Here is a 57671-nt window from a genome sequence, read left to right on the forward strand (position 1 = left end):
TTATACTTTTTTAAATATGGTATTAATTAATCCATATCTGGTATCTATTACTATCATATCTACTTGATTTTAATCAGATTTTCATTCGCAAAGTCTATATACCGGAGCCAGTCGAACAATAGAATATTATGTTTCCCTGTCCGGATATGATAGCGAACAGTCTCTCCGACAGAAGTATCGGTGGCAGGCATATCCACTACCCCCAAACCTTTTTTATGAAAAAGACTATAGACCGGTTCGGCATTTTTGGCACTGAGAAACTCTCCTCGGGGATCTGCCCAGAGGTCTTCGGTAGCACTAGCCACGTACAAAGGCCGTGGCGCGATTAATGCCAACAGCATATGTTGATCCACCGGAAGTGCTGTCGCGTTGTTATTGTACGTTTTATACCTGTCCACAAACCAATGCGGAAAATTCGTATTGATCCGGTTAATGGTTTCACCAAACCACCTTCTGGACAAAGCTGCGCCACCTTCTCCCGAATTGTTGGAGATCACAGCGGCAAATCTCGTATCGTTTGCTCCTGCCCATAGAGCAGCCTTACCCAAACGTGAATGTCCGGTCACGATAACCTGTTTTTTATTTACCTGCTGATCTGTTTCCAAATAATCCATCATTCTGCTCAACCCCCACGCCCAGGCACTGATTGCACTCCACTCTTGGGGTTGGATCGCCAATGTTTCTTTTAAAGTCGTTCTTATTCCTGTTTTCCATCCCTCGGGATAATCCAGTTCAAGATCACCGTAATAAGCCGATGCCACTCCAAAACCTCTACCGATCAACGTATCTATCTCCCATCTTTCGGCCTGCTCTCCACGGATAAGCTGCTGTTCCTTTGCTTTTGTATATTTCAGCAGCTCAGGATGCTTCTCGGATAGCATGATCGCACTATCGCCATCAATGCTTTGGTTTCCTTTGAAGTTCAGACCGATAAATACCGGCACAGGCTTTGTGACTTTCGCCGGCAGATACAAAATCATATCCATATAGGGCTGCTTTTTCTCTTTGGTAAAGTATATCCTTACCTGTTTGGATATTGCCCTTCCCGACAGGGCATGCCTGTCTATTTTAAGCGTTTCAAAATGAATGTTTGACCTTTTTTTAGGAAACTTTCCATATACATTATCTTCAAAAAGCTTTATGATTTCAGTTCTCCGCTTTTTCCAGTCTTTATTTCCCGAAACCAATCTACCGGAAGACAGCTCCAGCACAGCAGGCAGGGTATATGCCCCGACCTTGGATTCATCGTAATTGAATTCCTCCTGCGCCTGCAAAAGCGGCCCCCAACACAACAATAAGACTGTAAGACAAAAACTTATTTTGGCTATACCGCCCATATTCAAACCCATTGCTTTTTTGTAATTCCTCATATTTCAATCTTGCGTATACCAGGTGTCAAATGTATGGTTTTTCCTTCCCACTCGAACACCCCGGAAAGATTATCCGGCAATTCGATGGTACCCGATACACCTTTCTTTCCTTTTCTCTTCAAATTCATTTTTATCGCACCATAAGGATGCGGCATACTTGCTTCTATGTGTGTCAATGTCCCTAGATGCGGCGCGATACGTACTGTCTTAAATCCGGGAGATGCAGGTTTGATCCCACTCACTAGAGACAGGAAGTCATAATTTGGCGCGGCACTCCAGGCATGACAGTCGGACCTTGTCGGTTCTGGCCTTTCTGCACAGGTCGTCAGTCCGTTCTTCAACATTTCCTCCCAGGGATACAAATGTTGTAAGTAATCTTCTGACATACCTGCTTTCTCCAGGGCTCTATGTAAATAAAACCTAAAATAATAGGTACTGGAAACGATATCCTGGGCAGCTAACAAGTTCTTCATGACCTGTTGGGGCTGCTGTCTGTTATCAAACGCTCCGGCCAATAGTCCCATGATATTGGCATGCTGGCTGAATGCTATTTTGGCAGGGGTATCGGCCAATAAGCCTTTCTCTGCACTCCAACAAAGTGCATAGGTTTTCTCCATTAGGCTTTTTGCCTGGTTTTCATATTTTGCAGCCAGCTCGGGCTCGCCAAAATTTCTAAACAATTGTGCTGCCATTTGCAGGGTATAAGCATACTGTAAACTGATGATAGCGGAATGTCCGTCCATACCTCCGGGCGGTACTCCTCCCAACGGCTTGACAGGGTTCCACTTTCCAAAAGACCAATCCACAAAATTCCACCAGTCCATTGGCCCAAGTATGCCTGTATGGTCAACCTGTCGCTCGTACCATGCCAAGACATTTTTCACACCGCCCAACTGCTCTTTTACAAAGGATTCGTCGTCTCTATGCATCCAGAAATCATGAATCATAGCGACCCAAAACAAAGAAAACGTAGGAATGACCTGAGGCTGTGAGGATGGATAACGGCTCTGTGTAAGCCCATCCGGCAACAGAGAATGCCTAAACTGTTCGATTGCATTCCTTACCAAACGGTCATCACCCGAAACATAGAGCGAAATAAGTGCCTGTATACGGGTATCACCCAGATATTGAAGCTGTTCGTAATACGGACAGTCGTAATAAATTTCTCCGGCACATAGACGGGCTGTACGCCAGCCCATATCCCAAATAGAAGAAAGTGTTGGATTATCGCTCCGGAAATAACCTTTTTCTTCCAGTGGATACGCTCTGAAATAAGCATGTATATCATTCAGCATCAATGGAGAGTCCGCGGTCTCAATACGAAGCTCCATGTAGCGGTATGTACGATACCAAAGTGGTTGGAAAACACGGTCATCACCACCATCAGGTTTGAAAATATCATGGTAATCGCTGTCCATGACCTTGCCCTGCACATCGTTGCGGTTGCCTTTATTGCCTTCCTGATCGACAAGCGCTTCGGCATAGCCGATAGTTATTTTAGCCCCTTTGCCTCCACTTACTTTAAGCACAGGGTAAGCTGTCGTCAATACAACATTATCCAGCAATATCTTGACTTTTTGATGGGCCGGAATCTGAACAGGAGATTTTCCACTTAGAAAATCATTGCTGACTACAATATTTTCTGTTCTTTCTACCTCCGCGATGCGTTGGAACCTATGTTCCATAAACGGAATATTGCGCGGCACCAGCATCCGATCCCACTGAGGAAATTTTCCGCGCGGGAATCCTGCTCCGACAGACCTGGGTTTGAGCCATGTGCTGTCATCAAACGTTGTTCCTTCCCAGCCAAATGGATACAGAGCGGCATCTACTTCATCACCTGCACCTACTACAGATCGGGTTGGCCGTTTTGAAGGCACCTGGTAAGCTTCATTTTTATATACCTTCCAATTGTTGCCTGTATTGACAATCTGTTCGGATGCTGTGTTCCCCTGCAAAATAAAAGCCGTCTGATGTGACATTTGTGCCAAAGGTGTGAATTCTCCAAAATTCCATACCACGGCCGCCAATACATTTTTGCCCTCGGTCAAGTGTTCGGCGATGTCTATGGTTTCAAAACGCCAATTGGCCAAATCTCCACGTGCGGGACCATTACAGACTTCCACCCCGTTTACAAACAGGCGGTAACGCTGATCGCCCGATACGTTCACGACAAAGCTGCCGGGCTTGTCTTTCAGATCAAATACCCTTCTGAAATGAAAAACACCGTAGTCCTTCAAGGATGTCCCGGGGCAGCTTATCCATGACGCCTGCCACCTACCTTGCAGCCAGACCGAATCCGGTAAAGCCTGCTTGCCAAACTGTGCGGAAAGAGCGCCCACCTTGAAAATAAATATCACTAACCAAATATATCTCATCCTCTCTATTATTGATCAAAAAGCTCCCAATCATCGGTACGGAAAGGAGATGCAGGCAGATCGGCATTATTGACCAAATTGGCATCTTCTGCACTATTTGCCCAAGCATAGCGGACAGCGACCGGATTTTTCATACCATCGGCATGCACAATGACACCATTTCCGTCTTTGTCTACGACAGCTTGTGCCGGAATGAATTTCCTGTCCTCTCCGGCTATCACAAAACCTTGTAATTTCTGTCCTTTACGCAGCTTCAATCCTTCCGCTACTTCATCAAAATGCACAAATGCTTGTCCTTTTTCAAAACGGACTGATTTGAACAACGGACCGCTTCTTACTATATCTTTAAATCCGTAAACATCATGCAAAGCAAGCCTCGACAGACGTAAGCCTATTTCCTGTTTTAAAAAGGGATGAATATTCTGAGGATTTCCCAGCTCCATCGTAATAGCCATACCGGTATATGGCACCTTTTGGAGCGTCAGCCGTTGTGCTTCCCGTATTGCCGGCCATGCATTGGGAATGTCCGCACCCGACTGTCCACCGTCATAATTGGGGAGCTGTACAAAGTAGAAAGGCATTTCAGGATCCTTCCAAGCTTCGCGCCAGGAATGGATAAGCATGGGGAAAAGGGTATGGTACTGTGTGGCTCGATTGGCATTGCTCTCCCCCTGATACCAGAGTACTCCTTGAATCCCATAAGGTACATGGGGATAAATCATCCCATTGAATAATATTCCCGGCGCCTTGTGCTGACCGGGTGCAAATTGTCCTGCGATTACTTTTTTTCGCTCACGTAACGCTTCGCCCGCAGCTTCGTAATCCTGTATAAGGGGCAATGTCGCTGCATCATGGCGCATCGCATCCCGTCGCACCCAACTTTCGGCACCGGTTCCTCCCCAATATGAGCAGATGATCCCAACGGGTACTTTAAGCCTGTTTCTCAACTCACTGGCAAAACTATAGGCTACAGCCGAAGAGGTTTCGAAATCAGCATCATCTGTACCTATCCATTTTCCTCCACTGTTGAAAAGGGGGTCTTCTGACGGCCATCCGGGTTGCATAAATACACGTATACCCTGATCCTGCCTGACACCGTATTGCTTCCCAACATCCGACTGCCAGATACGCATTTCCATGTTGGATTGTCCCGAAGCCAACCATACTTCACCCACAGCAACATTGTTTAAGATGACATTTGACTTTCCATTGGTGACAATCATTTGTGTCGATTCCATGGCAGCCAATGGTCCGATCAATGTATTCCATTTTCCGACAGCATCTGCATTTGCTATATATTTTTTACCTGCAATCGATACGGTAACATCCGTATTCGAATCTGCATAGCCCCATACCAGGATCTTTTTGTCCCGCTGCAATACCATCCCGGGCTTAAATAATGGAGCAAGTCTCAAAGCGTTCGAAACATTGACTTCCGGAACGATTTTGACCGCATAATCCAGAAACTCTACGTCTGCTCCTTCATTATATATTCCTGCAATTCCCATCCCAAACAAAGGCATCGTATTGACTATTGTTTTTTCAAACAGTATTTTGCCGTCCTGTGCATTGATCAGCCTCACGACCCAGGGGCGCCAGTCTTTACGATCCAAATTAGGCTCTATGACTACCCTGTAAGTTCCGCCAGGTACAAGTACATTTCCAATCGGCGTATTCATATGTACCCTAAAATAACCATATTCCCATACACCAGCTTGTAAATTCGTGACATTATTATTGGTAAATAAACGAATCAGACCAAATCTGGAATGATCTTTTGCATTGAGTGCAACGCCAAACATGTATCTCCCTGTAGCTTGCTCTCCCATTCTAAAATCCATGCTGACCTGTTCCCATAGCGTGTCTTCCCGCATATCCTTGCGGACGATGAGCGCATTGGAACCTCCCTTAGAAGTATTAACCCAGTTTCTGTCCAATGTTTTCCATAACGAGCCGAACAAGATCTTTTCCACTTGCTGTGCGTACGATACGGAGCAAGGGAGCAACAACAGCATCAAACACATTTTAAAGACATAGACTGATTTTATTTTTTCCATACTTATCATCGTTATCAACATCTATTTATATACAGCTCTCAAGCTCAGGTTTTTGATCCGTACAGCCGCATCGAATATGCCAGGCACCTCCCAACCAAAATTCATTCCCGTAACTCTCAGATCATCAAGTGTTGAATTTTTGAATATATCTTTTTTTTGCACGGTTTCTACAGCCTGTATAATATATGGCAAGAGGTCTACATTTCCTCTGTGCCATTGGTGATCGTTAAAACTGACATCACCCCAAAAATCCTTCGGAGGTATATTGTACATATAGCTACTTGTCCCTTTATCTTTTCGAAGATTATCCTGATGTTTTAACTCCGGATATCTATAATCAAAAGAATGAATGCCCAACCAGATCTTTTGGCCATAGTCTGCTGATTGCTTATTATCGTTTCTCACCACAAAATATAACGGGGTATGGGCCGTGTGCAATCTCGGATTGAAAGTACCTTCTTCCATTTTATTTTCACATTTCTCCAATTTGACCTCAACAGTGAATAGCAACTTCTCTAATTCCCCTATAACCGTAAATTTTTTAGGAAAATCCTGTGCAATCAACAAATGCGGCCAATGCTCTCCTTTTCCTCTGGGAGAGTCCCATTCCCTACTGGTCTTTATTTCAAGCAACAATGCATTGTCTCTGGACACAGAAACCTTTTTTCCCTCATTTTCATACACCACATTTCCATCCGCATCCGTGGCAGGAACTGTCTTTTCCAACGAATATTTGCTATGCCATTGATGCAGGCGCCATGCGGGCGCGGCGGTATTTTTATCAAACCGCAATGTATCCCTAAAAGTCCTGGCAAAGCCTCCCCCTTTGCGTACACTATCAGGATCCAGGGGAGAGAGCATTAATCCGTGTTGAAAGGCCGGATCCCGGATAATCTCTCGGGTCTTATTCTGTGCATATAAACTACCGAAGACACTTGAAAAAAGACACAAAAAGCATGTAGATACGCAAAATAATGTAATATATGTATTGCTGAGTCTCATTTATTTCCTAATTATTTACTCTTTTTAGACTTAAATTTCTGATCTGAAAGGCTGCATCAAATGTACCGGGGACTTCCCAACCGATACCTACCCTATCAATGATAAGGTCATGGAGTGAGGAATTAAGAAAAATACCCTTTTCCTTTAACAGTTCCAAAACCCGCATGATATGTGGTACTAAATCTGTTTGACCACGATGCCACTGTTTGTCATGCAGATTGACGTTTCCCCAGAATTCACGAGGAGGGATGTCATACATATAGCTTTTTGTTCCTCTATCCAAGCCGCCTAAGTGTTCTCTATCTCTCAGTTCGACATGCCTGTAATCAAAGGAAGGGATACCAAACCATATTTTTTGCCCATAATCCTCCGATTTACGATTGTTGTTTCTGATCATAAAGAACAAAGGTGTATGAGCAGTATGCAGATTACGATCAAATGTTCCTTCCTCCATTTTATTTTCGCATTTCTCCAATTTGATCTCCATCGAAAACAGCAACTGTTTCAGTTCTCCTACAACCGGAGGCCTCTTTTCAAACATCTGTGTGACCAATAGGTGAGGCCAATGTTCCGACTTTACCCGCGGAGCTGTGTACGCCTCGCTGGCATTCACTTCCAGCCACAATACCCCCTCCGGACTAAGGCCGACTTTCTTGGTCTTGTCTGCATAAAAAATACTGCCGTCACCACGATATTCGGGCTTGGTGTCCTCCAAAGAATATCTACTGTGCCACTGTGACAGGCGCCATACCGGTCTCGGTGCCGGCTTGAAGAATGCCAAAGTGTCCCGGTAGGTTTTTGCAAAGCCACCTCCCTGCTGTACGGTCTTTGGATCTAATGGGGTCAGCATCAGCCCTCCTTGAAACGATGTGTCTTCTATCAATTCTACTGGTCTCTTTTGTGCCGAGACGCCATCGATATGGCATAAAAAGAACAATAAATACAATATGCTCGTAAATGCCACTTTTATACTTGTTATTTTACAGGTTGTCATTGTTGCTGTTTATTGCAATACACCCCTCTCTAATCCCTCAATTCTGCTTTTATACTGTAATTCTTAAAACGCACCGAAGCATCGAATATACCCGGCACTTCCCAGCCTATCGTAGATTGTGCCAAATAAAAATCATCCATATCCGCTCCTTCCATTAACGCGCCCTCCTGTGTGGCCACCGCATAGCCCTCCAATATCATCGGCAGGAGATTTTTTCGGATACTGTGCCATTTCCCATCTTTTAAGGTTCCATCCCAGATTTCATCGGCATCAGGCCCGTACATCAGCATACCGGTCACCACTTCCTTTCCTCCGGTATCATATCGGTTGAGTCCTTTTGGAAAATCATACCTGTAATCATATACAGGCAATTGAAAGGTGAAGTATTTTCCATACAACGGAGATTCTCTGTTTCTATTCTGGATAATCAAATTAATAACGATATGGGCTGTATGCAAGGATGGATCCATAGCGTCTCCCATATAATTGTGGCAATACTCCCGTATAGCATCCAAAGAAAAGAAAATACTGTTGCATTTGGCAATCGGTATTTCTACCGCAGGGTAAATCGCTTGTGTGAGATATAGATGCGGCCAGGACTCACCTTGTTTTCTGACCGTACTCCCATATTCATATTTACCCCTCAGCTCCAATTTGAAAGAACCATCGGGATTAAGCGCTAAGGTTTTGGCCGCATTGATGTAGGCTCTGTCTCCATTGGGTGAGATTTCGAGCGCACTATTGCTCAAAGAAAGCTTAGATGCCCACTGCGCTACGGTCCATACAGGAGAAACTTCTCCGTAGCCAAAATCCAAGATAGCATCCTGTACCAACGCTCCCTCGGCAGGTTTATATAGCAAGGCACCATTTTCAAACCCCGGATCCCTGAACCCTTCGACGACATTTTCCGGATTTTCCGGATTGAACGTTTCCAGATTGGAACTAAGATCTACACCTTTATCGTGCGTAACATCTTCGGTATAATGCTTTGTATTGGAAATCTGTACAGGGATGCCCTTCGTACAGGACATTACGGTCAGAGAGAAAAGAATAACACCAAGTCCCGCATACATATTTCTTATGTTTTTATAGTTCTTCATCACTTGTTTTTTTATAAATTATTAATCACCCGGCGTAGTGGATTCTATCTTGAAGTCATTATAATATCCACCGAGACCACTCGTCGCATAAAAGCCGGCATATCCACCATTAAAATTACTGTTCGCATCGACGTGGGAACCGGAATAAATTTCCTGACCGTTTATATCCGATACACGTACCGTAAATGTGTAAGGAGCCGTAGCGGTCACTTCTAAATGATAAAAATTCTGACCCGGCAAACGACTCTGGTAAGCGGTACTATTTAGCCCCGCAACCCCTGCGGATCCATTGACTATACGTACCAGCTGCAAATTGCCATTTCCGCTGATCCGCAAAGCATAATGATTCTTATCGTCCTGCACATGAAACGCTATACCTACCCATCCACTTGAAACTGTAGATTTTGCATACACCCATCCGGACACCACAAAATCATTATTGGCATCGATCTGCGTTTTGACAGATCTATTCACCAATGTAATATTGGTTCCAGTCGTATTTTCCAACACGCCATTTCCTTCAAAATCACTTATTTTCCATTGTCCACTCACGATACTCCAGTTTCTGTCAATGCCAATCGGTGGGTTGGCTGTAGCCCAATTGTCCATAGGCACACGCTCGAAGTCATCTTCAAACAGGAAACGTGGGTCTACCAAAAAATTGATCGGCGCTGAGCTTTTGCCGTCACGAACAATAGTAACAGGCACCAGCCCATCCTCCAATCCTTCGGGGATCCTAAACCATACGCTTGTAAAGGATACACGTTCTACCTGGGCTTCGACACCTCCGACCAGCACTTTGGTTTTTCTGATATCGGATGCCAGATCTGATGCCTCCAATGCTTCCGAAAGATAATTGCCTTCGGCAACTACCGGCGTACCCACAGGCCCCTGCATGATGCTCATGGCATTCAATTGAGGCTCGGGGTATGGTAAGATGTTAAACTCCTGTGGAGAGCTGGCATAGTTGTCTCCTCCCGTCCTGACCTGAATAGCTCCCTTGACATCCTGCTTGCGGGGTACCTCTACTTTAAGCTGGGTAGGAGAAGCCTCTATGACCTTACCCAAAAGATTGCCGGGAAAAATGACAACTGTGGTTCTTGCCGTCTTAAAACCACTCCCTTCGATCACAATAGTTTCACCAGGAAGTACACTCTCCGGATGGACTGCTGTTATCGTGATCGGAGAAAGCTCCGGAAAATTATCCTTGTTCATACAAGAATAACTCAACACCAACCACATAGAGCAAAAAATATTGAATTTCATACCTATATTTTTAAAAGTTTTCATATTATTCTTTTTTTAGAAAAAGACACGTTGTTCATTCCATTAATAGCGTGGATTTTGATCCCCTAAACTCGGTGCTAAGTCAAACTCTGTTCTCGGAACAGGAAACCATATCCTATAGGAACCCCAATTTTCCTGCAATATAGGCGCGACTATATTCCAATACGACGCATTTCTATCCATAGCTGCAATGACACTGCCCAGTTTTCCAAACCGTATCAGATCGATCCTGCGCCAATTTTCAAAGCACAGCTCCCTGGAACGCTCATCCAACAGCTCTTCGATAAAATCAGATTTATAATAAGCTGCGGTCAGTCCATCTAATTCGGTTCCTGAAGAGGTTATTCTTTGCCTCACCTGCTTTAGATACTCCCTGGCTTCTGTCTCATCGCTATTCGCATAATAGAGCGCTTCGGCATGCAACAACAAGATATCTGCATAACGTAATAGGGAGACATCTCCCGAAGACCTGGACAAGCTAATCTGTTTCTCTGCCGGATCCATCATCCTGTATTTAGCCACGCAATAAAACTGTGTCTGTAATGCGTTTGCAGTCCCATGGCTGATCGTACGCGGAAGATAATAGGTCACACCTTCTACCACTTCTGTAGTCGAAGATGTGTTCATAGCCAATGACAGATTTTGGTCGAGTCTACTATCCGATAAATCGTATTTATGGTATATCTCCGCTGTGGGACGAAAAAGCCCTTGACTTCCACCCATAGAGTTGGTATTGCCCTGCACAGCTTGAAAATAGAGCCAGACATGATAATTACCGGATGTAGAATTGGTGCTCGACAGTGACGAAAACAACGATTCATCCCGTTTAAAACTATTGGTAGTTTCGTAAAACAAATAGGAATATTTATCGATAAGCGTATACTCACTGAAGTTAATAATATCCGTGGTCAGGGTCAACGCTTCCTGGTACATAGCATTCTCATCCACCCAGTCAAAACTATTCAGTGCAAAATTCAAGTCTGCTCCTACCGAAAACTTTTTACAGCTGCCCAGATAGGTGTACACTTTGGCCAGAAAGCCCGCGGCAGACCATTTATTGGCCCGACCTGTTATCGCTGCCCGATGGGGTAGCACCTCATAGGCAAACTTGAAGTCTTCTATGATCTGTGCATACACTTTTTCCAATGGCTGACGTGGTAGAGCAGGGTCGTGCTCCAGAGTAAGGTGTATAGGGACACCCCCATACATCATCGCAAGGTACATATAGTACAGACCTCTCAAAAAACGCGCTTCTCCGATTACCTCCTCTTTTCTTTTCTCACTCATTTCTACAGCAGCAATCTTATCGACAATGTAGTTGGCCCGATTTATCCCTGCATACAGATAAAACCAATTGTACCGTATCTTTTCATTCTGACTGGTATAGCTCAACAGACCGAAGGGAGAATACTGATTATTTAATCCTTCTCTCGTGATCAACTCGTCCGTACCGGCGCTCAACATGATAGGCATCACGATGTGAAATGTTGCACCTTGACCTCCGGCCCCCTCTACAGCGTCTACATTGATCATACTATAACAGCCCGTCAAGGCCAATTCGATCTCTGCCGCAGTTTTATAAAAATTTTTCCCGGTCGTAAATGAATATGGTTCCGTATCCAGCACCTTGGTACAAGCCGACAGCAATAGCACCCATACCCATATGACAAATAATTTAAATATCTTCATTGCTCTATTTATTTATAATGAAACATTCAATCCCAACATAATCGTCCTGCTACGAGGGTAAGAGATCCGATCAAACCCCGGCAGCAATGCCTGTCCGGAGCTTATTTCCGGATCGTATCCTGTATATTTTGTCCAAGTGTACAGATTCGAACCTGTCAGATAGACACGTGCTCCTTGTATTGTCTTCCCTTTGAATACCGACTTTGGTATCTGATAACCAATACCTACATTCCTGAGTCGTAGCCAGGAAGCGTCTTCAACGTAATAAGACGAAGCAACTTGAGAGGTTTCATTTCTATCCGCATAGGTTCCGTATTCGTTTGTGGGATTTTCCGGTGTCCAGCGATTGTACCAAAAATCCTTTGTAATATTCATATAGGTCGACAGCACACCACCTTCCAATCTATACCTTGACTCATTGAATATCTGATTGCCATAAGACCAGTCAAACAGGAAGTTCAGATCGAAATTCTTATATCTTACCGTATTGTTTATTCCCCCAAAAAACTTCGGAAAACTTTGGCTGATCGGAGTCCTGTCATTATCCAGATCAATGAATCCATCTCCATTAAGGTCCTTAAACTTAAATGAACCCGGCTTCACATTGATCCCGGTGACTGATGCTATACCGGGCTTTAGCACATAGTTGCGATCCGCCAACGGAATAGTAGGATCACTCATATTCTGCCAGGTAAAATCATCGATCTGGTACACCCCGTCAAAGACATATCCATACGCATTCCCGATAGCATGGCCATCGATCACCCTACCCACTTCCTGAATCCATCCGCCTCCGATCGACACCGGAATGAATCCGACATTACCCATATACTTGACTGTATTTTTATTACTGCTGATATTAAAATTCGTTGACCAATCAAAGTTCTTGGACTTCACATTCTGAGAAGTAATCTGAAGTTCTACCCCTTCATTATCAACGCGCCCCAGATTTTGCCATTGCCGTAAGAAGCCCGTTGTAGACGGTATATATGCCGGCAAAAGCATGTCTCTGGTTTGCTTTTTATAATAGTCTATCGTCATAGAAAGCCTGCTCTTCAACATGCTAAAATCCAAACCTGCATTATATTGTATAGTGGTTTCCCATTTCAAATCCAGATTTTCCTTACTGCTCGGAGCTAAGCCCAGCTGTCCGTTGTAGAAAGAGTTTTCCATCGCATCCAGATAGCGGAAAGACGGAATACGCTCATTACCGGTCTCCCCATAGCTCAGCCTCAGTTTCATATCGTTGAATAAGGTCTGGTCTTTCATAAACCGTTCCTGCGAAATCCGCCACGCGTAAGCAAAGGACGGGAAGTATCCGAATCTGTTATCCGGACCAAATTTATCTGAACCGTCCGCTCTAAACGTCGCTGTAAAAAGGTGTTTATTGAGCAAGGTATAATTTACGCGGCCAAAATAAGATAATCTATTATTGCCGTCCCTATCTGATTGAATACGCTGTACGATATTTCCCTTACCAATATCATCTACCCCTGTCGATTCGTCAGCAAAATTGGTATTCCTCACAGAGAAACTTTCGTAATTGTACTTCGAACGTTCAAAAGCAAGCATGGCATTGAGTCGCGAAGTCTTTCCAAACCGTTTGTTATAAATCAGCTGATTCGTGTTTGTCCAGGAATAAGCCCGTCGTTCCTGCACATCGGCTCTACCATTCTCCATATAGCCCCAAGTTGTCGAGCTCTCGTAGAATTCTTTCCCTTTTGAACTGGACAGATACCCTCCTAAAGACACCCGAAAGGATAGATCTTTGGTAATTTTGTAGTCGGCATACGTATTGAGATTGGCTCTCATGGTAGGTGTCAATCTGTAAGCATCATCTATCATAGTCAGCGGGCTTCTATAGCTAGTTTCTACATCCCAGCTAGGAATATATACTTCCAAAGGTCTGGATATCAATAGATTTTGCACTATCCCATTAAAAATACCTATACCTCCACCACTCTGCGTGGCACCCATCAATTCAGTATAAGCTGTATTCATATTGATGCCCAGCTTGAGCCTGTCCTGCTGATGATCGACGCGCAGACGCATGGTGTAGCGCTGATAATCGTTGTTTCTGATGATACCTTCCTGATCATAATATCCAAGCCCTCCGGAAAAAGTCGTATTCTTTGTACCACCACTCATAGACACAGCGTGATTTTGGGAGATCCCAACGCGCAGCATTTCTTTTTGCCAGTCGTGCTGTGGAAAGCTATAAGGATCTCTGGGATCATCCAACTGATTATATATACCATCACCGTTTGTATCCCGAAAGAATAAGGGAGAATTTGGAAGTACATCAGCCCGAAAATCGATATATTCATCGGCACTGAGAACGTTCATTTTCTTTGCGATAGAGTTTACACCCAACTGACCATCATATTCAATTTTGAATCGTCCCTCTTTTCCCGATTTGGTCGTGATGATGACAACACCGTTTGCCCCTCTGGATCCATATACCGCCGTAGCTGATGCGTCTTTCAAAACATCAATGGATTCTATATCCGAAGGATTGAGCGAAGCGAGCGGATTGGATGCCTGCCCGTTACCTACGCTTGCCTGCGCAACCTCGCCTGTATTTTCGTCATAAGGTACTCCATCGATTACAAACAAAGGACTCGTTGCACCATAAATGGTGTTGGCGCCTCGTATAGACATATTTACAGCAGCGCCCGGTTCGCCCGAAGATGAAGAAATCTGTACCCCCGCCAATTTACCTTGCATAGCTTCCTGAAAAGACAGCACCTTACTACTTGCAATATCTTCCTCTTGAATACTCGCAACCGATCCTGTCAGATCCCCTCTTTTCACTTCTCCATAACCGACCACAACCACTTCGTTCAATGTAGCGTTTTCCTCGATCAGCTTGATATTGATCACCGACCTCTCGCCAACCTTTATTTCCTGTGTAGCAAAGCCCAAATAGCGAAACACCAATACCGATTCTTTATTCGGCACAGTGATTTTATACATTCCATTTGCTTCGGACACGGCATTAGCCTTACCATATTTGACACTTATGCTGACACCTGCCAAAGGTTCATTTTCCCCATTGACCACTCTCCCCACAATGGTCAGGGAAGGTTGGAGCACGACATTATCGTTTCCGATAGACTCTGCTACATGGGGTATCAATGTGGGGACGACATTGCCCGCTGTGGCTTGTATGTCAACAGACAGCACCAATAGTATAGCCAGCTTCACAGCTAACCAAGTTTGGTTTCTAAAGTAGTTACTGACAACAAAACGAACATACAAAATATATCTTTTCATAATTCATTGATTTATTTAATTACAAACAGGTTAAAATTCTAAAAATAAAAAAACACAAAACGCAAAAACCATACTGCAACAAATATTTTCACATAACTCAAAAATCTATTTTGTTATCTTGAAAATAAGATTATTTAGTGCTTTTTAGTTTATCGTAATCTCGTGTAAAGCATTTTACACTTTCTCCACCGTTTACAAATTGATGTATTCAAATGTAAAAAGACCAGCCTACTTATCCATCCTGCTATGTCCTGCTCAACTATGCTAATACCTCAAATCCATGATATATGTTAAGGCTCCCTCTAACCAACGGCATAGCCCATATAACTACTTAGCTTGACAAACCTACCATCGACAGTTATCCTGTGCACATATCTTTTAAGTTTTGATAGCTTTGGTTGGCATTACAAATGTCTTTTTCATCTTAGCACGACTGATTTTATATATCTCTACAACGCAACTATCGTAGGCGAGAGATTAGCGAAATCTAGATATACTGAGTATAGTGTCAAGATCAGAAGACTATCCATAAATGAGGGACAACTGCACGGTGAAAGGCTAAAAGTCTCTAATATATTGTCCAAGAGTGTCTTTAATGTATACAGCCTGTACGTTTCTCTTGAAGGCATCAAACAGTTGTATTGAGCCTGTTCTCTATACTTCGAGCGATCTAGCTTGACACACAGTGAGTGGTCTTATCTCGATTGAGAAAAATCTGAAAATTCACCGGCCGAATGTGCATACATCCCGACAGAACCTCCCTTAAATTGCTTCAACCTGTCTTTGGTTTTTCCTTCCACGATCACATTGCCCTCGAGATCAGAGATAGACCATGAGAAGGAATATAGCTCATCAGAATTAATTTTGACCACATAAAATTCTTTTTCCTTTATCTTTCCCTCATGTCTCTGGACAAACACTTGTTGCGCTTTGCCTTCGATAACACGTATAATCTGTATATACCCTCCTTCTTCATCAGCTGCATTAAATCGAAATGCATAGTAGTTGTTTGCATCTTGTACATGGAAAGCCAAACCGATCAGGCTTGTTTTGGCAGATGCCAGATTTTTAAGTTTTGCAGATATCGAAAATTTATCTCCCTTAATTTCTTGTTTCTGTACCATAAGCAGATCTATCGCATTATTATCCGTTTGAGAGCGCGCGGCAATAATCTCTCCGCTTTCTTTCTTCTGCCATTTTCCACGCAATACTTTCCATTGTTCCCCTATCGGGTTGTGCGTACTTTCCTTGGTTACCCAGGGATCTTGTGGCTGATCGTCCAACTTATCATTGAAATGCGCCGCTTTTCCATATCCTAAAGACAGCAGTACTACGGCAATCATACATACAAATACATTTTTCATCTCACTATATATTTTAAAAATTAACAATTTAACAGCTATGACTTTATCTATTCTGAAATTTTAGATTATACAGCTTACCCAGATTTTGAAGGAAAGTGTTACAAGTCTTTACAACTTCTTCATTCGAGATATACTGTTGTTTTTTGAGAATATACGTTCATGTAAGGTTTATTTTAAGGTAACGTACGTGTACAATCTACCAAAGAAAATCATTGAATAAAGTATCCTGTACTAACCCTATTTAGAGTTACTACGAACTATAAAACGAATTTTATAATTTGGTTGAAATCAAATGCTAGTACAAGTATAGTAAGTACATAGATACCTCGCAACCTGCTGTGTCCTGCTACAAGAAGATGTGTCTGCATCATCCTCTATAATACATCAGCTCAATAATATCATTCGGAATCGCCTGTTTATTCCATTCCCGGTGAATCACCAGGGCGGCCCCTATCGCCGTGGCCTGCGCCATGGAAGCAGCGTATATTTCCATCTCAGGAAAGGATCTGGCCAAGAGATTCATATAAATATCATTCCTGCTGAAACCGCCATCCACAAAGATCCGCTTGACACGATCTCCCTGCATGACCAATCCCGTAGACGCCAATTGAGCATGGACCAAAAACAGGATCAGCGCATGGTAAGCCTCGACATAATCCTTGTATATATCCAAGTCAGTCTTCGAAAAAGCATCCAGAGACGAGGAAATGGTTTGGCTCTGCAACTTTGCAATAATATCCCAATCGATCCGCAAACTCTTAAACTTTGCCGGGGAAACCTGAAAATAGTTTGCAATTCGTCTAGACTGCACTTCATGCTCGTATCCGGCAAACAACCGGGAAGCTTTTACGGGAGAGCCCGTATAGGATAGGTAAAAAAGACAATCCTGTTTCAATTCATCTGCCCTCAGAGGACTATCATTGAAAGGATTGAACGAAATACACCATGTACCGGTAGATATGAGCACAAAAGGTTCATGAAAATTCAATAGATATGGAATGAGTGCAGATGAACTGTCATGCAGTCCTATACCAACTTTAAACTCACTGCCCAAAAATGTAGAATCAAAAACTTCGTCTCCTTTCAGAATAGGTGCAAACTTGTTCTCCAGTTCCTTATCTTTGACCCATTGATGATAATCTTTACGGTTAAAATCCCACAAAGCTGTGTGGCAACCTATGCTGGTCATATCCGTAGATACCCTCCCCGACATCAAAAAACTTAGGTATTGGGGAAGATGTAGTGCATGTTTTATGTCATTGAAAATATCGGGCTTGGTCTCTTTGATACGCAACAGTTGCAATCCCGAATTCAAGCTCCCCAATGCAGGGGAAGCTGTATCCAGGGAAAATTGTTCCTCTCCTCCATAGTCTGTATACAGTTGCTGTTGGATATCGGCAGGAAAGGGTTTGAGGTAATTGTAAAGAGGTGCAATAGGTCGACCTGCTTCATTAATATACACAAAGCTGGCTCCATAAGAGGTAAAATTGACCGCTTTGATATCAAATTCCTCTCTACGAAATACCTCATGCAAGGAATCAAATACCGACAGTCGCAGACTTTCCAGATTTTCGCAAGGATCGCCATCCTCATCCATAGTCTCCAAAAAACGTGCAGATCGTTCGAAAACAATCTGATAATGTTCGTCAAACAAGAACAGTTTTTTGTTTGTCTTCCCTACATCGAATATGGCGATTACCGGTGTCATTGGAAATTATGAATTATGAATTATGAATTAATATATAATGAGATAATTTGATGATTTGTAAATTTGAAAATGCCTTTATACTGTTCATTTCCAAATCTCCAAATCCGCACATTTCCAAATTTTACAATCCCGTTGCTACCGTGTTGTCACCACGCTCTTCAACCAGCTTTTCCCGAATCTTGAGTTCACGAAACAATCCAACAGGATCCAAAGCGGCACCGCTCCGTAAACGGGCCTCAGCCAATAATGGCCGTACATCCGTGCGATAAGCCGCTTGCAAAATTTCCTGGGCCAAGGCCACGTCATTATCTTGCTGAGCTTGTTTCAATGCTATACGATCCACCAGTAAAGCCTGGGCATATGCTATTTTTATAGCTTCAACAGATTGCAGCAAATCTACCAAAGGATCTTTAAGATTGTGCGAAGCATCAATCATCCAGACCAATCCTGTTGCATGATCTACCTCTTGATGATCCAGACCTTCTACGAGTTCGTTGAAAATCAAAAACAATTGATACGGTTTGATACTACCCGCAGTCAGGTCATCGTCCGCATATTTGCTATCGTTGAAATGGAAACCACCCAATTTCTGCTCCATCAGCAATAAGGAAACGATCTGCTCGATATTCGCATTGGGCAAATGGTGTCCTAAATCCACTAAGGTATATGCTTTAGGCCCTAGCTTGTTTGCCAACAACAAAGACTGTCCCCAATCGCCAATGGTCATGGAGTAGAAAAATGGTTCAAACGCTTTGTATTCGACAAGAAGTTTCCAATCCTCTGGTAAATGTTTATAGATTTCCTGCAAACTGGAAAGCGTACGTTGAAACGCTTCTCTGAAATTCAACTGCCCCGGAAATGAAGAACCGTCTGCCAGCCATACGGTCAGTGCTTTGGAACCAAGCTCCTTGCCGTACCGAATGACTTCAATATTGTGATTAATGGCCTGCTGCCTTACCCGTGGATCCGCATGATGCAAGGAGCCAAACTTATAACTGTGTTGCTGCTCAGGATGATCCTGAAACGTATTGGAATTGACCGCATCGAATACCAGATCATAGGATGTTGCCAATGCTTTTATCTTTTCGGCATCTTTAGGAATATCCCAGGGAATATGCAGCGAAATGGCCCCACTGGATCGGTTCAGCGCATGCAACAGGCCTACATCCTCAATCTTTTGCTCTAATACGCCAGGCTCTCCCCCACCCGAAAAACGCCCAAATCGGGTGCCTCCTGTGCCCAGCGCCCAACTCGGAATAGCAATCTGGAATTTTTGAAGCTTACCGATGATTTCTTCTACCTGTGCAATATCATTCGAAATATAAGCAAACGCTTTGCGATGCTTTTGCTCCAATAGCGTATTGTGTTGATCTATTGTATTTTTTTCTAATCTCATTTTTTAAAATTTTATCGGTAGAGCCGCATAATTATGCGGCTCTATCGCCATCGCTGGTGCACGCGTGCCGCGTGTACCTCTTTCAGACTACCGCACAAACGCCACAGCAACTCCACCATCCACGTTCAGCACGTTGCCTGTAGATTTATTCAACAGTCCACCTACAAAAGCAAAACATGCATTCGCGATGTCTTCTGGCAAAATAACCTCGTTCAATAACGTCCGCTTCGCATAGTATGCAGGCAATTCATCTACGGTGATACCATACGCCTTGGCTCGTCCTTCGGCCCATCCTCCGGCCCAGATATTGCTATCGGAGATGACCGCATCTGGGTTGACTATATTAACACGGATCCCGACTGGCCCCAGTTCTGTGGCATTCAATCGGCTGAGATGCAATTGAGCAGCCTTTGCACTACCATACCCTGCATTGTTCGGTCCACTGACCAAAGCATTTTTACTGACGATATTGACGATATCACCTCCTATATCCTGCGCTTTCAATACCTTTGTCGCAGCTTGGGTCACCAAAAACTGTCCTTTGACCAATACATCATACAGCAGATCCCAATCCTTTTGGGTATGCTCCTCGATGGTCTTCGATATAGATAGTCCTGCATTGTTGACCACAATATCCACACCCCCAAAAGCCAAGGTGGCCTTCTTAAAAGCTTCATCAATCTGCACCCCATCGGTGACGTTCATCGTAGCCGTCTCCACAGCATCTTTCCCAAACAAATCTACAAATTCTTCTTTTGCCGTAGCCAGACGCTCGGCATTGAGATCATTCAAGAGCACTACAGCACCTTCTTGGGCAAATTTTTTAGCAATGGCCTTGCCTATCCCCCCTGCACTGCCTGTGACCAGCGCTACCTTGCCCGATAATGCCTTTGGCCTTGGCATACGTTGCAGCTTAGCTTCTTCCAACAGCCAGTATTCGATATTGAACGCTTCTTGTCGCGGCAATGATGTATATTCGCTGACGGCTTCTGCCCCTTTCATCACATTAATGGCATTGATATAAAATTCCGCGGCCACACGAGCGGTCTGCTTGTCCTTGGCAAAAGCAAACATACCTACACCGGGATAAAGAATAATGACCGGATTCCGGTCCCGGATAGCCGGGCTGTTCGGATGCTTACAGGTTTCATAATACCTCGTATACATCGCCCTGTAATCTTCGAATAGCGGTTGCAACTTCGCCTTGATCGCATTTACATCACGCAAATCCTCAGATTTGTCCAGATTCAAGATTAAGGGTTGGATTTTTGTTCGCAGGAAATGATCCGGACAGCTGGTTCCCAAAGGAGCCAAACGTTCCAAATCTTGAGAGTTGATGTATTCCAATACTTTTGCATCATCCGTAAAATGACCGATCATGTGTCTTTCACTTGAACAGAAACCACGCAATATAGGCGCAATTCGTGCAGCCTGTCCCAGACGCTCTTCGGATGAAAGGCTTTCGATTTTCTGTCCGCCAAAAACCGGGCGTCCCGCTCCGTAGTTTCGGCTCAAATATTCGGCGCAGGTTTCAATGACGTCCAATGAATTGACATAACACTCATAAGCTGTATCTCCCCATGTAAATAAACCATGGGAACCCAACATAATACCGCGAATACCGGGGTTTTCTTCCAAACAAACTCTCAGCTGAAGACCTAGATCAAAACCGGGTTTTTGCCAATCTACCCATCCTATTGATCCTCCAAATAATTCTTGCGTAATTCTTTTGCCATCTTTTGCTGCCGCAATAGCAATAGCCGCGTCGGGGTGAAGATGATCAATATGCGCAAAAGGCAAGAAACCATGCAAAGGCGTGTCGATGGAAGGGGCTTTTGAGCTCAGGTCAAAGATACAATGGTTGAAGAGTTCGACCATTTCATCTTCATACGCAACTCCCCGGTATACATTTTCCAGGTTGCGCAACCTATCGACATAAAGGGCCGCTAAACCGGATTTGGTCAACGTACCAATATCTCCTCCCGAACCTTTGATCCACATAACTTCGACGTCTTGCCCTGTGAGCGGATCCTTGTCACTGACTTTGCAAGATGTATTGCCTCCCCCATAATTCGTAATTCTTAGGTCTGATCCTAACAAATTCGACCGGTACAACAATAAGGCCACTTCGTCCCCTTGCAAAGATGCTGCCTTTTGTTCGTCCCACAAGTAATTTACGTATTGGTATGTTTTCACGATATTATCTATTTTCAATTCCATTTTATTTTATAGTTATCAGTGTTTTAGTAGTCAGTGATAAGTGGTAAGTAGTCAGAAACTGAGCACTTACCACTGTCCACTTACCACTTGGTTATTCCAAAGTCTTCGCAAATCCGACGATACATATTGAAAGAATAATCGTCACGATACCTGCAATGATCGCTGTGTATGTGGACTTATTCACACCTTTCCATTCCTTGAGCAATACACCCCAGGCGTTCGATATCAAGATGATAAAGGCCATATGCAATATCCACGAACTCGCCCCGTTGCCCAATCTGCTTTCTCCCATACCATAGAAGAAAAACTGTAAATACCAGGTCGTTCCGGCCAAGGCACATAGCAGCACATTTTTTGACAAAGGAGCATTGGAATTGGCGTAGTTTTTGTAAGATCTGTTTTTCAGTAATAAATATGCACACCAGATAAAATTGGTCGTAAAACCTCCCCACAGGATCACGACATAACTGACATTATTCTGGAACAAAAATTCACCTTGACCCGGATTGGCTTCTTTCCAAAGCATGTTGGCCATATCGGCCATCGGTTTGCCCGCTTCGATACCGTAGTTGAAGCACGCACTCAAAATTCCCGATACAATAGCGACAACGATCCCTATACCAAAATTATAGCCCGACTTGGCCTCTACGGACAGCGAGGACAAACTTTTCTCCTTCAACACTCCAGCCCTACCACAGAGATATACACCAATGATACAGACCAATAGTCCGACCATAACCGCTATTCCTGCATTTGTCGTAAAGAAATAATCTATCCCGTGCTTACCTTCGGCTCTATTGAAAAAATAATATACAGCAGGCATCAACGAACCGAATACCATGCTCAACCCCAACATCACACTACTACCCAACGAGACACCGAGATACCGGACGCCCAAACCGTAGGTCAAGCCACCTATACCCCACAACAGGCCAAACAAATAGGTAAACCCCACAACACCCATACCTGCCTCGTGGATGATCTCCATAAAATCGGGTATAGTAACCCAGGCAGCCAAAGGCGGAACAAGTATCCAGGAAAATAGACCTCCGAGAATCCACATGGATTCCCAGGACCAACTCTTTACCCGCTTGTACGGAACATAAAAACTCCCCGAAGCAAACCCGCCTATAAAGTGAAATATAACACCTGCTAATGCATTCATAAATTGCCTGTATAGTTTATAGATTCATAATAAAGCCCTAAGGTAAAAGGAATAATAGCCAAAACTGTTATGGACTGTCATGTAGGTAGGGCATATGCGTAAATCATAACGCTCCCGTACAAACCTTTCCGTATACTCGGTAAATAGACACAAAGAATTCGTGTATTTAATACAGCAGAAGACTATATCAACCTCCACTTTTGTTCAACATATACTTAAAATTGTAATCTCCCGAACCTACTTCGCAGACGATGTCGCCAACATCGTTTGTATAAGCCTTGATGTCTTTATGCGATTCGATAAGCGTATTTCCTTCAAATATCTCGACTCCTACCGATGAGGGCAACGTTATTTTGGCTGTTGTATTGGCCGGAATACTGACATGGAAGTACATCGTATTATTCTCTATTTTCCATCCAGACTCCAATAATCCATACTTCGTCTCCAGGCTTCCTTTGGCATGGGTAAAACCTCCTCCTACGTACGGTGAAATATGAACATGTTTATAGGCAGGGGCATAATCATCTGGCTGTATACCCAACATTACTTTATACATCCAATCCCCGACGGCTCCATATGCATAGTGATTGAAAGAATTCATACTTGCAGTTTGAAAATCACCATTCGGCTTAATGCCATCCCACCTTTCCCATATCGTTGTTGCACCCATTTTGACGGGATATAGCCACGAAGGGTATGTATCCTGCAACAACAGCCTGAATGCCACATCATGATGTCCAAACCTACTCAAGACATGATTGATATATGGAGTACCCAAAAATCCCGTAGTAATATGATAATTGTATTGTTTGATATTGTCCACGAGTCGCTGTGCTGCCTGAGCACGCATATCCTCAGGCAGTAGGTCAAAATTCAAAGTCAGCACATACGCAGTCTGTGAATTTGACACCAATCTTCCTGAAGGAGTCACAAACTCTTTCAAAAATGCTGCTTTAATCCGCGACAGTAACGCTGTGTATTGAGCGACATCCTCACGTTTGCCTAAAACCTGGGCAGCACGGATCAGATTCTGAGTTGATGCCGCATAAAAAGTTTGTGCAATCAAAGCCTTGTCAGTAATAGCAGCTTTACCATCTCGATCATCTGCCATCGTATAAAAAAGCCAATCGCCATAATGGACAGTACGTTTCCAAAGGTCATTCTCACTTTCACTCCTTACAAACTCTACCCATTTTTTCATACTATTGTATCGATCGGCCAACAAAGCCGTATCTCCGTAAACCACGAAGTGCTGCCAAGGGATGATGGTGACAACATCCGACCAACCGGCAGATCCGTCAGTTCCCCTCTTGCTCGTCGCAGGTATGACGGCAGGCACGTTGCCATTTTCATATTGATCGGCCTCGACATCCTTCAACCATTTTCTAAAAAACAAGTCAACATCCATATTATAGGCGGCCGTATTGAAAAATACCTGAGCATCTCCTGTCCAACCCAAACGTTCATCGCGCTGAGGACAATCTGTAGGCACATCTAAAAAATTGCTTTTCTGCCCCCACAGGATATTGCTCTGCAATTGATTGATCAAATCATTGGATGATGTAAAGGACCCTGTGGGTTTCATAGCAGAATAGATTGCAACAGCCGTTAGATCGTCCTTACCGATATTCCGACTTGCTGCTCCTGATATCCGCACGTATCTAAAGCCCTGAAAAGTAAACTTAGGCTCTATCCATTGTTCCTGTCCATTCAATACAAACTTGTTTTCCTGAGCTGCTGTCCGTAAGTTTTGTGTATACAAATCCCCATCTTTACCCAAAATCTCGGCATGGTGGAGTATTAAGGTATCTCCGCTATTTCCTTTGATATGGATGCGAACCCAGCCTACTAGGTTCTGTCCGAAATCTACGATACGTTCTCCTCTTCCATTTTCTGAAATACTGACGGGTTTTAGCTGCTCATGCCTCTTTACCGGAGATCCTTCCTGCGCCACAAGATGATCAAATCCATAATCCACAATGCGTACGCCATCTACAAATTTGATGGAAGAAACATCGTTGCCTATGCGTGTATCTACCGTTTCCCCGTTGTATATATCCGAGGAACGAATAGGGCCGTCAAATGAGGATTTCCAGGTACCATCGGAATTGACCGATATCTTTTTCCCATTCGCCAAATCGATCTCCAACTGGTATAAAAGAGCTACTTCTTTTCCATAAAAATTCCGTTTTCTTCTCCATTCCAAAAAACCTCTATACCAGCCGTCTCCGACAGTTACCAAAGAGGAATTCCGACCCTTCTTAAGCAATGAAGTAACATCATAAGTCTGATATTGCAGATGTTTGTGGTAGCTAGTCCACCCGGGACTAAAAAGGTGGTCACTGATATTTTGTCCGTTGAGCCTGACATCATAGATACCATAGGATGTCACATACAATCGTGCCGAACGAACGGTTGACGGGATTTCGAAATCTTTAAAAAATACGGGTGGGGGCCCGACTTTGCCTTCGGTTACCTGTCCGGCTTCTATCCACTCAGCAGACCAACCTTTCTTGTCCAACAATCCCATCTCCCAACGCTGTACCTCACTCCATGCAGACAGATTTCCTTGGTTATCCCGGATACGTACTTGCCAAAGGTATTGTTGCTTTGATTGCAATTTTGGCCCGGTATACACGATGTGCAAAGACTGTTCGGTATCTGCTGTGCTATACCAAATCAGATTCTTCCCCCTTTTGAGGTCATTCTCATTAGCTGCGACCCGTAGTTCATATCGTGTCTGTAGGACCTTTCTGTTTTGGGATTTAATTTTCCATGCAAAGCGCGGCTTGGGATTATCCACACCTATCGGGTTCTCCCGATGGTCCAATGTCAAGTCATAAAGGTGCAATACTGTCTGTGAATACGATGAAGACACTATGGCCGTCATCAATAGTAGGTATACTATTCGGGTTCTCATATAGTTATTTATTCAATTGCTGATGGTCGTATAATATTTTAAATGTATTTCCCAAAAAGTAGCGTAAACAAATTCTTTCCTTTTCCCTAATTAAAATTGTAGATTATAATTAAACCTCTAAGGTAACAAAAGAATACGCGCAACCGTCATGGACTGTCATGTACCCAAACGAACAAAGGGGCCCAATTATATTGTATATAAAAGTGATTTTGTCTAAGTTTGGCAAAGGATTTGATATAAAACACAGAAAAACCGGATAAAACATCATCACTTATGCTACACAAATACTACTTTTTATTGGCCTTTATATTCGTAGTCTTGACCTCCACTGCACAGCAACAGCAGCCCACCAAGCCCTCACTGCCCTATGCTATACAGCAAGGTACACTGAATGAGCAGTTCACCATGTTGAGCAATCTGTCCCGGTCACAGGATTCCGAATTCAAGTTGATACGCCGAACAAATCTGGATATTGTACGCAGAAATGTGCTGGATTCCATTTCAAGATATACCAAAGAGATTGCTGAATTAAAAGCTTTTTCATCCGGTGCCGAGACTACCGTCAAAAACCTTCAGGATACTATCACATCTCTTGAGACACAATTGAGCAACGAAAAAGCCAAGACCAATAGCATATCTTTTTTGGGCATAGATTTTTCCAAAGGTTCCTACCACACTTTGGTATGGTCGATCATCGTGATATTGGGATTAGCCTTTCTATCTTCTTTCGGCGCATTTAGAAAAGCTAAAGTAGATACTGTCGAACACAAAAAAACGGTAGAAGAACTACAAGAAGAGTTACAGACCTTGCGTAAGAAATCTATGGAAAAGGAACAACTCTTGAAGCGTCAGCTGTTGGACGAGCAGTTGAAAAGGAATTCGTAAAATACTTTTACTGTCCGTAGACTTCCGCAGGGTGTCTACGAACTCAGCTATGAAAAAGGGAGTCTGAGACTCCCGTAAATCATAAATCCATAGTGATCACTTCGTTCAACACTACGGATAGTGACAGTAGGGGCAAATAATTATTTGCCCCTACAACAGATCTACAGTGACCTCCAGAAACTTCCCTTCTTCTGTACTATCTTCAAACGTCAGTTTGACTTGTTGAGGCTTGCCCCATTGTTTTTTCCATGAAGCAGTTTTGATCTGCAAGGATACCGGCACGTCCTCCTCCATGAAATAATGCATATAATTTTTTCGATCAGACAAGGTGATTTTTACCCGTCCCATTTGTACAGAGCTGTATAGATAAGGTTTCCCCTGAGAATCGATTATACCAGAGGCAAAGGTATTCAATTTAAATTCCCGACCGCCTCTTTTATAGGAAATCAAGAATAGATCAACAATAGCCGTATCACCGGTAGCCGACAGTTTTACCTCTTTCACATCAATCTGGATATCATCCACAACTAGCGGTTCTGCATTCCCTTTCTGTCCATAGCAAACGAATCCCCAAACTGCGGACAATACGACAAGCAACAGCTTTTTCATCATCGCAATCTATCAGCTGACTTGATCAATTTCTCGTCCTTGCGTATACCTCCGATTGCCATGGCAAGCAAAATGATCGCTACAGGCAACAAAAAGAAACCCACACCTATATTCTCTGCACCAAAAGGCTGGGAAATAAGAGACAATGTGCTGTGTGCAGAGAAAAACAACAATATCCAAAAAAGCACTATCAAGAAAATTTCGATAAAAATCAGCAGGATCTGACGCTTTCTGTTTTTATATTGGAAAATAGTATAGATCGGGAGAATGATCAATAGGATCGTCACAATGGTTTGCAACCAATGGCTCTCTTGCTTAATCGCTTCGTTGTTGACGGCAGAATAGGATCCGGTCACATACAATTGTTTGCCCAATCCGACCAAATCTATATAACTCAAATAAGGGAATATAAACAGCCCCGAAAGAACCAAAGCTGCCAATAATAACCAAATGGATTGAATGCGTTGTATCATAGTAGTAAAAAATTTCGCTGACACAAATATACAAATCTCTCTTTGTGTCTTAAAATTTTATAGTATGTGCTACAAGGCAAAGGTCTCTTTGTTTTTATTGATAGTATAAAATAAACGGAGGATTGTTTTAGGCAACCCTTTACGGATCGTCCTACACTCAAACCTTTCCGTCCTCGCCGGCGGACGGCCTCGTGACTTTTGAAGCCCAAAAGTCACCAAAAGGCTTGTCCATTTCAAGGCATCTTTTCGCACAATTCCAACGCTCAATAGCCCTGCAACTGCTGCCCTTGGTTTTGTCTCCCTAGGGCCTTTGCGCACCATCCATCAACAAAACTGAACGGAGCTAGGGGCATCCCACCGCACAACCTCCCATTGCAGGGCTATTCCTGCCGATGCTGGTGAAATGGACGAGCGGTGTCTAATACGAGACTACTTTGCCTGCACATCAGCACATTACATGCAAAGATAAGCTATCCGTTATAGAATGCACCCCGTCCAATCACAAGAGGTGGCAGACGTCAGCAGATACCGGGGACTGTGGGATGGGCTAGGCCTAGGGATTATTTCCGAAGCCCCATCCTAAGGCTTCGGAATTCTTCCCAGCCTTGACGGTATCTGCTGACGTGAGGAGTGGCCTGTGCGACAGACCACATTGATTGGACACAGCACCTTGGTCCTTGGGTGCTTCCAAGGACTAGGCCCGTCTGGCCATGAAGACGGAGAGGCAGTGGAGTGGAAAAAACAGAATCTAAGCGCATAAATTAATCCTCCCTTTATACAATAAAAAGATAAGACACCTGCCTACCAAACAGGTATGCGTTACAGAGAAGGCATTAAAAGGATAGTAAATGTCCCCTTTGGGGCTAAGAGGGAAATCATTACCTTTGTTCCGTGAAAGGCATAAATCGCTATTTTTTGGAAATATCCTACGACGGCACAGCTTATCATGGTTGGCAAGTACAGCCTAACGCCACCTCCGTGCAGGAAAAACTCCATGGCGCACTACACACCTTTTTACGGGAGGAGACAGAGACCATTGGTGCCGGACGTACCGATACAGGTGTTCATGCCCGTCAGCTTTTTGTGCATGTGGACAGCGACCACCCACTATTGCAAAATGATCCTGCAAAGTGCGTGCATGCACTGAACGCATTGTTGCCCTTTGACATCGCTATCCACCGAATTATTCCCGTACATACAGATGCGCATGCCCGTTTTGATGCCACAGAACGTTCTTATGAGTATCATATTCATTTTGAAAAAAATCCCTTCCTCGTGAACAGATCCACGTTATTAAGGGATAAGCCAGACATCCTCAAAATGAACAAAGCATGTGCACACCTATTGGGTACAAAGGATTTTACCTGTTTCAGCAAGTCCAACACTCAGGTATTCACCAATATATGTACAATCAAGGAGGCCCGTTGGGTAGAAAGCAAAACCGGCATGGTTTTTCATGTCACTGCGGATCGATTTTTGCGCAATATGGTTCGGGCCATAGTTGGCACTTTACTTGAAGTGGGACTAAAAGGCAAACCCATCGCATATCTGGATGAAGTCATTGCCTCACAAAATAGGTCAAAGGCGGGTGTATCGGTACCTGCACATGGATTATATCTGACAAAAATCGTCTATCCTTACATTCAACAGTAGATCATTCAAAACGTGAAGCAAGACAAGATTATAGGAAAGACTTATGACAGCAAACTGCTCAGCAGATTGGCCAAGTATATGCGCCCTTATAGACGTATATTTTGGATATCCGTCTTGTTGACCATCCTGTTGGCGGCTGTGGCTCCGGCTCTTCCACTGCTGATCGAATATACATTGGACAATTATATTCTCGCCGGACAGTATCAATATTTGACAAAAATGCTGATCTTGATGCTATCCCTGTTGATAGCACAGACCATTATCCGGTATTTTCATACATTGATGACCAATACGCTTGGCCAGTCCGTTATCCGTGACCTCCGTATACAGGTATTCAATCACATCACCAACCTTCGCCTCAAATATTTTGACAATACCCCCATCGGCCGATTGATCACCCGGACAATATCCGATCTGGAAACGATTGCCAACATCTTTTCGGAAGGATTGATACAGATTATCGGAGATCTGTTGCAGCTTATTGTTATTTTGGGTGTCATGTTCTATACAGATTGGCGGCTTACTCTGGTTGTATTGGTTCCTATGCCGCTGATGATATGGTCGACCTATATTTTCAAGGAAGCCATGAAATCAGCTTTCCAAAGTGTACGGCTATGGGTGTCCAATCTCAACACTTTTCTTCAGGAACATATTTCGGGTATGGCCGTCATACAGTACTTTGCCCGGGAACAGCAGGAGTTCAGGAAATTTGACACTGTCAACAAGGAACACCGCAATGCGCATGTGCGGGCCAACTGGTATTTTTCGATCTTTTTCCCCGTATTGGAAATCATCATCGCCATAGCGACAGGATTACTCGTATGGTATGGTTCCAAACAGATCATAGCCGATGTGATTTCGCCGGGGGTAGTCGTTGCCTTCATCATGTATATCAACATGATATTTCGACCCATAAGGGAATTGATTGATAAGTTCAATACCTTACAGATGGGTATGGTTTCGGCCGAACGTATCTTTGAGGTGCTCGATACGGACGAGTTTACACCAAACAAAGGTCTGTACAAGCCCGAAACCGTAAGAGGAGAGATTGAGTTTAAAAATGTCTGGTTTGCTTACAATGTCGAAACTATCCGCGTAGAGGCGGATAGCCCTATTGCTGATGAAAAAGAAATTATCACCAATAGAAACTGGGTATTGAAAGACGTCAGTTTCAAGGTACAGGAAGGAGAAACGCTAGCCTTGGTCGGTGCTACGGGAGCTGGCAAATCTTCTATTATCAATATCTTGAGCCGGTTTTACGAAATCCAAAAAGGTCAGATCCTGTTGGATGGTGTAGATATACGAGAATACGAATTGTCTTTTCTGCGCAAAAATATCGCTACGGTGCTCCAGGATGTGTTTTTATTTTCAGACACGATCCTTCACAACATTACCCTCCAGGATCCCAGAATACATTTGGACCAAGTCATCGATGCGTCCAAGAAAGTCGGTGCCTACGAATTTATCAACAACCTCCCCGACGGTTTTGGCCATCAAGTACAAGAACGGGGCGTAACCCTATCATCCGGGCAAGCCCAGTTAGTTTCCTTTATCCGTGCCCTAGTACATGATCCCCGGATCTTGATCCTGGATGAAGCCACATCCTCTATCGATACCGAGACGGAGCAGCTCATTCAAGAAGCCATCAACAATCTGATGGACGGACGGACGGCTATCGTGATCGCACACCGTCTCTCCACGATACAGAAAGCCGACAAGATCATCGTACTGGACAAAGGGGAAATCAAAGAAATGGGCTCCCATGTAGAGTTGCTTTCCTTTGACGGGTATTACAAAAAACTGTATGACCTGCAATTCAACTCGGCAGGGATTTAAGAACCAATCTATTCCCAATGCAAAAACTTGTGTTGTTGTACCTCTTTCAACTGAGGATTAGTTGCATTGATAGTTCTGTTTTCCAAGACGATCTCATACTTCGACAAATATGCCAAAGCCATTCTTTTGCTGTTAAATTCTTCTAAGGCGTACGCATGGCAATTCTTAGGATCGTATTGGTCCCAATGTACCATAGCCTGTTCGAGAACCTTTCCTTTATCCGACAAAAAACCCACGTCACTGTTGACGAGCTCGGGCAACGAGCCATAGGGCGTACCAAACACAGGACAACCATAATACAAGCTCTCTATGATTGCCAACCCAAACGGTTCATGCCATCTGACCGGAAAAACCAGACCTTTGGAGCCATTAAGCCATCGGTATTTCTCCTCTCCGCCGACCATACCTCTAAAAGTGACCTTAAGCGAAAAGGTAAACCTGACACCCATTTTTATATTGAACCGCACACCTCCTAGTACTGCAAGCCGCTCTTTTTTCATACAAGAAACAACATCTATCGCTCCCTGTACATTCTTGATACGCCACGATGCTTTGCCCAAAAAGTGAAAATACATTCGTTTAAGCCCCAGATCCGGCTTGGCATATTCTTCCCAATCCAATCCATTGTACACGTATGCTTCGGATGAAAATCTCTGTGCATGATTTTTGGAAACAAATACGGTATTCTTATCGAGCTGAACCGTATCGTTTCTGTTGCCGTGCATAGTGATGATATAGGGCAAACGAAAATGTTCAATGCGCTCGGGCTGAAAGTTGAAATGTACGATATCATACTGAGGTTTGATCTGATCAACAATAGGAATATTTTCATCAATGTGTAAGACCGTAGCAAAATCACAATACGACCCTTTCTTTACTAAAAATGTGACTATATGTCCCATTTTCGCAAGCTCCTTTCCCAATCCCCAGATCACACGTTGCGTACCCCCATACAAATGGACAGGTATGAAACCATTATCGACAATCAAAATACGCATTTTTGTATCCATCTCTTTATTATCTACAAGCAATTTTTGCTATTGTAAATATAGATATTTCTCTTTTAAACCTTTTTGTTTACCATAGCCAAAAATAAACCGAACAGATTAAAAAAGAAAATCCCCTTAGCTATCGCAGCAAGGGGAATTTTCACTTATAAACGAAGAGAGAGATGGTCGTTTAAATTGTCAATTGGTGCCTAGAAGACCTGTTTTTTTTAGTATTAGAGCGAAAGAGAAAAAAGGCCTCTAGGACTTCATATCTTCAATGGATCAGTTGATAAACCTCACGCATATAATAAGCTTCGTGTAATGTACTCGTAAAATCCTGCCATTCTTCTTCCGTAAATGTAAACACAATCTCATACACGGGTGTTGTTAGTATCGTCCGGGGAAGTCCATCCGGAAAAGAATAGAATTCTTCCTCCCCCATTTTCCCTTTTATCTCATGCAAAAAGGAGGTATACTGTGTAGGATTGAACGTCAACAAAAACGAATTCTGCCAAATGTAATGGTTACGGCATTTTGAACAATAGCTGATCGTAGTATTACCTTTGGAACTCAAAATCACAGATTGACACATGTATTTAATTTTAATTTAGACCAAATATAAATAGTAAAAACAGAAAAACAAATTTATTTTAAAAAAAATAGAGACGCAATGCATTGCGTCTCTACCTAATTTATAGACAAAAATGATTCCTAACTCAATACAACTGATTGAATATCAACCTAAATGTACTATGGGTCTGTGACCGAAATGCCACTTCGGGGCCAAAGACAAAAACTTTTCCTTTTCCCAAGTCTGCACGGTAAGCAGCAACGGTATTGTTGAGATAATGTTGACCCCAGGCCCAACCACTTTTCATGCTATGAGGGCTATCAAAGGTCAATAATGTTTTCACATTGTACTTTTCAGCTTCTTTGTCAAACTTAAAAACAGGGCTATTACCAAAATACACGTCCACCCGTTCTTCCAATCCGCTCGTCGCCTTGTCCTCTGTCGAAACTTTCACCGTCATCACACTGCCGGGTATATAAAACTCCTGTCTGGATAGCGGCTTCTCTTTGCCATTCACTTCTTTTGACAAAGCATTTTTCTGTGGAATACCTAAGTGCTTAGCAAGGTGACTGCTGCTACCGATCAGTAACAATTTGCCTCCTTCGTTTACAAACTTCTGGATAGCAGGCAATGAATGATCAGATGAAAACTCTCCTACCCGTCCTTTGTACTCTTCCGGAATATTAGCCAAAGCCTTGTTGCTTGTCGATTTTTTCTTCAAGGAAGCATTTACTCCTCCTCCGGGGAAAAGAATCACATCATATTTCTCACGCAGATTTTCCCGATCGATATCTGGGTTGTAGATCACATCAAAATCATAATTGAAATCTTCCAACAACCAACGCATCCAACCCGATTTCATCGATCCCCCGTATGTATCCCACAATGCAATACGAAGAGCTTTTGCAGGTGTTTTGTCCTTTGGCAAAGAGTTTGCCGAAACCACTTTGTAACCAACCGATTCACGCATCGCATTCAGTAAACTCTGGTTCGCCTTAGAATTTTCGATATAAAAATACCCCTTAGGATCCGTATAGGCCTGTCCACCTGCCTTCAATACAGCATTCAATAGCTTGAAGTTGTCGTTAACAGCTGTACTCAATTGCAGGTATTTTCCCCCAACAGCGTATTCCGAATCAAATTTGACAGGTTTTCCCCTATCCAGGCTGACGAACGTTTCTTGGGAGACAGGGGATTGGATACGGTCAAATTTGACACCCATCGTGTACGCCAATGTCCAACCTGCCGCATCGTAAGGTGGAATCGGTGGGCCACCTGCATATTCAAAATCATCCGGATGGTTTTGTGGTTCAAACATATCCAAAATATGTGGACGGAACGCCTGTGCCAAACGTACAACATAGCTGCCTGCAGGATAGTTTTTCCCTTCCAATGCAAAAGCCTTATCAGCACGTTCGACTTCTATACCAGACAAGATCAGCCTATTGATAAACTTGATCGCCGTACCAAAATCAGGTTGATTCGAAGGGATGACATAAGCTATAGGATCATGCCTGCTCTTATCTTCTTTCAACACATCGTACCACTTGGACGGTATTTTTCCGGTGGTGTCGATTTTTGACACCTCTTTCATATATCTGATCTGTCCGGGATGTATAGCTAGAGAGGCCTCCGATCCCCTTTTGATGGAATTGTGCCCCATCTTATAAATATTGTACAAAAGATCCTCTTTGTTGTTGGCCGCATAATGTAACACAGCCATATTGAGCGAGACGGAATAATCTATAGACTTCTTAAAATTCCAGGTCTGCGGATGTACCGGGTTTGGTGAATCACCATTGGGCAATATCCGACTATATATCAAGGGGGTTGTACTTGGGTTAGGTCCTCCGATGATTTCGGTCAAGATACCGATCATATTGTGAAAATAGACCGAAGTACGTAGCCCTCCATTCCACCACGTCGAAAATCTTGATGATCCTCGTTGGCCATACCCCGGCTTGTCCTCTACATTCAAACGGGTGTGCATAGCTGCTCCAATAGCATCCAGACTAGTGACCAAAATAGGATCATAGACATAGTTGAAGGGGTCACGATAGGGCGGCCCAACAACTACCGTACCTGCCGGAGCACTCTGATGATGGTTATAAACAATCTGGGGGATCCAATCTACGAACAACGGCTGTGCCAAATTACGGGACTCCGCCATATTGAACATAAAGAAATCCCGATTATTGTCATGGCCTATATACTTTTGATACAGTACAGGCAACTTACTCATCACTCTCTTGGTGGGCTCTTTCTCCCGCATGTACCAGTTTCCCATCAACTCGTGCCCGTCCGGATTGGCATGGACAAACAAGATGACCACATTCTCCAATATTTTTGTGGCTTCATCATCGGTACGACTAACCATCTGATAGACTGTCTCAATCAATTGATGGGTTGCTACCGTCTCCGTCGAGTGCAGGCCACCGTCTATCCATACAACCGCCTTACCCTCCTTTGAAAGTTTGCGAGCGGTTTCTTCAGGCATCTTTGCCAAAGCCAATTCCTGCGATATCGCCCGGTATTGCTCCACATTCTTGATATTCTCCGGAGAACTGACCACTAGCATATATTGGTTACGCCCTTCTTCGGTATGACCCAGATTTTTGAGCAGCACACGATCCGAAAGTTCAGCCAATCGCTTGAAATATGCTTCGGTCTGTGTATAGTTGGTCAAGTGGTAATCATCGCCAATATTAAATCCAAAATGGGATTTGGGCGTAGGAATGGCGGACTGTGCCCGTGTACTTTCTAAACTTCCTATCAATAGGAATATAGCACACAAAAAATAGTGTATTTGCTTCATTTGGTGTATAAGTTTTAGCTCTATAATTTTTCTGTGCGCAATATACGTAAAGATGCCCTATTCTTGTTCGTAACAAATTTGTTTTTGTTCTCTGACACACTGTTATCCATTTTATCTTGCTATTTTTGTTCATCATTCAAAATAAGATGAGTAATTCAGAAATCAACAACATTAAGCCGGATCAGGTTGCAGCGCGTTTTATGAGATATGTGCAGATAGACACCCAATCCGACCCATATGCCGAAACTTTTCCATCTACGGAAAAACAGAAAAACCTAAGTAAATTACTGGTCGAAGAATTGTTGGCCATGGGAGTCAGTGACGCTGAGCTAGATGAAAATGGTTATGTCTATGCCACTATACCTTCAAACACGGACAAAAAAGTTCCGGTCATTTGCTTCTGCTCTCATGTGGACACTTCACCCGATTGCTCAGGAACAAACGTAAAACCCATTGTACACACTGACTACCGCGGGCAGGACATTACGTTACCGGATGATCCTACGGTCATCATCAAATATGCCGAACACCCAGACTTGTCCGCACAAATCGGCCATGATATCATTACGGCATCGGGCACGACTCTTTTAGGCGCAGACGATAAAGCCGGTGTAGCCGAAATCATGGAAGCCGCACGGATATGGATGGACAATCCGCAACTCAAGCACGGTAATATCAAAATCCTTTTTACACCCGATGAAGAAATTGGTAGAGGAGTAGACTTTGTCAATCTGAAAAAGCTCGGAGCCACCTTCGCCTATACGATGGACGGTGAAAAAGCCGGAACCATAGAAGATGAAACCTTCTCCGCTGATGGCGTAAAAATAACTATCCATGGCATTTCGGTGCATCCGGGCTTTGCTAAGGGCAAGATGCAAAGTGCACTGAAAGTAGCGGCTAAGATCATAGATTCTTTGCCCTTCGACAGGCTATCTCCTGAAAGCACGTCTGAAAAAGAAGGTTTTATACATCCCACCACTATTTCGGGGACAGTAGAAAAAGCCACATTGGAGTTTATCATCCGAGATCATGTCACGGCAAACCTCGCACTCCACGAAAGAGAATTGGAAAACATCACCAAGAATGTCCTCGCCAGATTTCCGGGATGTACGTATAGACTTGAGGTCAAAGAACAATACCGCAACATGAAAGAAGTGCTGGACAAATATCCTCAAATCATGCAAATCGGTTTAGAAGCCATTGAACGAGCTGGATTGAAGGCCGAATGTCGCAGTATACGGGGTGGTACAGACGGCTCACGCCTCTCTTTCATGGGACTTCCATGCCCCAATGTATTTGCAGGTGGACACGCCTTTCACGGCAAGATGGAGTGGGTCAGCAGACAGGATATGGAAGCCGCTGTAAAAACTATACTGCACATTGCCAATATTTGGGAAGAAAGAGCTTAAAAGGGCTGTAGGCTACAAGCTATAGGCTTTAGGCCCTTAGCTTATTGCCTATAGCCTACTGCTTAAAGCCTATAGCAAAAAAACAAGAAATATGCACACATCAAACGAAGTACTAAAAGCCATACAAAGCAGAAGGACTGTCAATCAAAACAGCTTTACTGAGGAGGAAATATCCCGGGAAGATATCATGACCATCTTGCATGCAGCCAATGCTGCGCCCACGCACAAACGTACACAGCCCTGGCGGTTTGTTGTATTTCGCAAGGAAGGGTTAGAAAGGTTGGGGGCAGAACTAGCCCGTATCTATAAAACGATTACCCCTCTTGAAAAATACACAGAGCTGGCCGAACAAAACATGGCCAAAAAGGCGACAATGTCCAATGTGGCTATTGCTATCGTCGTCAATTATACGGGAGAACTTCCCGAATGGGAAGAGCTGGCTGCTACAGCCTGTGCCGTCGAAAACCTTTGGTTAGCTGCCCATTCGATAGGTATCGGTGGATATTGGGCTACCCCCGGGTTGATCCATCATCTCGATGGTTTCTTAAATCTGGAAGAAAACCAGAAGTGTATCGGACTTTTTTACCTCGGACACCACAATAGTGATTCTAGGGAACCTGCCCGTACACCTATCGAAGATAAAATTCGTTGGGAAGAGTAATTTGAATTGCCGCAGGCTTAAGCCTGCGGCAATTCAGCTATAACTTCATTTTATGTACATCCACGGCTATCCGAGCTTGCCCACCTTTCCATTTCGGTCCATTTTCGATGATTTTTCGGAGTTCATCAAAAGATAAGTGGCCTCTTCCATTTGTTTCTTCGTGGACCTCAAAAGGCTTGCCGTTTTCATCTATCTTAAAGGTAATATGCAACACACCCTCTTCGTAGTGATCACCTTGGAAGTTTTTATTTAAATAATCTTCATATGCTGGCCAACCTTCTATAGGTTCGGCTCCCTCTTGATAGGATTGCAATGACACAGAATACGTATGCTCCTGCATAATTTCCACTTCCGTCAAGCCTGCTGTTCTTTGAGGCAGATACCGGAGTAGCAACAGTGTACACACCGTCACAAACATCACCGCAGCAGCCATCCCCACAGCCAAACGTTGCCAACTGTAAAAACGTCTGTTTTTGGCCAGAGACTGTGTCTCCACACGTGCCGCCAATCGCTTTTGCAATAGACTGAGCTGTCCCGCATCTACCCCATCCTGTAGTGCATACCCATCAATGGCGTCCTGCAAAAAGGGATCGTTTAAGGCTTCTTTTTCCAGCTCATACATCTCCTCCCTGCTCATCAAGCCGTTGACATAGTTGTGAATACGTGACAATTGATAATTATTTTCCATTTCGCTTATTCTCCATACAGATTTTCAGATTGCGTTTCCCATTTTGGATAGCACTCTTGACTTTATTGAGTTCATATCCCGTTCGTTCTGCAATATCCTTATAGCATAGCTGTTCCAAATAAAACAGCCGTACACATTGCTCCTGTTCTTCGTTCAGGGTCTGCATACAACCTTCCAATTTCTCAAAATCATTTTCGCCCCACTTTACTTCATCATGTTGATTCAATTGTTGCTCACTTTCGTAGAGATTGTCCTCAATATCTACAAAATTTGAACGCTTGTCCTTACGGAGCTGCATCAAACAGTAATTCTTGGTGTAAACATGCAGCCAACTCTTAAAATTTTCAACTTCATGCACACGCAGCTTGTCCACCAGCTCCTCAAAGACCTGCATCACAGCATCCTGGCTCCGCTCCATATCCTGCAAATATTTAAAGCATACACCATAAAGTAAGGACATATAAGGTGCATACAATTTCCCCAAAGCCTCGATATTCCCCGTGCTCCTATAATATTGCAGTAGCTCCTTTTCGTTCATGCGCAATCAACCGTCAATGATAAGATGATTGAAGATAGCAATTTCCATAATGTTTTTGAAAAATAGTCTATCTTCCGAGAAGATATTTACTACCCAAACAACAACATCGCAATCACTAATGTCACCACGATATTAAATGTCTGCGCGATCAGAAATGCATACAATGGCTTTTTGTTTTGGTGACCAAACAAATCCTTAAAGTTCGTCTCCAAACCGATAGAAGTAAAGGCCAAGGCAAACCACAGTCCTTGCAAGCTTTTCAGGCTACCTTTGACAGCATCTACGGTTTCGGGCGAAACCACAAAAGAAAAGAGCAAAGAGGCAAATACAAACCCCACGACAAATTTCGGAAAACGCTCCCAGATTATTTTTAATGTGGGCTTTTCACGCTTGGTTTCATCATCTACTGATTTGGCATACGTCCAATAAATACTGATGAAAAAAGCGGCTATACCCAGCATGACATTTTGTGAGAATTTGACGATTGTACTGATTTCCAGAGCACGTTCACCCACCAGCGAGCCCGATGCTACCACAGCTCCCGTCGTATCGATCGAACCTCCCAACCAAGCTCCGGTCACATCCTGCGACAGTCCCATCCATTCGGCTATATAGGGCATGAAGATCATCATCGGGACAGCCGTAATCAAGACTAACGAAATGACATAAGACAGCTTCTTACTATCGCCCTGTATCGCTCCGGATGTGGCTATAGCCGCCGAAACACCACAGATAGACACTGCACTCGACAACATGAGGGACATTTCCTTGTCGATCTTCAGTTTTTTACAGATCCAAAAAGCAAAGTACCAGACCGTGATGACAACGACCAAAGCCTGGATAAGCCCCAGTGAACCCGCTTTGAGAATATCGCCGAATATAATAGTCGTTCCCAACAGAACCAAGCCTATTTTCACATACAGTTCCGTATTCAAAGCTTCTTTGAACCATACGGGCAACTTAAAAAAGTTACTGATAAAAAGACCTATCGCCAGACTGAATATGACCGCCTCCAGATTATATTCCTTGACAATCGAATTGCCCGCCAGTACCAGGGCAAATATCGTCAGGAAATAGACGATAGGAAAAACAATCAGCAAAGGTTTTAATGCTTTCTGAAGCAAGACAGCTCCTAAAATAGCAACAAGATACACGGTAATAAACTGTAACCCTATAGCAGTTATGTTCTTAATAGAAAAGACCTGTTCCCTCAATTCATTTGCATTGGTCCAGTCAAAACCAGGCTTGGGAACAATGACACCCGTTAGTGCCAAAAACACAATTCCTAAGCCTAGGATCACGACGACCCAATCTTCAGAGAAGACAATTCGTTTAGATGACATATATTTAAGTTGATTTAAGAATTGATAAAATGCATTGTGAAGATACGGAAATTTAAATTCAAATCCTTCTTCAATCGTTCTTTTTGTGGTCACCGGAACCGTTTCCAACAAAAGACTGGGATCTACACCTTTGATAAAAGCGCCAATCTTGGCCAATGGTGTAGGCAAAGGTAAACCAAATCCAATTCCCGCTACCTCTCGCAGTGTCTTCATGAAAATTTCATTCCTTTCAGGAAAAGGGCTACAAGCATGGTAAACAAGGCCTTTTTGCTTTTTCTCTATGATCCACATGATCAAAGCGACCAAATCCTGCTCATGAATCCAACTCACATATTGCTGACCATTTCCAATTTTACCGCCCAGACCTTTTTTTACGATCCCATACAGCTCTGGCAACATGCCAAACCTCCAGGATAAGACAGCACTCACACGAACGATGACTTTCTCTGTCAAAGATGTGACAGTATCCTTAAATTCATCTTCCCATGCTAACACCAGATTTGCTAAGAAATCATGGCCATATACTGTACTGTATTCATCCTGTATGCTCTCAAGACCATTAAAAAGGGATATACCCGAAAAATTAATCCATAGTTTGGGAGGCCGGTCTAATTGATGAATAGCCTTTCCCAACAATGCCGTCGGGCCCAACCGGGAGTCCAGTAGCCTTTTCTTGTTTGTTTCCGTAAAACGCTGACGAATATTATCTCCACATAGATTGATGAGTACATCTGCATGTTCCAGATAATACGTCCATTCTCCTAACTGTTGAGCATCCCAATGAACATATTGAATAAGAGGATGGTGTGATTTTTTTTCACCACGCGTCAATATGATCACCTTTTCCCCTCTTTGAACAAATGCCGTTTTTAAGAGTTTACCCAACTGCCCTGTACCTCCCGCTAACACAATTTTCCTCATGGACATATCATTTTATTCCGAAATGATCATTCAAGACCGTTCTTGCTGCATGATAGCCACACATGCCGTGTACTCCACCTCCCGGGGGTGTAGAAGAAGAAGCTATATAAACCTGCTTATTCGAGGTTCTGTATGGTGTCAATGACAGCGTTGGTCTCGTGTACAGTTGTCCTATATCCATAATCCCTCCATTGATATCACCTCCTACATAATTGGGATTGTACTCTTCCATCTGTACGGGATTCTTAGTAGCCCTTGCCAGAATAGTATCCTTAAATCCCGGTGCAAAACGTTCGATCTGGTTTTCTATAGCCTCTGTGTAGTCTACGGGAGAACCGTTCGGCACGTGGCAATACGCCCAGCCCGTATGCTTGCCTTCGGGTGCTCTACCCGAATCAAAAGCACTTTGCTGTGTAAATAAGACGAAAGGCTTATCAACCTGCCTACCTTCGTGTGCCCGTTTTTCATTAAGAGCAATTTCTGCGTATGTATTGCCAATATGCACTGTGGCAGCCTGATTACAGCGTCTGTCCCTAAAAGGAACCGGTTCGGACAAGGCCCAATCGATCTTAAAAACACCCATGCCCTGCCTGTATCTTTGCAAGCCCCGTCTATAGGATTCAGACAAATTGAGTCCCTCCAATTGTAAGATCTGTCTAGGTGTTAAGTCCAGAACCAATGTCTTATGTTCGGGCAAATCGGCAATATTTTTTACCCAAAATCCTGTTTGCACCTCTCCTCCTAAGTCTTTGTAATATTTTTCCAATGCAGCTGCAATAGATTGGGATCCACCGACGGGAATAGGCCAGCCATATTTATTGCCCACCGCCAGCAATACGATCCCAATAGCCGATGTCGCCCAGTTGGACAACGGCTGTATACCATGTGCAGCCATTCCGGCCCACAGAGCCTTCCCTTTTTCTGTTTTGAACGAGCGGGCAATCCAACTGGCTGGCCGTAAAGCATCCAGGCCAAAGGAGGCCAACTGTAACGGCTTTTGAGGAAAGTGCAGTGGCCCCATCGTATCCAGGGCCAAGCTCTCCCATTGGTTAACTACTGGCTGTATTAGTTTCTTATAGTATTTACCATCTATTCCCAGATCGGCGACAGTCTCATCTAAACTATGGTGCAAAATAGCGGTATCTCCACTATCCAAAGGGTGTGCCGCAGCATAAGGTGCATGCACAAACTCCAGTCCGTAATCCCCTAGCGGTAACGAACGCAGAAAAGGGGATGCCATGGCCATAGGATGTATGGCCGAACAGACATCGTGCTTAAAACCTGGTAAAGTCAACTCTTTGGTACGCATTCCTCCTCCAATAGTATCTGCACCTTCTACGATCAACGTAGAAAGTCCCCGCTGTTGCAAGGTGATCGCAGTAGCAAATCCGTTCGGACCCGAACCGATTATAATGGCATCGTAGCTTCTCAAAATGTATTTAATATGTATTCATATCGCGCTTCCTTCCCTCAACCAAAGGATATCGTCTCTCCACAAAACTCAAATCCACCTGTATAGAATCAGCATATTGATTAATTCCTTCTAATTTAACCTTTCTATTTTCGAAAATAGTATAATTCAATCTCATTTTCTCATCAGAATGGTTCTTATTTTTATTCTGAAGCACTAGGGTATGCTGGATCGTGTCTGCTTGGTAGAAGAAATAACTCCTATTGCCGGCCATCCCTCCTACCTCCCATCTCGTGACACCCAGGTCTCTGTTTTTGTTCAGCTTAAAGAGGTTATCCGAATCCTGTGTCTCCACTTGGTTCAATCTCCGGTTCTTTCTACCTTTGACACGAAGCGGCGAATAACCGATCATCCTGTCCACAAAGGCTGTCCTGTTGGTCTTGAAACTCAAACTGGACCATTTTTCAAAAATAGCATCCTGCCATCTTACCGTATCATGAGGATTGAAAGGGAACTCTTCTCCATTTTGAACGAATCTATCCACATTATAATAACCCGTTAAAGCAGGTATACCCGACGTACTGGGAATATTATAATTATTGCCGTTGAAGAAACCATATCCCCAGTAAAAGGCCGTCAGAGGAACAAAAATAAAGATAGCAAGCCATTTGATGACAGTCTTTGCATTTGCCTTTAAACGGTTGTTGTATGTCGGATAATAACGGTTTAATTGTACTGTTTTTCCCAATGTCACCCCTCCATAAATCTTTCCGATATCCTGCCACACCACATAAATCCCAAGCAGTGTAAAATAAGCAGCAGGTACGGCGACTCCGGCGTCAAATGCATGATTGGCCAATACAATATTAAAACAGACGACCGCAGCCAAAGCTCCTCCAAGCGGGGCGGTCTTTTTATGTAACAACAATAATCCCGGAATAAGTTCGGCAAATCCCAAAAATACCGTATACCAGAATGAAACACCCACATGCGACCAGTACAGTTTTTTTTCTGCCATGTCAATAAAAGGTGTGTTCAGCATACCGATTGTCGGATACACCATCTGCATGGGAAAAACTTTCTTAAGTCCCCATCCGACCATCCCAAAAGCCAAACGGTACCTGACTATGGTATGCACCCAATAGTAGAGTTGATCGTAATTTCTATTTTTCTTATCAAAAAATGTCCATACCAGCCCCAAGATCACCGATACCAAAAATAGCAGGATCAGATTGATATAATTCAAAAAACCAAAAACTCCCTCTTCGCTTTCTATCAATACCAACTGTGGTGGCCAAAAGGCGACCACGGATTGGAAATCATGATAAGTTAACTTACTAAAATCCAAATTAAACAGGTGCTGGTAAAATGCCGGATACGACGGTATACAAAGTGCTAAAAAGTAAATACCAAAAATCCGAAAGGCAAGCTTACTGCCCTTTGTCCATGCCCTTTCATGCGAAATATATGGTTTGTTGTCTGTATGTCCCATGTCTATTGCTTTAAAAATCTATAGTTTACAATCTGGAGTCCTTTCTCCTACCTTCAAAAAGCATATAAGGTTTGTCCGCTCTTTCCAAAAGAACCTTTACCGAATCTCTACCATTCAGGCTTCCATTGAGGATAATTGTTGAATCGGTCGGTCTGCTGTATTGCAAGGAAAATTGATCTTCCCGATGATATCTGTTTTTGTTGTACAAGTTGAGTACCTGATTCTCTCTATCTATTTCATAATGATAATAATGTCTTCCGGAAAATCCTGCCAGCTCATAATTTCGATCTATATCCTCCTTCTGATAAATATCAGCTGAAGACTTGTCGATAATCTGTTCCTTATTGACCTTCAAGCTAACCGTAGCCCATTTTTCAAACACCACATTCTGCCATCTCAATGGATCTGTATTCGAATAGGGCAAGGTGTCTCCATTCACAATAAATTCTTTCACATCATACACCCCATAAGAATTGGCCAACCCCGGACTTTGAGGATATTTGTACGATCCGAACCCTTTATTCGATTCGAAAAAACCCAAAGACAAGAACACGATAAAAAAGCCAAGTACGACTCCTTTGCTCCCCAACCTGACTTTAGACCAATTCGTTTTCGAAAAATCAGCATTGGGCCGTTTAAAATCAACCTGTTCCTCCCGGATCAATAATCTATACAACTTTTGGATATCGAGCGCAAAAAGAAAAGATGCCCCTAAAACAAGGAAAGTACTCAGTGAAAGCTCTCCGATGTCATAAAAAGCATTCGCTACGGCTATATTACCCACGTACCCTATAGTCAGCCCGGCTCCCCACGTAACGGTTCTCCTAAAAAAGAACAACACTGCCGCCAATATTTCAATAAATCCCAAAATCGCCACATAGGTCGACGAAAGGCCTGTGGTCTGATAATAAACTTTCCAGGCAAAAGCATCACCATAATTCGTCAACAGATTGCTCAATGAGGGATAAGGTATTTGCAAGACAAACAATTTATACACCCCATAAGCAAACAATACAATCGCCAACTTATAGCGCAATAATATTTGCAGCCACTGATGCAAGACAAAATATTCTTTTCTTTCCCTGTCCACTAGTGTCCATACCAGTGTACCCAACACGGCCAGCACGACACCGACCAACCAGTTTTTAAAAGATGCCAATCCTAAAATCGGCATGCCTTCTGCATCCTGTAAAGGGAAAAATTCCGGTTGATAACGTGCCAGTACGAGCAAATTATAAAAAGGGCTTTCCTGCCAGTCCGCTTGGAATAAAAAACCATAAAATTTGGGATCTACCGGAATGATAAAGTAAACAAAAAAGATGAACAGAAAGCGAAAGAAAACCTTCTCCTTATATGTCCATTCTACGCCCCTCTGTGTATCCAGAAAGGGACGGGAAAAATATCCGAATACCTTATTCAGCAAAGAGCTACCGGATTTTAAATCTGTACCTGATGAAATATTATGCATGACATATTTACTTTTGGTCATAATACGTGTTATTAATAGTCGGGATTTGGTTCTATAATACCATTACCCAACACAATCTCACCAATAGGGATAGGGAAAAAATAATGCCTATTTGTAATGGTAAGGTTGGGCTTTAACCTTTCGATCTCTTCTTTTAATTTGCCTGTCCTTGTCAAATCATAATATCTGTGTGCTTCCCATAAGAACTCAAATCTTCGCTCTTCTAAGATAGCCGCCAGTACCTCTTCCTGGGTAACCGCATCGGTACCAAGTAAAGCAGCTCTGTTTCTGACAGCGTTTAAATCATGAATAGCACCTTGCAGCTCTGTACCACCCAACTGTGCTTTAGCTTCAGCTCTTATCAAATATTGCTCAGCTATCCGCAATACATAGATTGGATCTGTAGCGGGACTTCTATAATAAAGAGAGCCCGCATACTGTGTAACACCTCCCTGAACTTCGCTATCCAGGAAAGCCACTCTTCCGCCACCTGTTGAAGGATTCAGTAAAAAGTTTACCACATCATCGGTAGGCCGAAATCTATATTCCCCTCCCTTAGACAAAAGAGTCATCGTTGTTCTCAAACTACTATTGGGATTTTGAGCAGAAAATGCAAGTTCAAAAATAGATTCTCGGGTTTGAACCACATTGTTTTTAAACCATACGGAGAAAGGAGCTAGCAACTCATAATTAGCATTTAAATTAATGACATCCGTTGCGTATTTAATCGCATCCCCCCATTGTTTATTATACAGGTGATAACGCGCCCTAAGCGCCCATACACTATGTCGGGTAGCACGTATCCTGTTTACGGTTACATTTGCGGGCAGCAAGTTTTCGGCAGCTTCAAGATCTGTTAATACCTGTGCGTACGTGTCAGCGAGACTGCTCCTGGGAATCTTGCCATCTATAACAGCATCCGTAGTCGGAGTCAACTTTAAAGGAACTCCACCAAAGGCTCTGGCCAGGTCAAAATAAGCCAAAGCTCTGATAAAATGTGCTTCTCCCAATGCTGTATTCTTGTCTGCTTCCGAAAGATTGACGTCTGTTATCCCGGGAGCCTTTTCAATAATATGATTAGCCGCATTAATGGTCCGGTAAATAGCAGACCACGTACTGCCAAAATCAGCGTCCTCGGGCAGAAAGTTCAATTCCGCCGTATTGTTGAATACTTGATATACGACATTCCCACTAGGTACAAACCCGAGGCGGGTATAATTCCCATAATAGTCTGCAAGTGTACGGTAAACACCCCTCAATGCAGTATTTAAGGAAGCACGGTCTACTATGGTAGATTCATCTGAAACATTAGCTTTTGGCTCTATATCCAAAAAACCTGAACAGGAAGAGACAGCTAATAAGCCCGTAATTAATATACAGACAATTATAGATTGCTCTTTTTTCTTTCTAAAGAATATTTTTATAGCTTTCATTTCTTTATCTTTTTAAACTCATAAGATCACAAAGTGATATTAACACCGAATTGAATGGTTCTAGGTGTAGGAGGTGATGCAAAGTCATATCCCTGAATATTTTGGTTCTCTCCTCGTTCAATCCGGGTTTCAGGATCAGCTCCCAAATATTTGGTCAACAGCCATAGATTGGTTCCAGTCACATAAACTCTTAATTGTGTATTTCTGACCGGAGGTAGTGTATAACCAAGAGTAAGGTTCCTAAGTCTTAGAAAAGAGGCATCTTCAAAAAATCTGCTGATTTCCTGTCTATTATAGTTTTTAAGTGCCAATCTGGGGACATCTGTTATGTCTCCTGGATTTCGCCAGCGATCCAATTGTGTTACAGTGAGCGCTCTTGTATCGCCCAATGTTCCACCGTGCTCATTCAAAAGTCTGTTATGATTCCACAAGCGGTTTCCATAAGAAAATGTAAAAAGGAAATTTAAATCGAAAGATTTGTAACTCAGGTTATTCGTAAGCCCACCAAAAAACTTAGGCCAGGCGTCACCTACTACTTTTCTATCGTCGGTGGTTATATTGCCATCTTTATTCACATCTTCAAATACCAAATCGCCCGTTTGAGGGTCTACTCCCAATACATTGTACAACCAATAAGAATATAGGGCAACGCCTTGTTCTATCCTTGAAAATCTTTCATATAGAATTGGTTCGGGCAATACCTCAACTTTATTGATGTTTTGTGAAATATTGAAGGAAGATTTCCACTTAAATCCTTTTCGGTCGATATTGACCGTGTTTACTGTAAATTCAAAGCCTTTGTTACTGAGTTCTCCAAAGTTGGTCAGATAAGAGCTAAAACCTGTAGAACCGGGAACCGGTATTTGTAACAGGGCATCGGTTGTATATTTATTATAATAATTAACCTCAAATCCTAAACGACCGTTAAGAAACAAGGCATCCAGTCCAACATTAAACTGGGTAGTTTTTTCCCATCGTAAGTTAGGATTAGCCAACTGAAGTGGTCTGGTTCCCGGCAGTTCGGAGGTTCCTCCATCAGGATAGCCCGCTCCGGCAGTCCACAGTCCCCTTGCACCAAAATCACTAATTCCGTTTTGGTTTCCTGCAGCACCATAACTTGTTCTTAATTTCAGATGATTGACAACTGAAACACCGGAAAACAGTTTTTCATTACTGATGATCCATGCGGCACCCACAGAAGGGAAATAGCCCCATCTGTTTTTACTGGCAAATTTAGAGGATCCATCAGCTCTGAACGTAGCTTCAAACAAATACTTATCATTAAAACCATAATTTAACCTACTAAACACAGATACCAGGTTATTTTTACTCCAAGTCTCATCTGCTGTCTGATTGGCTGCCGCTGAAATCAATGTAAACTGATTATTTGGAAAGTTCGTTCCTCGCGCATAAGTGCTTTTTACGAGACTGGTCTGAATATGGTTTCCTACTATAAAATTAAAGCTATGCTTCCCATTGATCGTGTTTTTATACGTCAAAGTTTGCTCATTTACGGCAAAATCTGACTGCGTGAGGCTTGAAATCGCCTCTCCGTTAGCAGCTGTCCCCCTGATGATATTGGTATTCCAATATTCATTTTCCTCATATAGGTTATAGTCCAGGCTAAAGCTACTCGTGAACACCCACTTCGGTGAAATCTCGTATTGTCCGTGCAGATCTCCTACGTAATGGTTACTTATAGTGTGTGCGTCATAATTTTCGATTAATTGAGCAATATTATCGAAGTTTGACCATCTCAAAGGCCTGCCATCTTCATCATAGATAGGAAGAGTTGTGGGAATATCTACTGAAGATTGGTATAGAGCTCCTGTTCCTCCACTGCCAACGGCTCTACCTATCGTCCGGTTACTTCTCGATAGCGTATTACTCATTCCTATCTTTAATCTTTCATTTATTTTCTGATCTATATTAACCTTCAGGCTGGAACGGTTAAATGCCATGGGTCTCCATATACCGTCCTGATTAGAATGTCCTATCCCTATATAATAACTTGTACTTTGGCCTCCTCCCCTTACCGAAGCATCGTAGTTTTGTAGCTTGGCATTACGAAAAAGAATGGATAAGCGATCATAAGTTTTTTGGTCCTCGGGCAATCCCTTGCCGCTCTCTCTCGTATAGAGAGGCGCCAATCCCTCATTGGCCCTATACTCTTCTACCAATTCAGCATGTTGAGGACCCGTTACCAATTTCCACCTTTGTGATTCCGGAACCCAACCCACACCTTGGGAAAGGTTAAAGTCTAATTTTGGTTTTTGATCAAAATTACCTCGTTTAGTAGTCACAATAACAACACCATTGGCCCCTCTGGAACCGTAAATAGCAATAGCAGAAGCATCTTTTAAAACTTCTATACTCTCAATGTCATTTGGATTTATATCTGCAAGAGGGGATACACCCCGGTCCGCTCCGATCTGCTGAAGTGACGTATTGTTCACAAAAATACCATCAATAATATACAAAGGATCATTGCTCGAGTTAATAGATGTAGCCCCTCGTACTCTAATAAATGTATTAGAGCCCGGAATCCCCGTTCCTCCATTTATCCATACACCCGCAGTAGTTCCCTGTATCTGTGTATCAAAGGTTGACTCCGGAATTGTTTTTGTATTTGTCGGATCTATTTTGGACACTGACCCAATCAGGTTTTTCTTTTCCTGCGTGCCATACCCGACGACGACCACTTCTTCCAGACTTTGGTCTTTCCGATCCAATTCGATTGTAGCCGGTGATTCGGACAGTACCAACTTCTTTGATTCATATCCCAAATAAGATACGATAACTGTAAAAGGTAATTTTTGTCCCGTAACAAATGCAAAACGCCCATGACGATCCGTCTTCACGCTGTGGGTTACCGCCTCTAACTGGATAGTGGCTCCTTCGATAGGTCTTTTGGTGTCCGTATCGACTACCTGACCTACCAAGGTCGCATTGATAATAGGTTTTGTCTCCTGTGATCTTGCCCCTAGGGCAATGATCAAAAACAAAAAAACAGATAAAGAGTAATAGAATACTCTATAATTTTTCATACTTTCGAAGAGTTAATAGTGAATACTTACAAGCCGCAACTCCAATTGAAGACTTGTAACATTATTAATTAAAGAGAGAAGCTATAGGGAAATGAATTTTTCCCTATATGCTTCCAAAAGAGAAATAGAATTCTTTTTAACCATGCATTCGCATCCGCCAACAAAGACAAAATATGACCGGAAGGTTGTCGTTTGTAGTTTTTCTGTATATTTTCATTCTTTTCGTATTGTATAGTTTTTACCTGAGATTATACCTTAGCGTCACACCATAGGTCAAAGGATCCCCCACTACACTGGCATATTGTCCATAGTTACCGGGAGCAGCCAGCAATTGTTCGTGGTAATCTGTATCTGTCAGGTTACGGCTCCAGACAAAGACTGATACTCCGTTAGATGCGTTGAAACCGAGACGAGCATTCAATAAGCTGTATGCAGGAATGTTCAATACGGTGGATGGTGTAGCACTTGACGAGAACTCCGAACGGAAGAACAAATCAGCCCCTAAGAAATAAGAACCGTCCAATCCAATCAGATTTCCTGCCTGTGTCAGTTCTGTGCCAAAAGAACCCGCCCATTTCGAGATACCGGGCAATCTCTGTCCGGAAACATCTTTGGAGTATACTTGTGCACCATCTACAGCCTTACCTGTTTCCTCCAAGGGGAGCGGTGCATTTTTGAAAGTCACATACTTGCCGTCTGTATAAGCTAATGCTGCATTGATACGTAAGAAATTCCATGGCCGGTAGCTGCCGTCTATCTCCAAACCTTGTACACGTACTTTTTCCGCATTCGCCAGATACCCACGATTCACACTTGGATCCGGCGACTGTACTTGGATTTGATAGTCATCGATATTGGTCTGATAAGCAGTGATATTGAAAAAAGTATTTCTTGTGGGACTGGTCTTTACCCCAATCTCAAAATGATTCACGGCCTCTGGCTTGACGACGGCCAAGTCTGTATCCGGCTGCCCGCTGCCATCCGTCTTATTCAACAGTCCGCCCACATTCACACCAATAGGCTTATAGCTACGCGAATATGTCGCGTACGCATTATACAATGGTGTAAATCTATATTGCACAGTCAGCTGCCCTGAAAAATTAGTTTCATCATCATCCACATTAAATTGCTGGTCTACATACACAGCATTCCTTAGCTTGAGCTGATCTGCCGTAAAGCCGCTTACATCCCCTTCCGAGTAGGCCTTCCTATCATAGTCCACTATCTTCTTGTCATAATTGTATCGAATACCAGGCAATACGTGCAATTGTTCTGTCACTTTCCAATCTAACTGACCGAAAGCAGCCAAACTTGTGCTTTTGATACCATAATTGGTTCGGATACCCACTCCTGAAAAAAGCCCTGGTGTTAAGTAATCTGTAGCGGCGGCATTATTTTGCGCAAAACGACCATAGGCATCCCCCACTTCTTCCGTATGGACAGGGTCTGTCCGCAGATTTTGCCATAGACCAAACAAACCAACGACTCCACTCAATTTATCATTGATTTCACCAGCATATCTGAATTCTTGCGAGTATTGATCATGCTTAGAATTTCCGGCCGAAATGGTATAGACCGGAATACCCAGATAGTCTCTATCATTCAACGGCACCCAATCCCAATAACGCCATGCCGTAGTCGAAGTTAGCGTTCCGTTACCAATTTTGTAATCTACATTTAAGGCAGCACCTCCCAATTCATTGTCTGCTCTGGAACGTGTATCCAGATCAATCTTTCTTTCAAAGGCACTTGAGTAAGGAATTTTATAACCTAGATCTTCTATAATTTTATTAAACTGTCTGTGTGCCGAGCGCTCGTTAGCCGTGACACCGGCCACAGCCCATCCATAGCCATCAGGTCTCTGTTTTGTCACATCTCCTGACAAGGAAATCTTCAAATCTTCCGCAGGAGTAAACAGCAACTGCCCTCTAAGGCCTAAGTTGTTGATGTCATTAATCTGACGATCTGTTGCAACATTATATAGGGTCCCGTCCCGTTGTGTACCCGAAAAAGATATACGGGCAGCTAATAAATCCTTGATGAGCCCCCCAGAAATGGATGTTCTGGCCTGAATATGACCGTAATTGCCATAGCTAGCTTCAAAAGTCGCTTCAGGATTAAATGACGGAAGTCTGGATGTAATATTGAATGCTCCGGCTGTTGTGTTTTTTCCAAACAAAGTTCCTTGTGGTCCCCTAAGAACCTCCACCTGCTCTATATCAATAAAATCCAATGCAGTAGCTGCAGGACGAGCGAGATATACACCATCCAAATAAAAGCCGACACCCGGATCGATACCATCATTGGTCAGACCATAAGTAGAGCCCAACCCACGGATATTCAATGTAGTATTTCGCGGATTAGAAGCGTATAATTGTACAGTAGGAATCAGTTCTTTCAAACGGTTTACGTTGAAAGCACCCGCGTCCTCTATAGCAGCACCTCTGACAATAGAAACCGGAATTGGAATGTCTTGAAGCTGTTCCGAACGACGACGCGAAGTAACCGTTACCTCGCTTATAGACTCCACCAATGGCGTCAATTCAATCGTAGCAGGAGATGTCTCCACCACGATTCTCTTTTTTTGATAACCTACATAAGAGACTATCAACGTAAATGGTAATTTTTGCCCGGTCACAAATTGAAAATCTCCGTTTGCATCTGTACGCACACTGTGTGTTACAGCCTCTAATTGTACAGTAACGCCTTGTAGGGCACGTTTTGAATAAGCATCGACAACTTTTCCAGTCAATGATGCATTGATGATAGGTTTGGGTTCGATTTGAGCCTGGGATTGAAAATTCGTCGCAATGATGACAAAAACTACCAGGAATATCCGGAAAAATCCGTTATTTTTCATATTTTTATACAGTTTAATGATGGATACTTTACAAGTGCCAACGCCAATTGAATACTTGTTTTCATGATTAGACAAGAGGGGAAGCCTAGCTTCCCCTTTCCTGTCAGATGTTAAGAGAAAGAAGATTTATAGACACATTCGCATTCGAATGGACAAACAGTATAGATGAATAAGATCAGTGTTACCGTGAACCGATCTACGGTTGATTTGATAGTAGTTTTTTTTCATGTTTTTGTTTAAAATGTATACTTATTGTTGCCAACGCCAATTGAACGAACAAGGCAAATATACAAACATTTTTTATAAAGTCTACTAAATTGGTAGATTTTATATACAAAACAATCAAAAACATTATAAAACACTGATAATCAGTAATATATTTTTTTTAAATTTAATAGAAAATGATTAGACTCTCTTTGCGTATCGCCTGTATTGATTCAATTCCTACCTAATCAAACAAAACAGTTCACGGCTTTGTATCAGATTTGTTTCTTCGGATATCTATAAACGGACTTTTCATAAGATACCAGAATGTTTGTTTTTCATCTTGTTCAAACTCTTCTAATCCATAATTTATTTCTTCGACAGGAATTAGCTTAAACGTTCCAAATATTCTGTCTCATGGATTGACATTCAGAATTTTATCCAATGTTTCCATTTTTTGTCATGTATTACATTTTTTGCCTAATCTCTGATACAACGACACGAAAGTCCGGTTTTCTTATGGAAGCCGTCGATGCTTATATCACTACCACCATACTGCAGCCGTACGTCCCACGCGATGCCTTCGTCGTACTCCGTGGAGCTCCACCAATGTCCGTAGTTTCCGATGCTACTGAATGTACCACCGCTATAGTAACGGTAACCGCCCGGAAGACCTGTAAAGCCGCTTTCATTCGTTGCACCCGTATTTGGCTCGTTCCATTGCCCCGTTCCGGCTTCCTTATTCCCTATAGTTTTCATTTTGCCCCCGGCATCTGCCTCTCCACCCAACGCATCTATTAACTGTGTCCATTCTGCTTCTGTGGGAATATGCCAACCTCGCGGGCACAGCTTCCCGGTATTTACAGCATACCAGTTGTACAGCTTACCGTAAGGATTGTCGTTGGCAGGCTCATTATTATAATAGCAGTAAGATCCGTTAGTCAAAGCCATCCAGTCATTGTTATTGGTAATAGGCTGTATCGGCGTGCCGTCATTGTATTTGGTGGTGCGCAGATTTTCTACCGTCCAGAACTGATCGCCTATCTTTACAGTAGTGTATATGTTGCCGTCTATATCTTTGACCGATTTCGGATCATTTGTCAGCTCATTATCCTTTTTACAGCTTACTGCTGCCAATACCATGCAGACGCACAATACACAGGCGATTTCAAATTGTTGACTTCTTATCATAATGCATTTTACTTTTTTCATGACAAAAGATTTTTAAAGGAATTAAATATATTTTGTTATTTATCCATCAGGGCCAAAGATGACAAGGGTTGGCATCATTTTCATGATACACTGATTTTATTAGTGTCAATTACATTCGTATTGGAGTGTCGTGGTTTGGGCGGGGTCGTTGTCCCTTTGCGCAGTAACGGTTACTACTTTTCCCTTATCATCAAAAAGGTATTCGTACTCCGTGACAGCGGTATGATAATTATCGTCTAATAAGCGATATACACCTGTCATTTTCCTGACCATATTTTTATTACGGATATAGGGCATCCCCATCTCTAACATTTGGTCTATATAAGTGCTTTCCCTTGTGCCTCGTATCATTGCATTATATACCGCGTCGCCGGGCTGAAAGGCTTTATCGGTATCATATTCAAAATAGAGCGTATCTCTTCGGTCGGTCAGGCTGTACAGGTTGCCGTTCTCCCAGCTATAAATGTACTTCAGATCCCGCGCAGGTTCGGAATAGATTGTTATGCTTATTTCCGTTATTTCAGTTCCGTTATAAGCAAACTGATAGTTGATCCAGTTGCTGCCGGACGCATTATATTCTTTTCTAAGGGATACAGGCAGTCCGCTATTGTTCATTTCATAGATCTCTTTGACATTCATGCCTTGCATTCTTCTTGCGGCGATGATCGTAGCCCCGGTATAGGAAAAGTTACGCATGTCTTCACCCGCAATAATGCTTTGTATCTGCCCTGCTGCGTTGTAATACATATTCAATGCTATACCATAAGTATCTCCTCTGTCAGTAATGACGATAGGACGGCACACAGGCTTATTATCTGTTTGCTCTTTTTTACACCCGATAACAGCAAGGTTAAAAAAGTCATTGATAAAAAAAGATACGGTTTCATGTTTGTCGTTATTATTTTTTAGTATTTAATCCTTTTATACGACTAAATTAAGCCTGTATTCATAGAAAAAATTGTAAAAAACGACATCTTTCAAAAACCGAACAACCGGTCAGAAAGCAAACAAGTCAGGGTCAAAACGGGTAGGTGTAATATTCAGATAGGATCTAAAATCTTTGATCAGATGCGACTGGTCAAAGTAACCTACACGATAGCAAAGTCCGGTCCAGTTCTCCTGTGGGGATTGCGTGCGAAGCTGAAGCAAATGTTGAAACCTGTGCAGATTTTGGAAGGCTTTGGGTCCTAAGCCGATATGATTATTATAAATCCTTTCCAGCTGGCGAATGGATTTTCCCAGTTTGTCTGCCAATTCTCCCACATTCATCAGATAGTCCGGCAAATAACCAGAAAACTCCCGAATTTTTCGACTGACTATAATCTGGAGCAAATATTCTTCTAGAATGGTTTTCATTTCATTGACATCATCCAACACGGAAAGACGATCCAGAATCTCCGTTGCAGGTAAAATATCCATATCTTCCAACGGAAGATCACGGTTGGTCAGTTCAAGCAGCGGGATTCCAAAAATGCCATAAAATCCGCCAGGCTTGAATTTCACGGTAAACGAACGGAAAACATCCTCGATTTCTATCGTGTATTTTGAAAAAGTCCGGTAGCCACGTACGCCACAACGGTAATAAGCAGTCTCTTGCAAAGAAGTCTTTTCAATAGTTCTATGCGGTGAGCCGAGAAAAAAAATCAAGAGAAGTAGCAAGCCTGTAAGGCATCGCTTTTATCAGTTTCCCTCCTCTTTCCACAGAGATCTTTCGGTAGGAATAGTACTCAACATAAGCTGACAAGCAGCTATGGGGTTTTGCTATATGGTTTATACACTCCGCTTTCATAACCTAAAAATTAAGAAACAAACGCAGAAATCGTCTTCACTACGGATATAACAGCTATCCGGTTGCACGATCCGAGAACTGGCCCAAGAAATATGGGAAGCTATATCACAAACTTAGGTAAAAATGTGCTGCATTCACACATGTCTAGCGTAAAAATTTATTTGTTGTCTGTCCTACTTACAACCACAGTGACAAAATTCCCCATGAAGAGGTCAACACCACCAAAATACCGACCAAAATAAGCAGGATGCGCTGATTGATCCGCGAAGCCACAAGCGCTCCCAAAGGGGCAGCCACGACACCACCGATGATCAATCCCAATACAATCTCCAAATGCTGTACCCCTAACAAAAAGATAAAGACCGCAGTAGCAAAATATGTCACAAAAAATTCGGCCGTATTGACCGTACCTATCGTATGTCTCGGACTTTTTCCTTGGCTCAAAAGATTAGAGGTCACGATCGGTCCCCATCCTCCACCACCTATAGCATCGAGCAATCCTCCAAAAAAAGCCAATAAAGAGGCATGTTTGACTTTCTGTGTCTCCGCCTTTTTCTTCTTAAACGCTCTGTACAACAAGTATACCCCCAACAGAAGCAAATAAGCAGAGATATAAGGTTTGATAGCATTGCCATTGAACAGATCTGCGATAAGATAAGCACCAATAATAGCACCAATACTGCCTGTCACCACTATCTGCAAAAACAATTTCTTATCGATATTGGCAAAACGGATATGCGAAAGTCCAGATACACCAGTCGTAAAAATCTCCGACGTATGCACACTCGCAGAAGCAAATTTGGGCGGAATACCAAACCAGAGCAGTAAGCTCGTACAACTCACGCCATAAGCCATACCCAATGCTCCGTCCACGAGCTGGGCAACAAATCCGGCCAGGATAAACCACAAAAACTTCTCTCCAAACTCAAAGGCGTTCGAACGGAAACCCTGCACCAGTAGATAAACAAAATAAGCCGCAATGACAAGTTTGAAAAGAACAATGATCCATCCCACATGTTTCAACGTGACCCTATCTTTAAATTTATCCAATCCTAAAACGGCAATGGCTCTTTCCATATTTTGACTTATGTTCTTTTGTTTTACATTTTATCAACAGTAGGGGCAAAAAATTTTTTGCCCCTACTGTTGACCCGACAAATATAAAAATATTTTTATTAAAGTCTACTATTTTTATAGACTTTGTATTTATTTCATTTTTGAAATAAAAAAACATGCTGAATTTCAGCATGTCTTCATATAAATATTTAACAATAGTAGGGGCAAAAGATTTTTTGCCCCTACCTACATTCAATAACAATACCTATTCTCCTCAATCAGTTTCTTAGCAATACGTTGGCGAGCCTCTTTCACATTGAATGGTTGTGCTTTCGTAAAACGACGCAATCCCATCAACATCATATTCAACTCATCCCCTTCA

General features: G+C 42.9%; 39 protein-coding genes (1 of these 39 running past the window's edge). 5 read left to right on the forward strand and 34 right to left on the reverse strand.

The genetic code is table 11. The features are described 5' to 3' along the window. Positions 1-59 precede the first annotated feature (59 nt). From G5B00_RS07930 to G5B00_RS08000, 15 genes are all read right to left on the reverse strand, one after another. Positions 60-1370 (reverse strand): acetylxylan esterase, encoded by a 1311-nt coding sequence (locus G5B00_RS07930; RefSeq protein ID WP_205966354.1) that lies wholly within the window; start codon positions 1368-1370, stop codon positions 60-62. After that, the gene (locus G5B00_RS07935) at positions 1367-3748 is read right to left on the reverse strand and encodes an alpha-L-rhamnosidase C-terminal domain-containing protein (RefSeq protein ID WP_163873159.1); all 2382 of its coding nucleotides are present in this window, start codon (positions 3746-3748) and stop codon (positions 1367-1369) included. The genes G5B00_RS07930 and G5B00_RS07935 overlap by 4 nt, the downstream gene beginning before the upstream one ends. 8 nt (positions 3749-3756) lie before the next feature. Further along, the gene (locus tag G5B00_RS07940; RefSeq protein WP_163873162.1) at positions 3757-5805 is read right to left on the reverse strand and encodes a sialate O-acetylesterase; all 2049 of its coding nucleotides are present in this window, start codon (positions 5803-5805) and stop codon (positions 3757-3759) included. A 21-nt stretch (positions 5806-5826) separates the two neighbouring features. Beyond that, positions 5827-6666 (reverse strand): hypothetical protein, encoded by an 840-nt coding sequence (locus G5B00_RS07945; protein WP_205966355.1) that lies wholly within the window; start codon positions 6664-6666, stop codon positions 5827-5829. 148 nt (positions 6667-6814) lie between these two features. Then, positions 6815-7801, reverse strand: coding sequence for a hypothetical protein (locus G5B00_RS07950; RefSeq protein WP_163873168.1), 987 nt, complete (start codon positions 7799-7801; stop codon positions 6815-6817). A 29-nt stretch (positions 7802-7830) separates the two neighbouring features. Further along, positions 7831-8901 carry a hypothetical protein gene (locus G5B00_RS07955; RefSeq protein ID WP_163873171.1) on the reverse strand — a complete coding sequence of 357 codons (1071 nt, stop codon included), beginning with the start codon at positions 8899-8901 and terminating at the stop codon, positions 7831-7833. A gap of 21 nt (positions 8902-8922) precedes the next feature. After that, positions 8923-10191: an IPT/TIG domain-containing protein gene (locus G5B00_RS07960; protein WP_163873174.1), complete on the reverse strand. Its 1269-nt coding sequence runs from the start codon at positions 10189-10191 to the stop codon at positions 8923-8925. 39 nt (positions 10192-10230) lie between these two features. After that, the gene (locus G5B00_RS07965; protein WP_163873177.1) at positions 10231-11877 is read right to left on the reverse strand and encodes a RagB/SusD family nutrient uptake outer membrane protein; all 1647 of its coding nucleotides are present in this window, start codon (positions 11875-11877) and stop codon (positions 10231-10233) included. A 12-nt stretch (positions 11878-11889) separates the two neighbouring features. Then, the gene (locus G5B00_RS07970; protein ID WP_163873179.1) at positions 11890-15153 is read right to left on the reverse strand and encodes a SusC/RagA family TonB-linked outer membrane protein; all 3264 of its coding nucleotides are present in this window, start codon (positions 15151-15153) and stop codon (positions 11890-11892) included. A 695-nt stretch (positions 15154-15848) separates the two neighbouring features. After that, positions 15849-16517, reverse strand: a complete 669-nt coding sequence (locus tag G5B00_RS07975; RefSeq protein ID WP_163873182.1) for a hypothetical protein — start codon at positions 16515-16517, stop codon at positions 15849-15851. Between the two features lie 367 nt (positions 16518-16884). Further along, the gene (locus G5B00_RS07980) at positions 16885-18225 is read right to left on the reverse strand and encodes an FGGY-family carbohydrate kinase (RefSeq protein WP_163873185.1); all 1341 of its coding nucleotides are present in this window, start codon (positions 18223-18225) and stop codon (positions 16885-16887) included. A 121-nt stretch (positions 18226-18346) separates the two neighbouring features. Then, entirely contained in the window at positions 18347-19621 is a 1275-nt protein-coding gene (locus G5B00_RS07985) for an L-rhamnose isomerase (protein WP_163873188.1), read from the reverse strand. A gap of 87 nt (positions 19622-19708) precedes the next feature. Beyond that, positions 19709-21841 (reverse strand): bifunctional aldolase/short-chain dehydrogenase, encoded by a 2133-nt coding sequence (locus G5B00_RS07990; protein ID WP_205966356.1) that lies wholly within the window; start codon positions 21839-21841, stop codon positions 19709-19711. 91 nt (positions 21842-21932) lie between these two features. Then, positions 21933-23006: an L-rhamnose/proton symporter RhaT gene (rhaT, locus tag G5B00_RS07995; RefSeq protein ID WP_163873191.1), complete on the reverse strand. Its 1074-nt coding sequence runs from the start codon at positions 23004-23006 to the stop codon at positions 21933-21935. A 187-nt stretch (positions 23007-23193) separates the two neighbouring features. Further along, complete coding sequence (locus tag G5B00_RS08000; protein ID WP_163873196.1) at positions 23194-25926, reverse strand: alpha-L-rhamnosidase; 2733 nt, start codon at positions 25924-25926, stop codon at positions 23194-23196. A 273-nt stretch (positions 25927-26199) separates the two neighbouring features. Here G5B00_RS08000 and G5B00_RS08005 point away from each other — a divergent pair, with 273 nt between their 5' ends. Continuing rightward, positions 26200-26811, forward strand: a complete 612-nt coding sequence (locus G5B00_RS08005; protein ID WP_163873198.1) for a hypothetical protein — start codon at positions 26200-26202, stop codon at positions 26809-26811. Positions 26812-26961: 150 nt separating this feature from the next. Here G5B00_RS08005 and G5B00_RS08010 read toward each other — a convergent pair whose 3' ends face one another. After that, positions 26962-27423 carry a hypothetical protein gene (locus G5B00_RS08010; RefSeq protein ID WP_240894425.1) on the reverse strand — a complete coding sequence of 154 codons (462 nt, stop codon included), beginning with the start codon at positions 27421-27423 and terminating at the stop codon, positions 26962-26964. Further along, positions 27420-27893: a DUF4293 domain-containing protein gene (locus tag G5B00_RS08015; protein ID WP_163873201.1), complete on the reverse strand. Its 474-nt coding sequence runs from the start codon at positions 27891-27893 to the stop codon at positions 27420-27422. The genes G5B00_RS08010 and G5B00_RS08015 overlap by 4 nt, the downstream gene beginning before the upstream one ends. An 891-nt stretch (positions 27894-28784) precedes the next feature. Here G5B00_RS08015 and truA point away from each other — a divergent pair. After that, positions 28785-29546 carry a tRNA pseudouridine(38-40) synthase TruA gene (gene truA / locus G5B00_RS08020; RefSeq protein ID WP_317168838.1) on the forward strand — a complete coding sequence of 254 codons (762 nt, stop codon included), beginning with the start codon at positions 28785-28787 and terminating at the stop codon, positions 29544-29546. A gap of 78 nt (positions 29547-29624) precedes the next feature. Then, positions 29625-31382, forward strand: coding sequence for an ABC transporter ATP-binding protein (locus G5B00_RS08025; RefSeq protein WP_205966369.1), 1758 nt, complete (start codon positions 29625-29627; stop codon positions 31380-31382). Positions 31383-31390: 8 nt separating this feature from the next. Here the strand turns inward: G5B00_RS08025 and G5B00_RS08030 are convergent, their stop codons facing one another. The 3 genes from G5B00_RS08030 to G5B00_RS08040 form a co-directional block, all read right to left on the reverse strand. Beyond that, positions 31391-32392: a glycosyltransferase gene (locus tag G5B00_RS08030; RefSeq protein WP_205966357.1), complete on the reverse strand. Its 1002-nt coding sequence runs from the start codon at positions 32390-32392 to the stop codon at positions 31391-31393. 253 nt (positions 32393-32645) lie between these two features. Further along, positions 32646-32963, reverse strand: a complete 318-nt coding sequence (locus G5B00_RS08035) for a hypothetical protein (RefSeq protein ID WP_163873207.1) — start codon at positions 32961-32963, stop codon at positions 32646-32648. A 124-nt stretch (positions 32964-33087) separates the two neighbouring features. Continuing rightward, positions 33088-35757 carry a M14 metallopeptidase family protein gene (locus tag G5B00_RS08040; protein WP_163873210.1) on the reverse strand — a complete coding sequence of 890 codons (2670 nt, stop codon included), beginning with the start codon at positions 35755-35757 and terminating at the stop codon, positions 33088-33090. A gap of 146 nt (positions 35758-35903) precedes the next feature. On the opposite strand from G5B00_RS08040, the gene pepT reads away from it, so the two are divergent. Together pepT and G5B00_RS08050 are read left to right on the forward strand one after the other, a co-directional pair. Then, positions 35904-37166 (forward strand): peptidase T, encoded by a 1263-nt coding sequence (gene pepT, locus G5B00_RS08045; RefSeq protein WP_163873212.1) that lies wholly within the window; start codon positions 35904-35906, stop codon positions 37164-37166. Positions 37167-37257: 91 nt separating this feature from the next. Next, positions 37258-37827 (forward strand): nitroreductase, encoded by a 570-nt coding sequence (locus tag G5B00_RS08050; protein ID WP_163873215.1) that lies wholly within the window; start codon positions 37258-37260, stop codon positions 37825-37827. A gap of 37 nt (positions 37828-37864) precedes the next feature. Here G5B00_RS08050 and G5B00_RS08055 read toward each other — a convergent pair whose 3' ends face one another. From G5B00_RS08055 to G5B00_RS08120, 14 genes are all read right to left on the reverse strand, one after another. Then, positions 37865-38515 (reverse strand): hypothetical protein, encoded by a 651-nt coding sequence (locus G5B00_RS08055; protein ID WP_163873217.1) that lies wholly within the window; start codon positions 38513-38515, stop codon positions 37865-37867. After that, positions 38505-39053, reverse strand: a complete 549-nt coding sequence (locus tag G5B00_RS08060) for an RNA polymerase sigma factor (RefSeq protein WP_163873220.1) — start codon at positions 39051-39053, stop codon at positions 38505-38507. Before G5B00_RS08060 ends, G5B00_RS08055 begins: the two co-directional genes overlap by 11 nt. 89 nt (positions 39054-39142) lie before the next feature. Further along, on the reverse strand, positions 39143-41317 hold the full coding sequence (locus G5B00_RS08065) for a putative sulfate exporter family transporter (protein ID WP_163873224.1): 2175 nt from the start codon (positions 41315-41317) through the stop codon (positions 39143-39145). Between the two features lie 7 nt (positions 41318-41324). Beyond that, positions 41325-42749, reverse strand: coding sequence for a phytoene desaturase family protein (locus tag G5B00_RS08070; protein WP_205966358.1), 1425 nt, complete (start codon positions 42747-42749; stop codon positions 41325-41327). A 7-nt stretch (positions 42750-42756) separates the two neighbouring features. Further along, on the reverse strand, positions 42757-44220 hold the full coding sequence (locus G5B00_RS08075; protein ID WP_163873227.1) for a hypothetical protein: 1464 nt from the start codon (positions 44218-44220) through the stop codon (positions 42757-42759). Positions 44221-44245: 25 nt separating this feature from the next. Further along, a complete protein-coding gene (locus G5B00_RS08080; RefSeq protein WP_163873229.1) occupies positions 44246-45709 on the reverse strand; it encodes a DoxX family protein in 1464 nt (487 codons plus the stop codon). Between the two features lie 11 nt (positions 45710-45720). Further along, the gene (locus G5B00_RS08085; protein ID WP_163873231.1) at positions 45721-47121 is read right to left on the reverse strand and encodes a RagB/SusD family nutrient uptake outer membrane protein; all 1401 of its coding nucleotides are present in this window, start codon (positions 47119-47121) and stop codon (positions 45721-45723) included. 26 nt (positions 47122-47147) lie between these two features. Next, a complete protein-coding gene (locus G5B00_RS08090; protein WP_163873234.1) occupies positions 47148-50168 on the reverse strand; it encodes a SusC/RagA family TonB-linked outer membrane protein in 3021 nt (1006 codons plus the stop codon). A 238-nt stretch (positions 50169-50406) separates the two neighbouring features. Continuing rightward, entirely contained in the window at positions 50407-53028 is a 2622-nt protein-coding gene (locus tag G5B00_RS08095; RefSeq protein ID WP_163873237.1) for a TonB-dependent receptor, read from the reverse strand. A gap of 684 nt (positions 53029-53712) precedes the next feature. After that, entirely contained in the window at positions 53713-54444 is a 732-nt protein-coding gene (locus tag G5B00_RS08100) for a fibrobacter succinogenes major paralogous domain-containing protein (RefSeq protein WP_163873240.1), read from the reverse strand. Between the two features lie 105 nt (positions 54445-54549). Next, positions 54550-55248 carry a hypothetical protein gene (locus G5B00_RS08105; protein WP_163873243.1) on the reverse strand — a complete coding sequence of 233 codons (699 nt, stop codon included), beginning with the start codon at positions 55246-55248 and terminating at the stop codon, positions 54550-54552. A gap of 192 nt (positions 55249-55440) precedes the next feature. After that, entirely contained in the window at positions 55441-56043 is a 603-nt protein-coding gene (locus G5B00_RS08110) for a helix-turn-helix domain-containing protein (RefSeq protein WP_163873246.1), read from the reverse strand. Between the two features lie 367 nt (positions 56044-56410). Beyond that, positions 56411-57310 (reverse strand): sulfite exporter TauE/SafE family protein, encoded by a 900-nt coding sequence (locus G5B00_RS08115; protein WP_163873249.1) that lies wholly within the window; start codon positions 57308-57310, stop codon positions 56411-56413. 231 nt (positions 57311-57541) lie between these two features. After that, a protein-coding gene (locus tag G5B00_RS08120) for an acyl-CoA dehydrogenase family protein (protein ID WP_163873252.1) crosses the window boundary here: on the reverse strand, positions 57542-57671 show its final stretch. Its footprint extends 1649 nt past the window's final position; the window shows 130 of its 1779 coding nt (coding positions 1650-1779); the start codon falls outside the window, past its right edge; its stop codon occupies positions 57542-57544.

Origin of the sequence: Parapedobacter sp. SGR-10 (assembly GCF_011030405.1) — a bacterium.
In the GTDB taxonomy this organism is placed as follows: domain Bacteria; phylum Bacteroidota; class Bacteroidia; order Sphingobacteriales; family Sphingobacteriaceae; genus Sphingobacterium.

What these genes read in the sequence shown, in the direction of transcription:
- G5B00_RS07930 (WP_205966354.1), bottom strand. Translation starts at nt 1,370, where the DNA reads ATGAGGAATTACAAAAAAGCAATGGGTTTGAATATGGGCGGTATAGCC.
- G5B00_RS07935 (WP_163873159.1), bottom strand. Translation starts at nt 3,748, where the DNA reads ATGAGATATATTTGGTTAGTGATATTTATTTTCAAGGTGGGCGCTCTT.
- G5B00_RS07940 (WP_163873162.1), bottom strand. Translation starts at nt 5,805, where the DNA reads ATGGAAAAAATAAAATCAGTCTATGTCTTTAAAATGTGTTTGATGCTG.
- G5B00_RS07945 (WP_205966355.1), bottom strand. Translation starts at nt 6,666, where the DNA reads ATGCTCTCTCCCCTGGATCCTGATAGTGTACGCAAAGGGGGAGGCTTT.
- G5B00_RS07950 (WP_163873168.1), bottom strand. Translation starts at nt 7,801, where the DNA reads ATGACAACCTGTAAAATAACAAGTATAAAAGTGGCATTTACGAGCATA.
- G5B00_RS07955 (WP_163873171.1), bottom strand. Translation starts at nt 8,901, where the DNA reads ATGAAGAACTATAAAAACATAAGAAATATGTATGCGGGACTTGGTGTT.
- G5B00_RS07960 (WP_163873174.1), bottom strand. Translation starts at nt 10,191, where the DNA reads ATGAAAACTTTTAAAAATATAGGTATGAAATTCAATATTTTTTGCTCT.
- G5B00_RS07965 (WP_163873177.1), bottom strand. Translation starts at nt 11,877, where the DNA reads ATGAAGATATTTAAATTATTTGTCATATGGGTATGGGTGCTATTGCTG.
- G5B00_RS07970 (WP_163873179.1), bottom strand. Translation starts at nt 15,153, where the DNA reads ATGAAAAGATATATTTTGTATGTTCGTTTTGTTGTCAGTAACTACTTT.
- G5B00_RS07975 (WP_163873182.1), bottom strand. Translation starts at nt 16,517, where the DNA reads ATGAAAAATGTATTTGTATGTATGATTGCCGTAGTACTGCTGTCTTTA.
- G5B00_RS07980 (WP_163873185.1), bottom strand. Translation starts at nt 18,225, where the DNA reads ATGACACCGGTAATCGCCATATTCGATGTAGGGAAGACAAACAAAAAA.
- G5B00_RS07985 (WP_163873188.1), bottom strand. Translation starts at nt 19,621, where the DNA reads ATGAGATTAGAAAAAAATACAATAGATCAACACAATACGCTATTGGAG.
- G5B00_RS07990 (WP_205966356.1), bottom strand. Translation starts at nt 21,841, where the DNA reads ATGGAATTGAAAATAGATAATATCGTGAAAACATACCAATACGTAAAT.
- rhaT (WP_163873191.1), bottom strand. Translation starts at nt 23,006, where the DNA reads ATGAATGCATTAGCAGGTGTTATATTTCACTTTATAGGCGGGTTTGCT.
- G5B00_RS08000 (WP_163873196.1), bottom strand. Translation starts at nt 25,926, where the DNA reads ATGAGAACCCGAATAGTATACCTACTATTGATGACGGCCATAGTGTCT.
- G5B00_RS08005 (WP_163873198.1), top strand. Translation starts at nt 26,200, where the DNA reads ATGCTACACAAATACTACTTTTTATTGGCCTTTATATTCGTAGTCTTG.
- G5B00_RS08010 (WP_240894425.1), bottom strand. Translation starts at nt 27,423, where the DNA reads ATGATGAAAAAGCTGTTGCTTGTCGTATTGTCCGCAGTTTGGGGATTC.
- G5B00_RS08015 (WP_163873201.1), bottom strand. Translation starts at nt 27,893, where the DNA reads ATGATACAACGCATTCAATCCATTTGGTTATTATTGGCAGCTTTGGTT.
- G5B00_RS08025 (WP_205966369.1), top strand. Translation starts at nt 29,625, where the DNA reads ATGCGCCCTTATAGACGTATATTTTGGATATCCGTCTTGTTGACCATC.
- G5B00_RS08030 (WP_205966357.1), bottom strand. Translation starts at nt 32,392, where the DNA reads ATGGATACAAAAATGCGTATTTTGATTGTCGATAATGGTTTCATACCT.
- G5B00_RS08035 (WP_163873207.1), bottom strand. Translation starts at nt 32,963, where the DNA reads ATGTGTCAATCTGTGATTTTGAGTTCCAAAGGTAATACTACGATCAGC.
- G5B00_RS08040 (WP_163873210.1), bottom strand. Translation starts at nt 35,757, where the DNA reads ATGAAGCAAATACACTATTTTTTGTGTGCTATATTCCTATTGATAGGA.
- pepT (WP_163873212.1), top strand. Translation starts at nt 35,904, where the DNA reads ATGAGTAATTCAGAAATCAACAACATTAAGCCGGATCAGGTTGCAGCG.
- G5B00_RS08050 (WP_163873215.1), top strand. Translation starts at nt 37,258, where the DNA reads ATGCACACATCAAACGAAGTACTAAAAGCCATACAAAGCAGAAGGACT.
- G5B00_RS08055 (WP_163873217.1), bottom strand. Translation starts at nt 38,515, where the DNA reads ATGGAAAATAATTATCAATTGTCACGTATTCACAACTATGTCAACGGC.
- G5B00_RS08060 (WP_163873220.1), bottom strand. Translation starts at nt 39,053, where the DNA reads ATGAACGAAAAGGAGCTACTGCAATATTATAGGAGCACGGGGAATATC.
- G5B00_RS08065 (WP_163873224.1), bottom strand. Translation starts at nt 41,317, where the DNA reads ATGAGGAAAATTGTGTTAGCGGGAGGTACAGGGCAGTTGGGTAAACTC.
- G5B00_RS08075 (WP_163873227.1), bottom strand. Translation starts at nt 44,220, where the DNA reads ATGGGACATACAGACAACAAACCATATATTTCGCATGAAAGGGCATGG.
- G5B00_RS08080 (WP_163873229.1), bottom strand. Translation starts at nt 45,709, where the DNA reads ATGACCAAAAGTAAATATGTCATGCATAATATTTCATCAGGTACAGAT.
- G5B00_RS08085 (WP_163873231.1), bottom strand. Translation starts at nt 47,121, where the DNA reads ATGAAAGCTATAAAAATATTCTTTAGAAAGAAAAAAGAGCAATCTATA.
- G5B00_RS08090 (WP_163873234.1), bottom strand. Translation starts at nt 50,168, where the DNA reads ATGAAAAATTATAGAGTATTCTATTACTCTTTATCTGTTTTTTTGTTT.
- G5B00_RS08095 (WP_163873237.1), bottom strand. Translation starts at nt 53,028, where the DNA reads ATGAAAAATAACGGATTTTTCCGGATATTCCTGGTAGTTTTTGTCATC.
- G5B00_RS08100 (WP_163873240.1), bottom strand. Translation starts at nt 54,444, where the DNA reads ATGAAAAAAGTAAAATGCATTATGATAAGAAGTCAACAATTTGAAATC.
- G5B00_RS08115 (WP_163873249.1), bottom strand. Translation starts at nt 57,310, where the DNA reads ATGGAAAGAGCCATTGCCGTTTTAGGATTGGATAAATTTAAAGATAGG.